Raw genomic sequence first — 42,243 nt, forward strand, 5'->3', positions numbered from 1 at the left:
CTTCTCGCTTCACCTTCTCCCCCGCCTCCTCCGCCTCCCCCGCAGAACTCCGCGCGGGGGGGCCGCCCCCCCCCCCCGGGGGCCGCGCCCCCCGCGGCTCTGTCGCGTCACGGAACACGGACGACCGCGCGCCGGGCGAACGGCTGGGCGTCCGCCCGGCGGTCGGTCCCGATCGCTCGCGGTCGGGCCCGACCGCGGCGGATCACGGGGTCAGCGGCGGCCGAGGGCCGTCACCGGGACGGGAGTCCTGCTGTACGCCTTCCTCGCGGACGACCTCACCCTGCACGATCTTTCCGTCCGGACGGTGAATGCGGGCCTGCTGGAAGGCGTCCGAGAAGCTGCCGGGAGGCGCGGCACGCATCTGGCGGTCCAGCGTCCTCTCGGCGTACCGGCCGAGCGCCGAACGGACCCACGGCATCAGCAGCAGAAGTCCCGCCACGTCCGAGACCGGCCCCGGGATCATCAGCAGCAGTCCGCCGAGCATCAGGAAGCCGTTGCCCCCGCCGGACGAGGCGGCGGCCGGCTCCGCGGCGGCCCCGGGCTGCCCCGGCATCCGCTGGAGCGTCTCGGTGAGGTTGCGGAAGGCCCGGCGTCCGGCCCGCTTCACCACCGCCGCCCCGAGGACGATTCCCGCCACCAGGAGCAGCAGCACGGTGAATCCGCCCGCCGCGTCGGCGATGACGGTGAGCAGCCAGATCTCCAGCACCGCCCAGGCGGCGACGGCGAGCGGGACGAAGGTACGGGCGCGGGAGCGCCTGCGGGCGGTCGGGGGCGGTGTGCCGGTCGTCATGGTCCCCAGTGTGCCCGTACGCCCGCCCGAATGGCGTACGGGGGTGATCATGGGCGGCGCCGCGATGCGGCGGCCGCCCGCGCGGATCAGGTGTCCCTGCGGCCCAGGACGCGGTTCGTGCGGGTGGCGACCCCCCAGGAGGTGACCCGCCAGAGCGCCTCGACCAGGATGTCCCGGCTCATCTTCGAGTCGCCGATCTCGCGGTCCACGAAGGTGATCGGGACCTCGACGACGTGGTACCCGGCCTCGACCGCGCGGCGCGCCAGGTCGACCTGGAAGCAGTACCCCTGGGAGGCGACCTTGTCGAGGCCGATGCCCTGCAGGGTCTCGGTGCGGAAGGCCCGGTAGCCGCCCGTGACGTCCCTGGTCCGCAGCCCGAGAAGGAGCCGGGAGTAGGTGCTGCCGCCGCGCGAGATCATCTCGCGGGACTTCGGCCAGTTGACCACCCGGCCGCCCGGCACCCAGCGGGAGCCGAGCACCAGGTCGGCGCTCTTGAGCGCGGTGAGCAGCCGGGGCAGCTCCTCGGGCTGGTGGGAGCCGTCGGCGTCCATCTCCACGAGCACGCCGTAGTCACGCTCGATGCCCCAGTCGAAGCCCGCGAGGTAGGCCGCGCCCAGCCCCTCCTTGCCCTTGCGGTGCAGCACCCGGACCTGCTCGTCCCCGGCCGCGATCTCGTCGGCGACCTTGCCGGTGCCGTCGGGGCTGTTGTCGTCGGCGATCAGGATGTCGGCCTCCGGCACCGCGGCGCGCACCCGGCTGACGATCGGCGTGATGTTCTCGGCCTCGTTGTAGGTCGGAATGATCACCAAGGTCCTGCCGAGCGGGCCGTATCGCCGCTGACCTCCGTCGTTCACTTACTGCCCCTTCAGTTCCGTACGCAGGTGCACACCATATCGAGCGCGCGGGGGCCGCATGCCGACACGGTCGGGCAGGTGTGGGCACCGCCACGGACAGAAGGAGGGAAGTGCGGACAGAATCGCAGGACGGAACACTACGGATGGGGGCCCGGCGCCCTTCGGGCCGGCCCGGGACCCGCTGGCTGCGGGTCGACCTGGGGCCGTTGTCTACTGAACGTCCGGGCCCCACCCGGGTCACACCCCCGTCCGGCTGAAACCTTCCCTCGCCCCCGAGGCGCGGGCGCTGAACCTGGCTGTCAGTGGTGGGGCGCCGTTGCGCGCCCCACCCCGTGACCCAGCGGCGTTCGACGACTGCGTGGAGGTTCGACCGGTCGGGCGTCCTGTGGTGGACCCGGCCGAACCTACCGGCCGGTGGGCGCGTCCTGTCAATCCCCTGCCGACCTGCGGCCGACCAGCGGCGTTCGGAGAACACTCCTGGTCAGTGCTGAAGATCCGCAGGTGACGACGGAACGGAAACACTCTCGATCGATGGTGCGAAATGTCCGCATGTCACTCGTTCGGCCGTACGTAGACAGTTTGTCCGAACACCACGGTCCGCAGGCAGACCGGGAGGTCGGCACCGGGGGTGAGATCGGGCAGTCCGGGGGTGCCCGACCGCGGGTCGGTCGACCAGCGGGCGACGCGGTCGTCCGGGGCCTGGATCACCAGGTCGTCGGTGCGCCAGACCGCGTAGTCGGCCGGTGCGCCGGGCACCAGCGTCCCCGCGTCGTCGCGGCCGACGGCCCGCCAACCGCCCCTGGTGTGGGCGGTGAAGCCCGCCCGTACGGAGATCCGGTGCTCGGGCGTGCGGTGGAAGGCGGCGGCCCGTACGGTGCCCCAGGGATCCAGCGGGGTCACCGGGCTGTCGGAGCCGAACGCCAGGGGCACACCGGCGCGCAGGAGCGCCGCGTACGGGTTGAGGGTCCTGGCCCGCTCGGCGCCGAGCCGTTCGGCGTACATGCCGTCCTCACCGCCCCAGGCCGCGTCGAAGGCCGGCTGCACGGAGGCGGTCAGGCCCAGCTCCGCGAAGGCGGCGACGGTCTCGGGGGTGAGCATCTCGGCATGCTCCACGCGATGCCGGGCGGCCCGGACCCTGGCCGCCCCGACGCGCTCGGCGGCGGCCCGGACCCCCTCCACCACGGCGGAGACCGCCGCGTCGCCGATGGCGTGGAAACCTGCCTGCAGTCCGGCCTCGGTGCAGGCCGCGACATGGGCGGCGATGCGCGCCGCATCGAGGTGGGCGGCGCCGGTGCGCCCGGCCGGCCCGTCGGCGTACGGCTCGTGCAGGCAGGCCGTGTGCGAGCCGAGCGAGCCGTCGACGAAGAGGTCCCCGGCGGCGCCGATCGCACCGAGCTCCCGGATGCGGCGGGCGTCCTTCTCGTCGGCGACCTGCTCCGCCCAGTAGCCGAAGACCCGCGGTCCGCTCTCCTCGGCGGCGAGCTTCAGCAGGCCCGCGAAGTCCTCCTCGTCGGAGATGTCCGGACCGCCGCACTCGTGGACTGTGCCGATGCCGAGCGAGGCGGCGTGGCGCAGCGCGGCACGCTGGGCGTCGGCGCGCTGGCGCGGGGAGACGGCGCCGTGGGCCGCGGAGCGCACCGCGTGGTGGGCGGCGCCGGTCAGCGGCGCGTCGGGGTGGTATCCGGTCAGTGCGGTGACGCCGGGGACCAGGTCGAGCAGGGCGGTGGTGACGACCGCGGAGTGCACGTCGACGCGGGGCAGGTAGACGGGCCGCCCACCGGCCGCCGCATCGAGTTCGCCCCGTGACGGGTGGCGCCGCTCCGGCCAGCGCGTGGCGTCCCAGCCGTGGCCCAGGACGACCCGGTCGGCGGGGTGCTCCGCCACGTACGCGCGCAGCAGGCCGAGTGCCTCGTCCAGGGACCGGGCCACGGAGAGGTCGAGACCGGTGAGCGCGAGGCCGGTGGACGTGGTGTGGACGTGGGCGTCGGTGAACGCCGGGGTGACCAGCGCCCCGTCGAGGTCGATCACCTCGTCGACGCCGCTCGCGAAGGCGTCGGCCGCCCCTTCCGAGCCCACCCAGGCGACATGGCCGTGTTCGACCACCATGGCGGTGGCGAAGGGGTCGGCGGGGCTGTGGACGTCTCCACCGCGCAGCAGCACGGTGCGGTGTTCGCTCTGGGGGGCGGTGCTCCGGTTCATGGGACCAGTCTCGCGCCTGCCCCGGTCCGCGCGGCCCGCACCCCCTCGCGAGCCGCGCACGGACCCGCCGCTCAGATCTTCGGGGGCCGGGCCTCGTACGGGGTGGACAGGACGACCGTGGTGCGGGTGGAGACGCCCGCCAGCGAACGGATCCGGGTGAGCAGGTGCTCCAGTTCCAGCGGGGTCGCGACCCGCGCCTTGAGGATGTAGTTCTCCTCACCCGCGACGCTGTGGCATGCCTCCAGCTCGGGGACGTCCGCGAGCCGCTCCGCGATGTCGTCCGGCGCGCTGGGGTCGAAGGGCTTCACCGAGATGAAGGCCATGAGCGGCAGCCCGACGGCCTCCGGGTCGACGACCGCGGCATAACCCCGGATCACCCCGCGCTGCTCCAGCCTGCGCACGCGCTGATGAACGGCCGAGGTGGACAGGCCCGTGGCCTTGCCCAGGTCGGTGTAGCTCATCCGCCCGTCCTTGACGAGCAACTCCACGATCTGTCGGTCCAACTCCTCCATACGGATCAACCTATTGCCCCCGAGCCCTTCGGGCACAGTGGCGGGGGCTCCCGAATGGCACCTGCGGCGGGCATGTGACGAATGCCACATGTTTACGGACCGGTAGTCGCCCACCCCGCGGTTACGGCCGATGCGCGACGGGAAGTGCTTGCTGTGGTCGAGGCCGTGGCGCCTTGTCGGCCCACCCGAGGGGGGAATTTCCCATGCAGAGCCTGAAGCTCACCGAACGTTCCGAACCGGAGCCGATCGATCCGGCCGAGGACGCCGTTCCCGACATGTACGACACGTTCGAGATGTACCGGGTGATCTGCCCGGACTGCACCCGGCCGATCGCGCTGCTGGCGGACGAGGACGTACTCCCCGAGCACGCGTTGTGCCCGACTCCGTGGAATCCGTTCGTTCTGCAGGTCTGCGCCGGCACGGGCCGTGCGGTGTCCCGGACGCAGCCGGCCGACGAGTCGCTCGACCTCCAGGAGCAGGACACCGGCCTGTTGCTGACGCTCCCCCAGGGACTGGACTGGCGGATGCAGCCCTTCTCGCATGCGGGGGGACCCGGCTCGCGTCCGCTGCGGCGCGCCGCGGCCTGAGGGCACTCCCGCCCCCTGGGACGGCACGGCCCGGACACCGTCCGGGCCCACCCTGTCGAATCTGCACCGCACCGCGCCGACGGGCCGGTGCCCGCCGCGGGAATCATCGCACCACGGGAACCGGCGAACGGCCTCTCGAATCGGCCCGGCAGTGACCCGGGCCCGCCCCGCACCGTTGGCCGGGTATGACCCCACCGCCCCCGACGGCCGGTCCCGGCCGCCGTCGCCCCTCCGCCCCAACCGCCGAAGAATCGGTTCCGCGGTCCGGGCCGCGATCGACGCCGCGCGCCACGTCACCGCGGTCGAAACCCCGCACACCCCCGCACCCCGCGGATCCGCCCATCCACGGGGCGCTGCTGCGTCATTGGGAGAGCGCCGGACGCACGCTGCCCGGCCGCCACGACCAGCAGTGGCACCGGCTCGTGGCGACGCCGGTGTGGTCGGAGCGGCCGTCGCGGGTCAGCGCGTCTCGGGTCCCGCGAGATGGCGGGCGATGACCATCCGCTGAATCTGATTGGTGCCCTCGACGATCTGCAGCACCTTGGCCTCGCGCATCAGCCGTTCCACCGGGAAGTCCGCGGTGTAGCCGTATCCGCCGAGGACCTGGACGGCGTCGACGGTGACCTGCATGGCCGTGTCCGTGCAGAACAGTTTGGCCATCGCCGCCTGGCGCGAGAACGGCTTGCCCTCGTCACGCAGCCGGGCCGCCTCCAGGTAGAGGGCCCGGCCCGCCTCGATCCGGGTGGCCATGTCGGCGAGCATGAACCGCAGACCCTGGAAGTCCGCGATGGGGCGACCGAACTGCTGCCGTCCGGCGGCGTAGCCGACGGCCTCGGTGAGGGCGGCCTGGGCGACCCCGATCGCGCAGGCGGCGATGCCCAGACGGCCGGAGTCCAGTGCGGACAGCGCGATCGCGAAGCCCTGCCCCTCGTCGCCGATGCGGCGGGCGTCGGAGACCCGCACGCCGTCGAAGTTCAGCTGCGCGGTGGGCGAGCCCTTCATGCCCATCTTCTTCTCGGGCGCGGCCGCGTTCAGCCCCTCGGCGTCGCCGGGGACGAGGAAGGCGGTGATACCGCGCGCGCCTTCGCCCCCGGTGCGCGCCAGGACCGTGTAGAAGTCGGCGATGCCGCCGTGGGTGATCCATGCCTTGGTGCCGGTGACGACCCAGTCGTCGCCGTCCCGCACGGCCTTCGTACGGAGCGAGGCGGCGTCGGAGCCGGAAGCGGGCTCGGAGAGGCAGTACGCGCCGAGCAGGCCGCCCGAGAGCATCGCCGAGAGGTGCTCGGCCCGCTGCTCGTCGGTGCCGTATCCGGCGAGCGCGTGGCAGGCCAGGGAGTGGACGCTGACGCCGAGACCGACGGTGAGGCGGGCGGCCGCGAGCTCCTCCAGGACCTGGAGGTAGACCTCGTACGGCTGGTCGCCGCCGCCGTGGGCGGAGTCATAGGGCAGACCGAGCAGACCGGACTCGGAGAGCAGCGTGAAGACCTCGCGCGGGAACTTGCCCGCCGCCTCCTCCTCGGCCGCCCTCGGCGCGATCTCCCGCTCGGCGATCTCGCGGACGAGCACGAGCAGTTGTCGGGACTCCTCGGTGGGCAACCGGCGTTCCACCGGTTGCGGGGCACGGTCGGACATGATGGCGCTCTCCTCCCTGTCGGGCGTTGCGACGGTCGCGCGCGCGGGGTGTGGGCGGCGCCGCCGAGTTCTTCCGGCACCTGGCACGGAAGAGCACTGCTGCCCAACCAACACCGGCCCCCGGATTACGAGAGCTGCTGGCCAGCGGCTGTGGCGGCTTGAGTATGCCCGATCGGACGATATCCGTCACGGGGTGACCGGGCGACCCCGAACCGGGTATGAGGATCAGCGGAATTGGTCCGAACCATTGACCCAACTGGTCTAGTCCATCTACGGTTCCACCCGAACCGGCCTTTCCGCGTTCATGCCAAATCCGTGGAACGGCCGGCGGCATTCCCCCACTCGCCAGTGTCGTGACCGGCAGGGCCTGCCCCGTGGCGGTACCTGCCGGGAGGGGGCACTGGGTTCCCTCCCCCACGAGGAGACAAGATGTCTGGACAGCACGGCACCCGCACCCGCATCAGGGCGTTCGCCGCGACGGCCTGTGCGGCCGCCCTCGGCGCCGCCCTGCTCGGCGTGGCCGGCACCGCCCCGGCCGGTGCGGCCCCCACCCCCGCACCGGCCGCCTCCCCCACGGCGGCCGGCGACAAGGTGGTCGGGTATTTCACCAACTGGGGTGTCTACCAGCGCAATTACCACGTCAAGAACATCGAGACCTCCGGCTCGGCGGACAAGCTCACGCACATCAACTACGCCTTCGGCAACGTCCAGGGCGGCAAGTGCGGGATCGGCGACTCCTACGCCGACTACGAGAAGGCGTACACGGCGGATCAGTCCGTCGACGGGGTGGCCGACACCTGGGACCAGGACCTGCGGGGCAACTTCAACCAGTTGCGGAAGCTGAAGAAGTTGCACCCGGAGCTCAAGGTGATCTGGTCGTTCGGCGGCTGGACCTGGTCCGGCGGCTTCGGTGAGGCCGCGAAGAACCCGGCCGCGTTCGCCGATTCCTGCTACAACCTGGTGAAGGACCCCCGCTGGGCCGATGTCTTCGACGGCATCGACGTCGACTGGGAGTACCCCAACGCCTGCGGCCTGACCTGCGACACCAGCGGCCCGGACGCGCTGAAGGCCATCACCACGGCCCTCCGCGCCAAGTTCGGCAGCAACAACCTGGTGACCGCCGCCATCACCGCCGACGCCTCCGACGGCGGCAAGATCGATCTCGCCGACTACGCCGGTGCCGCCCAGTCCCTGGACTGGTACAACGTGATGACGTACGACTTCTTCGGCGCCTGGGACGCGAAGGGCCCGACCGCCCCGCACTCCCCGCTGACCTCCTACGAGGGCATCCCGAAGGAGGGCTTCGACAGTGAGGCCGCGATCGACAAGCTGAAGGCCCAGGGCGTCCCCGCCTCGAAGCTGCTGCTCGGCATCGGCTTCTACGGCCGCGGCTGGACCGGCGTCACCCAGGACGCCCCCGGCGGCACCGCCACCGGCGCCGCCCCCGGCACCTACGAGGCCGGCATCGAGGACTACAAGATCCTCAAGACCAGCTGCCCCACCACCGGAACCGTCGCGGGCACCGCGTACGCGCACTGCGGCACCAACTGGTGGAGCTACGACACCCCGGCCACCATCGCCACCAAGATGAACTACAAGAACCAGCAGGGCCTGGGCGGGACCTTCTTCTGGGAGCTCAGCGGCGACACCACCGACGGGGAGCTGATCAAGGCGATCAACTGATCCTTCCGCTTCCCCACGGGATCCGACGCGATCCGGCACGGGCCGCGCGGCCGGGTGCCCCCACCCGGCCGCGCGATCCACGTACCCACCGGCTTCGGCGGGCGGACCACCGCGGCGGTCCGCCCACGGCAACGGTCATGACGGGGACATCGGTTCCACACACCCCGCCGCCGCCCGCACACGGACACCGCCCGGACGACGGGGCGCCCCTCCGCCCCGGGAATGCTTCCCGTTCCCGGGGAACCGGCACGCGGTGTGGAGGAACGTCTCACCCACCACGCCGCGTTCGTCACCGTGCAGACCCCGGCGATCGAAACACTCACCACGAGCATGCGGGCCCTGATGCTCCTTCGACGGCATCAACAGGCCACCGCCCGCCCCGATCCGCAGATCTCACACACCGTGGAACACAGCCGGCGCTCCGGACCCATCAGGGCCTTCGCGAAGGTTCACCCTGACGAGCCGACTCAGTAACGCCCTCTCAGGCGGTCGGGCTGAGGGAGACCTGCCACAGCCGGTCGGAGTTGGCGAAGTACTGCTTCACCACGCTGTGATTGTGCAGCTCGAGGACGGCCTCGTCGTTGCGGCGCAGGCTGGTGAAGTTGTAGTTGTGGCTACCGGTGAAGACGAATGAAGCATCCCCGCGATTGCCCTTCGGGGAGGCGGAGTCGCGGGCGCCGGAGACCACCAGGTACTTGGAGTGCAGGCGGCCGGTTGCCTTCTCGTCCTCGAGGTTCCGGTGTGGGACGCCGGCGTTGTCCAGGGTCGAGGAGACCTGCTCGCCCAGCGGCCCGGCCACGACCGACACGCGGCAGCCCTGGCGTTTCAGGCGGGCGAGCTCCTGCACGATGCCCACGCGGGTGTCGTCCCACTCGCTCATGCCCACGGCGATCCGGGTGTGCCCGGGGACGCAGCGCAGGGTGGAGAGTCGCTCCTCGACCGGATCTGCCGTCGCGACGGGGAAGAAACGGGCCACCGAGACGCCGGACGGGCCGCGTGAGGTGACGGTGCGATGGTAGTCGGGGTCCTGCTTCATCGCGGCCAGGTCTGCGTGGTACGAGCGGTAGGCCCGGTAGAGGCCGCGGTCGCCCGTCACCGTGAGGGCGTTGTTCCAGTAGCTGACGTGGTTCACGTCGGTGACGTTCGCGGAGGACTGCACCACCACGTCCTTCTGGCCGGAGAGCGAGGAGAACAGGGCGAACTTGTTGTGCATGCCCTTGGTGCCCTGGCAGGAGCTCGTGTCGCCCTCGGGAGAGGTGTGCGAGCAGACGGCCACCCAGGATCCGGAGCCGGTGTCCGTGCCGAGCTGATCGATCAGCCGGGCGGCCGGGGCCTTGGAGATCTGCCAACCGTCCATCACCACCTGCACGTTGACCCCGCGGCGGTACGCGGCCACCAGCTGGTCCACGTAGTCCTCGCCCGCCTTGCCGGAGATCACGAAAGCACCCAGGGAGATGGTGGAACCGCGGTCGGCCTGCTTGAAGTATGAGCACAGGCGCTCGGCAACGGCGCCGGCCCGGTTGCGCAGCGGGTCGGAGAAGACCGCACCGGTGCTCACCTTGACTCGCGGAGCGGTGACGCAGGGGGTCTCCGGGATCTTGCCGGGATCGATGGTGGCGACCGACGCCGCGGCGTCGGTCGGTGCGCCGGCGGCGGGTGAAGCGGTGGCCGGGGCGGCGACGGCGAGTGCGCCACCGAGCATCAACGGCACGGCCAGCACGGCGCCGAGGGTCCGGGGGAGGAGATTTCTCATGTGCGTTCCTCGTTGTATGACTTGGGGGCTCACGCTTGGGGAAGTGGAACCGCGGCCGCGTGCACGAGTGGGGCGGTGGCCGGGTAGAGCTCGCGAAAGAGGTGGTAGCCCCGCTGGTAGACGGGCTCCACGGACGGCTCGATGATGTCCACCGAGGGGTTCCACAGGTTGATGGCGGGGGGGCTCTCGAGTGACGCGGCGATGAAGGCCATGCCCAGGCTGGCCCCCACCGTGTGCCGGGGGATCCGCTGCGGAAGCCGGCAGATGGCGCTGACGATGCGCGGCCACAACGCGCTGGAGGCCCCGCCACCCACCGCGAAGACACGATCGATCCGGCCGCCTGCCTCGCGGAACGTCTCGACGTTGTGACGCACGGCGTATCCGACGCCCTCCAACACGCTTCGATAGAGGTCGCCGCGGGAGTGGCCCAGGTGCAGACCGCTGATGACTCCGCGGGCGTCGGGGTCCAGCAGTGGCGTCCGCTCTCCGCTGAAGTACGGCAGGGTGAGCAAACCGCCGGCCCCGGCGGGTGCTTGGGATGCTTCCTCCACCAAGGTGGGGATGTCGGCACCCGTGAGTCGGGAGAGCCAGGTGGTGATCGCCCCCGACGTCGAGAGCCCACCCGCCAAGCAGCGACTTCCCGGGCGAAGCCCTGCGGTCCCCCACAAGGCCGGGTGGCGTAGGGCGGAGTCGTTGGTGTTCACCATGAAGAGGGTGGTTCCGTACATCAGCATCAGGTCACCGGGTTCGGTGGCGCCCACCGACGCGGCCTCGGCCCAGGCATCGATGGTTCCGGCCACCACGGGGGTGCCGGGTTCGAGTCCGGTGAGTTCCGCGGCCTCGGCCGTCACCGAACCTGCGCGTTCGCCCGCCCAGAGCAGGGCCGGCATCTCCAGCCCGGGGCACAACGCGTCCACCCATGGCTCGTACCATCGCTCCTGATCCAGTGCGTACAGCGGGGTCGCCTGGCTGGCCGAGTGATGATCCAGGACGTAATTGCCGGTCAGTCGTCTCACGATCCAGCTGGAAGGCATGTAGAGATGCCGGGCCCGGGCCGCGGCCTCCGGTTCGTGCTGCTGGATCCACGCGATCTTCGGCCCCACGGCCTGGGTGGTGAGCGCCGAGCCGCAACGTGCCAGGATCTCCTGGGCCCCGAGGCGTTCCTCCAGCTCGATGATCTGGTCCTGTGCCCGCGTGTCGACGCCGTACAGGATCGCCGGGCGTACGGGGACGTCGGCCTCGTCGGTGAGTCCGACGCACGGTCCCATGCCACTGGCCCCCACGGCACTCACTCGGTAGTTCCCGAGCGAGAGGAGTTCTCGACAGATGCTCGTGAATTCGTCCCACCAGGCCCGAGGGTCCATTTCGAACCAGCCCGGGCGAGGCTGGTCGACCGTGTGCGTGCGCTCGGCACGGGCCCTGATGTTCCCTTCGGTGTCCACGAGGACGCCCTTGGAACTCGAAGTGCCGATGTCCACCCCGAGGGTGACCTGGATGCGGTCTGTGCCGGTGCGGCATTGCATGACCTTGCTCCTTCCGACGGTTGGGCCAGGTCAGGCCTGCTGCGGGTAGATGATGGCCTTGACGGAGTGCGGATCGTCGCGGCCCGCCAGGAGGGCTTCGGCAGTCTCGGCGAGCCCGAAGCTTCCGGTGTGGAGTCCGGACAGGTCGACCCGTCCCGAGGACACGAGGGACATCGCCAGCGGCCAGGTGTCCTTGTAGCGGTTCACCGTGGAGAGGGTGATCTCGTTCCAGTTGAGTGTGTGGAGCGGCAGTTCGACGTCCTTCTTGCCGATGCCAATGGCCGCGGCACGTCCCCCCTGGCGCAGCCGCTCGAGACCTTGACGCAACACCCCGGGCGCACCACTGCACTCGAGCAGGACATCGAAGTCCTGGCCGCACGCCGCAAGTTGATCACCGCTCAGGGTGGCAAATCCGTGGGCGGCGGCCAACTCGAGCCGGGTGGCGGAGATGTCGGAGACGGTGACGCCGAGGGCGCCCTCGGCGCGGGCGGCCTCGGCGGTCAGGAGTCCGACCGGGCCGGCACCGGTGACGAGAACCTTGTCCCCCGGTGTCAGGCCGGCCCGGTGGCAACCCCAGAGGCCGACGGACAACGGTTCGAGGAGGGCGCCCTCCTCGTAGCTCATCGAATCCGGCATCACGAACAACGTGCGCGCATCGATCGCCAGCCTCTGCACCAGTGCCCCGTGGTAGGGCGGCGTCGCCAGGAACTCGAGATCCGGGCAGAGGTGGTAGCGACCGGCACGACACTGGCTGCAGTCGCGACACGGCACACCCGGTTCCACCGCTACCCGATCGCCGACCTTCACGTGCGTCACGTCCGGGGCGACCGCGACCACATCGGCGGAGAGTTCATGCCCCAGGATGAAGTCGCCCTCCACGACGAAGGGCCCGACCTGTCCGTTCAGGAAGTACGAAACATCCGACCCGCAGACGCCCACCGCCCGTGGTGCGATGACAGCTTGGCCGGGAGCAGGTCGGGGTTCGGGACGTTCCTGGATCTCGATGGTGCCGAGAGCGGTCATGACAGCTGCGAGGTTGCTCATGGGGTTCCTTTCGGTCGGGAGGGTGGATCAGGCGGGCTGGCCGACAGGTGATGCCTCTGGGGCCGTGTCCTGGTGACGGGTGGAGGGGAGGAAGAACGTGGCCACGGCGCAGACGATGCACAGGACGGAGCAGTAGGCGGCGACGAGCCACGGCCGTCCGTCGAAGACACCGGTGAGCGCGGCGGCCACGAAGGGGATGGTGCCGCCGACAAGTGCGCCCGTGATCTCCCGGCTGAAGGTCACGGAGGTGTACCGCACGTGGACGTCGAACAGGCCGGCGAGCATGGTCGCTTGGGAAGCCAGGGTCAGGTCGCAGCAGAGGGTGAAGATCATGACCAGAGCGGCCCAGGTCCAGATCGGGGTGCCTGTGTCCAGCATCCAGAAGAACGGGTAGAACAGGGCGGCGCCGGAGAGACAACCGATGATCATCAAGGTCTTGCCGCCGAAACGGTCGCACAGCCAGCCGGCGGTGGGGATCGTGACCAGCTTGAGCAGGTTGGCGATGATGATGCCGAAGAGGCCGATCCATTCGGGTGCGCCGACCTGGGTGCTGAGGTAGGTCAACGCGTACACGGACGGCAGGTACGAGAGCACGTTGGGGGCGATGCTCATGGCCATGGCCAGCGGGATGCGGCGGCCGCCGAGACGGAAGACCTCCCGGAAGCGCGTGCTCGCGACGGTGGGTGCGTGTTCGGCCCGCGCGAACTCGGGGCTCTCGCTCACTCGCAGCCGAATGAGGAATGCCGCCAGTGCGAGGACGATGCTCAGCAGGAACGGGACACGCCAGCCCCAGGACATGAAGGCCTCGTGCGGGAGGACCGCCTGCATGAAGAAGTAGATGCCTGTGGCCAGGAGGGAGCCAAGGGCATTACCGGCGCTGGGAATGGCGGCGTTGAGCCCTCGCCGTTCCTTGGTGGCGTGCTCGGCCGAGAGCAGCATCGCACCGGCGTACTCGCCGCCGGCACCGAGGCCCTGCAGCACTCGCAGCGTGACGAGGAGGACGGGGGCCCACACACCGATCTGCGCGAAACTCGGCAGGCATCCGATCAGCGTGGAGGACACCGCCATGAGGAGCAAGGTGACGAACAGCATCTGCCTGCGTCCGAAGCGGTCCCCCAGGAGCCCGATGATCACGCCACCGACAGGCCGGGCGAAGAATCCGACGGCGAAGGTCGCAAGAGAGGCCAGGACCGCCACCGCCGGGTTGCCACCCGGGAAGAACACGTGGGAGAGCACCAACGCGGACGCGGTGCCGTAGAGGGAGAAGTCGTACCACTCCAGGGCGGTACCGACTGTGGAAGCGAGGGTCGCTTTCGAGAGCTTGGGGCTGTTCGCCATGGCGTTCCTTCCGGTGGCGTGGATCACACGATCCTAACGAAAACATCCCCGAGTGCAAGGTTCTTGTATTTTTTTCACCATGCTTCTAACGTTAGAAACATGACGAGCTCCAACAACATCCCCGGTCCAGACCTCGAAGCCACGATCCGTCGGGCGGTGCAGGCGGCCGATCCTCAGCTCTCCCGCTTCAACCCGTTGCCGCGCATCCTGGCCCACGACGACTTCAACTCCGGCTTGCACGGCTGGGTGGAACTCGGCGGCAACTACAACGGCAAGGGCGAGTACGAATCGCTCGACCGTCACTTCCGTGACTTCCGTCCGCCGCAGCTCTCCTCCTGCGATTTCTTCGACGTGGGCACCCACGGGGCCATGTCCGGCACCTACGCCCTGAAGCTCGCGTCACGCCCGTACCCGGGCCACACGGCCACTGCGATCCGTCGGCTGACCATGAGCGGGCGGGGACTGCTGCAGATCGAGGCATACCTCGCCTACAAGGCCGAGGCCGTGGTCGACCCCGACGCGGACGAAACGTTCGGTGACATGTCCTGGGACGGCAACAGCCATCCGTCCGAGGCACAGTTCGGGGCCTTCACCGTGGCCACCGACCTGTGCGGGGATGGCGGGGTGCGGTATCACACCGTCGCCCGCTACCAGAACGCGGACGAAGACGGGAACATGCTCCGCCAGTGGAAGTACCCCACCGTTCCCGAGCCGACGCCTCGAGAGCACTTCGAGGGCAAGGTCGACTTCCCCTACGCGGCTGACTTCACGGCACCCGACCCGGAGGACTGGGAGGTCTACGGGGAGCCGCAGGAGTTGTGCATGAACGAGGTTCCGACCAAGGTCAACTGGCACTACCTGCGGTGGGTCATCGACACGGAGGCCCGCAAGAACGTCGAGCTGCAGCTCAACGACCGGATCATGGACTGGTCCGACGTCCCTGTGCCGATCTACGAGGAGCGCTACGGCTCGCTCGAAAACCTCCTCAACTTCTACTTCTCGGTGCGTTCGCTCAGCGGCCAGCGCAACTTCCTGTACCTCGACTCCGTTGTCATCTCGGCAGATTGGTGACTGTCATGCGTGAATCTCAGACCGCCGTTCTCGAACGCGGCAAGGCCCTCGAAGGCGAGTTCGCCACCGAACCCTTCGAGGTCGCCTGGGCGACGGAGGCCCGCTGGTTCGTCCAGTTCCTGGAAGAGGGAACCGGGACGGTCAGCTTCCGCACCCAGATCTCGCCCGACGGCCTGGTGTGGATGGACCATGAGTCGGAGCCCGTCCAGGGCCCTCAGCGGGGGGTCCTCACGTCCGCGGTCACCCAGTTCGGCCACTGGCTGCGCCTGGTGGTCACACCGGAGGGCACCGCGTCGACGCCCTTGACGCGTGTCTGTCTGGCCCTCAAGGAATAATCAGCACGACGGGGTGTGCCACGGGGGCGCGCGGGAGGAGTGGATATGGCAACGACTCGCCACACGTTGGACGATCTGGCTGCGGCACTGGGGCTGTCTCCCAACACCGTCTCGCGCGCCCTGCGGGGCAAGGACGGCGTCAGTGAACGCACCAGGAACCTCGTGTTCAACGAAGCGGTGAAAGTCGGCTACATCCTGCCCTCCCAGTCCCCGGGTGGCACCGCGGTGGAGACCCTGGCGGTGACCATCCCGTCCGCGACTCACGCCTTCGCTTCTCAGCTGTTGGCCGCGATCGAGTCCGGCGTGAGGGCGGCGGGCTACTCGTTGGACCTCTACGTGACCGACGAACTCCCGGAACAGGAAGCGCAGATCACTCAACAGATCATTCGGTCCAGACCGGCGGGAGTCATCGCCATCCCGGTCCAGGGTGCGGGCCGTAGTTGGGAGCAGGTGCATGCCGCCGGAATCCCTGTCGTGGCAGCCTCTCGTGAGATCGCCGATGCTCCGACCGACTTTGTGGGGGTCGACAGCGAGGCGGGCAGTTATGCGGTGGCCAGGCACCTGATCGGTACCGGTGCCTGCCGCATCCTGTGCCTGGACGAGGACCTGGCGATCAGCACCATCGAGTCCCGCAAGCACGGGATCCAGCGGGCCTCGGCGGGTTCACCGGCGGTCGGGACCGAATTCGTGGACGTCCCGACACGCCGCTTCGAGAACACCGGCCCGGAGTGGCGAGCGCAGGAAGGGCACCGCGTGGTGCTGGAACGTCTGGCGGATCCGAAGGCCTTCGACACCGTCCTGACCGGCGATGATTTCTTCGCGTTGGGGGCTCTGAAGGCGCTGCACGAGATGGGGAGGGACGTGCCCGGGGAGGTGAAGGTCGCGGGCTACGGGGATCTCCCGTTCGCGGCCTGGAGCACCCCGTCCCTGACATCGATCAGGCTTCCGGCCGTCCTGGTCGGCGAACTCGCCGTCGCCACGTTGCTCCAGCGTGTGGCGGGCAGTACCAGTCCCGCGGCACGGCGTCTGATCCGTCCCGAGCTCATCGTCCGGGACAGCAGTGCCACCGTGGCGGACTCCTCCGACTGACACCGGCGTCCTGAGCCCGACACCATCCAGGGCACACAGTGGAGAGCGACCGACACCGATCTGAAGGTCCCGGGTGTCGTTCCGGCTTGCGAACCGGGAGGCAGGTGATTCGCTACAAGGGCACCTCCGGAAAGTACACACCATTCTCGATGCGTCCCGCGGTGCCGGTGTACTGCCGCTGCACGCCCGCCGAGACCCAGCCCTTCTTCAGGAAGTCGGTCTCGTCGGCCACGAGAACGGCGCCGCCGGTGCCGAGGTGCTCGGCGGCGTAGGCAGGTACGTCGTCGCGGACCGCGTCGGCGTCCCGGCAGGCATGGCGCAGCAGGCGCTGCATCGATCCGGGCCGGGCATGGCCGGCCTGTTCGGCCAGCTGCCAGCAGTTCTTCCGTTCGACCTTCGGCAGCAGCCCGAGCAGGTGGGAGCGGGCCGCCGCTCGGGGTTCAACCCGCCCGAACCGGCCCGCGATCCGGGCCATGACCTGATCGAACGTCGCCCGCCAGCGGGCAGGGCATACGCTATGGCCTGCGGCCACCGCACGATCTTCAGGAGTCCACACAACCCCCGATGATCACGCGGTGGCCGTGCCCGTTCTCCGCCGGGTCCGCGGCAAGATCGCGGAACCAGACTGGAGTATTAGTTGCACGATGAAAGCCTTACGGGCATGAAGATCCTTGTTATCGGTGGAACCGTCTTCCTGGGCCGGGCGCTCGTCGGCGTCGTGCCGTTGTTCCGACGCTGCCACCGCTTGAGGCGACGGCCACGGAAGGGCACCCGGATGGAGCTGCCGGCGCCCCGATACGCCTTGCGTCCGGCGGTGAGCCGCTGTCCGCATCTCGGGGGAACCTCACTCGGGCAGCGATCATCTTCGTGGGCCCACCGGCGGTTCGCACATGGAGCCTGCCCGGGTACGGGCCAGGCCCACCGTCTGCCGGCGCCGCGTGCCGCAGTCGTCCGGCACCGTTCCGGCCGGTCAGCGCTCCAGGCCGTAGATGCGTCGGGCCGTGGTGGCGAAGACGGAGGAGCGTTCCTCGTCGGTAAGGTCTTCCGTCAACTGCTGTGCGGTGCCGACCACCTGCTGGTACGAAGCGGCCACCGTGCACACCGGCCAGTCCGAGCCGAACATGACGCGGCCGGGGCCGAACGCGTCCAGAACCACCCGCGTGTAGGGACGCAGGTCGTCGATGCTCCAGGCATGCCAGTCGGCCTCCGTCACCAGGCCGGAGAGCTTGCAGACCGTGTTCGGCAGGGCCGCGAGCGCCCTCAGCTCCGCCTCCCAGGGTTCCCGCTCTCCCGCCGCGATCGCCGGCTTGCCCGCATGGTCGAGAACGAACGTCAGCTGCGGCAGCAGACCGGCGGCCCTCAGCGCCGCGGGGAGCTGGCGTGGGACGATCACCAGGTCGTACGCAAGTCCTTCGGCGGCCACGGCGGCCAGACCGCGCAGGACTTCGGGGCGCAGCAGCCAGTCGGGGTCGGGCTCGCTCTGCACCTGGTGCCGGATGCCCACGAGGTGCCGGCCGCCGGGCAGGCTCCGGAGGCGGTCCAGTTCCTCCGCGACGTCCGGCGCGGTCAGATCCGTCCAGCCGACCACCCCGGCCACGAGGTCGCTGTCCTCGGCGAGGCGCAGCAGTTCGGGTGTCTCGTCGGCGACGACGACGGTCTGGACCAGAACGGTGGCTCCCACTCCCGCGGCGCGCGCCTCGGGTGCGAGGTCGTTGAGGGAGAAGGTGCGCCGCAGGGGGCCGAGCGCCTCGCCCCGGATCCAGTCCTGGTCACGTACGCCGAGGTCCCACACATGGTGGTGGGCATCGACGAGGTTCGTGGCCTTCACAGGGACCAGACCGTGGGCAGGCCGGCTGTGGCGCCTTCACCGCCGTAGTCGTGGGTGACGTCCAAGAGTTCGCCCATCCGTTCCTGCCAGGCGACGTTGACGGGGTGGTGCCTCAGGCGGTTGAGCAGGCCGGCGTAGTCGTCGCACTCGATGAGGTGGAACAGGTCCGTGCCGCTGCGCCAGATGGTCCAGGCGGTTGCACCCGCTGCCCGGATCGCGTCGGTCAGTTCCGCCGGTACGGCTCGGTGGGCGGCCTCGTAATCCGCGATGCGATCGGCACGCACTTTGGTGTGCAAAGCGACTCTCATGGCTTTCCTTTGCGTGTGTGGAGTTGACGATGCCGTCGAGGGTGCGCGGGTCGAGGAACCCCTCGGCCCTGGCGAGTTCGATGTCGCTGGTGGCGGACGGTCCGGGGGCCATGGTCAGTGGGACGGTCGTGCCCGGCCGGGAGAGTGCTGTGCGCATGGCGCGTCCGTTTGCGGGAGCGAGACGCTTCCCGGCACCGGGACGCTCTCCGGCAGCAGGCCCTCCGCCCGCAGGTCGGTCCACACGTCCTCGGGCACGGGGTGGGCGAGCATCGCCGTCGCGTCGTTCACTTCGTGGGCGGACCGGGCCCCGATGAGTACGCTGGCGACCGCCGGGTGTCCCAGGGGGAAACGGAGGGCCAGGGCCCTCAGCGGTACGGCATGGCGATCCGCCACCGCCTTCAGACGCAGGGCGCGGTCGAGGATCTCCGGGGGCGCGGCGGCGTAGTCGTAGGTGGCACCGGGGCGCGGGTCGGCGAGCAGGCCGGAGTTGAAGACGCCTCCGACGACGACGCTCCTGCCCCGGGCGTGTGCCTCGGGCAGCAGTGTGTCGAGGGCCTCCTGGTCCAGCAGGGTGTACCGCCCCGCGCACAGCACCACGTCCACGTCGGTGTCGCGGATGAAGCGGCTGAGCATCCGGCTCTGGTTCATCCCCACGCCGATGGCGGAGACGACTCCCTCCGAACGCAGCCGCTCCAGCTCCGGGTACGCCTCGCCGAACGCTTTCTCGGCGTGGTCGTCCGGGTCGTGGAGATAGACGATGTCGATCCGGTCGTGCTCCAGGCGCCGCAGGCTTTCATGGATGCTGCGGCGGACGCCCTGGGCGCTGAAGTCCCACACTCTCCGGTGGTCGGCGGGTACGGCGAAGCCGTTGTCCCGGTCGTCACCGCGGGTCACGGTCGGTTCGAGGATCCGTCCGACCTTGGTGGAGAGCACGTACTCGTGCCGGGGGCGTGTCCGCAGCGCCGCTCCGAGCCGCCGTTCGGAGAGTCCGAGCCCGTAGTGCGGTGCGGTGTCGAAGTAGCGGATGCCGGCGTCCCAGGCCGCGTCGACGGTGCGGGCGGCGTGCGCGGGGTCGACCTCGGTGTACAGGTTGCCGATGGCGGCGCCGCCGAAGGAGAGTCGGCTGACAAAAACTCCGCTCCGGCCGAGCATCGGGCACCCGGTGTGGTCTTGGGCGTGCAAGGTGGTGCCTTTCAGTGTGCTGTCGGGCGCAGGCGCAGTCCCGCCATGCCGCCGTCCACGGGCAGCGCGGTTCCGGTGACGGATCCGGCCGCGGGGCCTGCGAGGTAGGCGATGGCTTCGGCCACCTCGTGGGCGGTGACGAGGCGCCCCGAGGGCTGTCGCGCCTCCAGCGCGGCTCGCTCGGCCCGCGGGTCGGGAGCGGCGTCGAGGAGGCGGGCGATCCAGGGGGTGTCGACGGTGCCCGGGTTGACGCAGTTGACACGGACGCCGTCACGGATGTGGTCTGCCGCCATGGCCATGGTGAGGGAGAGCACGGCGCCCTTGCTGGCGCTGTAGAGGGCGCGTTGGGGCAGTCCCGCAGTGGCCGCGATGGAGCAGGTGTTGACGACGGACGCGTTGCCGGATTTCCGCAGATGCGGGAGTGCGGCGCGGGTGACCCGGACGACGCCGAGGACGTTGACGTCCAGCACCTTGTGCCACTGGTCGTCCTCGTTGTCCTCCACGGTGCCGATGGCGCCGATGCCGGCGTTGTTGACGAGGATGTCGATGCCGCCGAGGTCGGCGGCCGCGGTGTCGACGGCCCGCCGTACGGAGGAGTCGTCGCGGACGTCGGTGCGGTATCCCCGCAGGTGGACGGGGACGTCGTCGGGCGCGAGGTCCAGGACGGCCACGTGGGCGCCTCGGGCCGAGAGCAGTTCGGCGGTGGCCAGTCCGATGCCCGAGGCGCCGCCGGTCACAACGGCCTTCAGGCCGGTCAGGGTGGTCGGGGCGGTCAGGGCGCGAGAGGCGGTCATGCGGGGGTCTCCTGTACGGGGGCTCGGTCGGCGGTCCAGAAGCTGCCGTCCGGGTGGGCGAAGGTGGTGAGGGAGGCGACGTCCATCTCGGCGGAGAAACCGGGGGCCGAGGGAGCCCGGTAGTGCCCGTCGCGCATGACCACGGGTGCGAGGAAGTGCTCGTGCAGGTGGTCGACGAACTCGATGACCCGGTTCTCGGTCGTGCCGGAGAGGGCGACGTAGTCGAACATGGACAGGTGCTGGACCAGTTCGCAGAGGCCGACGCCGCCGGCGTGCGGACAGACGGGCACCGCGAATCTGGCCGCGAGCAGGAGGATCGCCAGGTTCTCGTTGACCCCGCCGACCCGGGCCGCGTCGATCTGGAGGATGTCGATGGCACCGGCCTGCAGGAGTTGCTTGAAGACGATGCGGTTCTGGACGTGCTCGCCGGTGGCCACCTTGACCGGGGCCACGCTCCTGCGGATGGTCGCGTGGCCGAGGATGTCGTCGGGGCTGGTCGGCTCCTCGATCCAGTACGGGTCGAACTCGGAGAGCGCCTCGCACCACTCGATGGCCTCGGGGACGTTCCAGCGCTGATTGGCGTCGATGGCGATGCGGATGTCCGGGCCGACGGCGGCCCGGGCCGCGCGCATCCGCCGGATGTCGTCCTCGCGGTCGGCTCCGACCTTGAGCTTGATCTGGGTGAAGCCGTCCGCCACGGCCTGGCGGGCGAGACGGGTGAGTTTCTCGTCGGAGTAGCCGAGCCAGCCGGGGGAGGTCGTGTAGGCGGGATAGCCCCGCTGCACCAGGCGCCGCTCCCGTTCGGGGGCGCCTTCCTTTCCGGCGGCCAGGATCTGGAGCGCGTCCGCGGGCGTGAGCGCGTCGGCGATGTAGCGGAAGTCCACCTGGGAGACCAGCCACTCGGGGGTGGCATCGGCGAGGAACTTCCAGAGGGGCTTGCGCGCTCGCTTGGCGGCCAGGTCCCACACCGCGTTGACCACCGCACCGATGGCCATGTGCACGACGCCCTTCTCCGGTCCCAGCCATCGCAACTGGCTGTCGCCGGTCAGGTCCCGGGCCAGCGAGCCGGGGTCGTCGCACAGTTCGGTGACGTCGCGTCCGACGACGTAGGGCGCCAGGGATTCGATGGCCGCGACCTGGACGTCGTTCCCTCGGCCGATGGTGAAGGCGAAGCCGTGCCCTTCGAGACCGTCCTCCGCGTTCGTCCGCAGGACCACGTAGGCGGCCGAGTAGTCCGGGTCGGGGTTCATGGCGTCGGACCCGTCCAGCTCCCGGGAGGTGGGGAAGCGGATGTCGTAGGTCTCGACCGCGGTGATTCGCGGGTGGGCCGATGTCATGTGCGGCCTCTCAGGCTCGGGTGAACGTCTGGCGCTGGGTGCCGAGGCCGTCGATGGACGCCTCGACGGTGTCGCCCGGGCGGAGGTAGGGCGTGCCCGGCAGTCCCAGTGCCACGCCGGCGGGGGTGCCCGTGTTGATGACGTCACCCGGCCGCAGCACCATGTAGTTGCTCAGGTACGCGACCAGATGGCCGACATCGAAGATCATGTGACGGGTGTTCCCGTGCTGTCGCGTCTCGCCGTTGACGGTGAGACGCAGCGTCAGGTCCTGCGGGTCCCCGACCTCGTCCGGCGTGACGAGCCACGGACCGAGGGGGTTGAACGTCTCGCACGACTTCCCGAGATCCCACTGGGGCGAGTACTCGAGCTGGAACTCGCGCTCGGACACGTCGTTGCTGATCGCGAAGCCCGCGATGTGGGCAAGGCCCTCCTCGGGGCCCTCCAGGTAGCGGGCGGTCCGGCCGATCACGACGGCGAGTTCGACCTCCCAGTCGGTCTTGGCCGAGACGCGCGGGATGAGCACGCCGTCGTAGGGTCCGACAACAGTGTCGGGGTCCTTCATGAAGACGACGGGACGGGTGGGGATCGACGCGCCGGTCTCCTCGGCGTGGTCCTGGTAGTTGAGGCCCACGCAGACGACCTTCCCGGGCCGGGCGACCGGTGCTCCCACCCTGACACCTGTCATGTCGATCCGCGGCAGGCCGGAGCCTCCCGCCTCAAGAGCGGCTCTCACTCGTTCGAGTCCGCCCGACTCCAGGAAGGGCCTGTCGATGTCGGCGGCCAGCGGGGAGAGGCCCAGCACAGTTCCGGCGGAAGTCATGACGGCAGGGCGCTCCTTGCCCGGGTCGCCCACACGCAGCAGCTTCACCAGCAATTGCCTTCCAGGAGTTGGTCGGAGGAGTTCGGCGCAGGAGTTCGGCGGGGTGTGGCGCCGGAAGTCGGGCGGCGCCGAGGCCCGGCCGGACGGCCGGGCAGTCACTCGACGTGGGACGGCTCGTCGATGCGGACACCGTCCAGAGCGGCGGCCGGGCCGAAACCTCCGGGCTGTCGATTCCGTCAGAAGTCCCGCCCGCACATATTGATCCGACCTTTCATGGGAGTCAACCCCGAAAGGGAAGCCCGGCCTAACAGATCTTGAGATATTGATCCTACCTATGGGTCGATTACGTTGCCCGCGTCAGAGCATCGGAGTGACACGCCTCGGTGCCGAGCCTGCTGGAGACGTTCGGCATCGCCGTGGACCCGTCCCGCGGCCCGCAGCTCCTGGAGCTGCTGGGGGCTCGACGGGTTCTGGACTCCCACACCACCGCTCTCGCCGCGGCACGGATCGACGAGGAGCAGTTGGCGACCGTGACGGGACCCCTGGAAGCCATGGAGGCCACCGGCCGATGCCGACGAGGCACTGCGGCTCGACCTGAGCTTCCGTCAGGCCATCGTCGCCGCCTCCGGGAACGCGACCATGGCCGCCATGCTCGAAGGGCTGCGGAACCGAGGGTGAAAACGGACCAGAAATGGTGAGCTCCTCCCACGCGACACGGGGTTGTGTCGACCTGCCGCCGGGACATCGGCACGCGACCGACCTCTCCCGACATACGAAGGATCTTTGCCATGACCATGCAACCCTGGTTCCGCGACGCCAAGCCGGGCATCTTCATCCACTACGGGATCTGCACCGTCGACGGCGTCCCGGAGTCCTGGTCCATGTACCAGGGCCAGACGTCCCGCGCGCAGTGCATGAAGCAGTTGGACGGCTTCACCGCCTCGCGGTACTCCCCCGAGGACTGGGCCCGCCCGTTCAAGCGCGCCGGGCCCGGTACACGGCCCTGACCGCACGTCACCACGATGGGGTGGCCCTGTGGGACAGCAAGCACGGCGACCTCGACGTCGTCCGGCGCACACCCGCAGGCCGGGACCTGGTCGCCGGCTACGTGAGCGCGCCGCGCGAGTCGGTGTCGGTACGGGGACTGCGCAACCAGGTGCGCCGGGTTCGGGTCGTGGGCACCGGGGCGGAGCTGTGTCATCGAGTCGCCGGTGGCCTCGGCGACGTCCCGGGCGTGCTGTGGATCGACGCGCCGACGGCCGCCGACGCCGACGAGCAGGCAACGGTGCTCGTCGGCGAGCACGCAGGACGGCCGGGAGCGCTGCCGTCAGATCGTGGAGACCGCCGTGGCGCCGCACATGCTCACAGCAGGCCGAACGACTTCAGAACCCGGCGCTGGCTCGGTGCTGGCTTAGCAGGCCAGTACAGGTAGCACACCCCGCCCGTACCGCTTCTGACCTTGCCGTTCGCGTCGTAGCGCTTGGTGCGCAGCCAGATGTTCTCCCACTCGCGACGCCGGTAGACCCGGCGCACCGCCTCGTTGCTCGGAGAGGCCGGGTCGTTCGCGATCACGTCGCCGTCCGCGGTGAAGCCGATCACCGTCATGAGGTGCCCGGAGGTCCCGTAGCCGGCGCCGGTCAGCTCTTCCTTGAGGAAGGACTGCGAGGTGATCACCGGGATGCCCGCCCGGATCAGGGTCTCCAGGTCCGTGAGCGAACCGAGCCTGGTCACCACGGAACTCATGCCGTCGTAGGTCGCGGCGTAGGCGGCGTTGAACGGCCAGTTGCCGCAGCCCTCGTACTGGTAGTCGTACGTGAACCGGGCCGCGTGGCAGACCTGCGGGTCGGGCAGGCCCGGCTCGACCCAGGCGAGGTCCTCGGCGGTGGGGCGGCGCCCCCAGTACTCGATGATCATCTGCGAGGAGGTCGGGCTGCACCACGCCTCGCCGCCGTTGTCGTACTCCGGGTACTGCCCGGCGTGGATGTTCTGCGAGTAGCGCGGCACCGCCAGTTCGTGGACGAGGCCGGGGGTGCTGGCGGGCACGGTGAAACGGTCCGGGATGTCGGAGGCCATCGCGCCGACCCGCCACACGGTGGGGGTGCGGCGGGTGCCCGGGGTGCGGTGGAGGGTCAGGCGCAGCCGGTGGGCCACCAGCCGCGTTCCGCCCGCCGCGTCGTCCACCGAGAGGGTGTCGGTCCAGACGGAGCTCCTGCCGTCGGTCTGGTCGTCGACGGAGGTCCTCCGGATGTCGCCGTCGCCGGAGGCCCAGCGGCCCATCACGTACCACGGGGTCCAGGTGGCGTCCGCGTAGCGGCCCTGGAGCTCGACCTGGATCCAGGTGCCCTCGGGGGTGTGGGCGTTCCAGGAGGCGATCATCTCGGTCGCCGGGACCGCGGAACGGTGGACCGGCGAGGTCCAGGTCGCGTACTCCCAGGTGGCGGTCCGCCCGGTGTGCGGATCTGTGTAGTCGGTACGCCCCTCGGCCCGGCGGATCGCCAGACCGGGTCTCGGGCCCGCGACCGCGTGCGTTCCGGTGCCGGAGCCGCCGCGCCAGTCGAGGTACGTGTGCCAGGAGTGGTTGTCCACGCGGGAAGCATCCGTCGGATGTGCGGTGGGCGGGGCGGTGGGGCGAGGGGCGGCGTTCGCGGAGGCGGCGGACGACGCCGTGCCGACGGTGGCGGCCGCGGCGAGTGCGGCGGTCAGCACGGTCCTGCGCGAGGTCGGTCGGTTCATGGGCGGGACCCCCGATGATCGGCTGGATGGGGTTGCGGGTGCACGACAGTGCGCCAACTATCGCGGGTCACGGCCGGATTCGGCCAGGGATGCGCATCGCGCCGGGAAACCAATATTGGTCTGGTCCACTGGCGTGACCTGCGACTGCGTCGGACCGGCTGGTCCCCCGGGCTCGTACGCTGGGGCCCATGCACACCCTTTCGCTCCGCCCCGCCCGGCCGCGCACATGAACGACCTCTCGTTCCCCTCCGCGCGGCTGCGCTCCCTCGCACCGTCCTGCGGGCCGGTGCGGCTGATCGCCGTGGACGGCCACGCGGGCTCGGGCAAGAGCACCTTCACCACCCGCCTCTCCGCCGCGCTCGACGACGCCCCCGTGCTGCGTCTCGACGACCTGGCCACCCACGAGTCGTTCTTCACCTGGACCGGCCGGCTCCTGGAGCAGGTGATCGCACCGCTGTCGCGCGGCGAACGCGCCCGCTACGCGCCCTACGACTGGACCGCGCGGCGGTTCGCTGCCCCGCGCACCCTGGAGCCCGCGCCGGTGGTGCTGATCGAGGGGGTCGGCGCGGGCCGCCGGGCACTGCGCCCCCACCTGGCACGGCTGCTGTGGATGGATCTGCCGACCGCCGAGTCCTGGGCCCGGGGCCGTCGCAGGGACGGCCCCTCCCTGTCCTCCTTCTGGGACGACTGGACGGCGGCCGAGACGGAGCACTTCTCGGCCGATCCCTCGCGCCCCCACGCCGACATTCTGATTCGGCAGTTGCCCGCGGGATACGCGTGGCTGGAGAGATCGGATCCGGCAGCGGAATCGCACCACCGGGTCACGGACGGTGAGCGCCCGGCGGCGTCGTATCAAGTCCTGAGAAATCGACCCGGATGACCCCAACTCGGCTTGACCGGAGGGCGGTACAGGTCTTACGTTCTCAATGTGCGGCTTTTCGAAGCCCCCACAGACACGAAGCCCCCGGTTGTTCCCCCGTGATCGGGGGCTTCGTTCTGCCTTCACATGCGCGTTCCTGCGCCGGTCCGACACCTCCCGCTCACCCTGGGTCACGGTCTCCCTTCCGCCTGCGGAGCCCTTAGTCGAGCACTCCCCGCGCAGGTACGATGCCTCTCGGTGCGGTCAATTCCCGTTCGCGGCACAGTGATTCGGCATGCCTCGTCGGGCAGCTGGTGCGGCGGGACATCCTGGGCACGGTTTGTGGGGGACCAGATGGACATCGGCACGCAGGGCGCACAGGCCCCGGCCGACCTCGCCTGGCTGCGCGGCGTGGACGCCTACACCATGGGCGGCTACCCGCAGGCCGAGGAGGAGTTCAGGACCGCGGTACGGCTGGATCCCGGCATGGCGGACGGCTGGCTCGGCCTCCACGCACTGCGGGTGGACACCACGACGGCGCTGCTGCGCATGTACCGCCACCGCGAGCGCTTCGGCGAACAACGCGCACGCCATCGCCGCACCCTCAACTCCTGGTATTGGCTGGGCTGGTGGGTGCAGCCGGTGCTGGAGAGCCCGCACGACCTGCTGCTCGCGCACGCCTCCCACTGGCTGGACGGGCGCCACGTCCCGGAACTGGACCGGGCCCTGGCCGGACTGCCGCCGGTGGACACGGACCCCCAGGTGCGTTTCCTGCACGCCTGCCGCTCCTATCTCGTCAAGGACTGGGAGCAGCTCATGCGCAACACCGAGCAGTTGATCGACGACCCGACGCTCGGCATCGAGGCTGGTCTGTTCGGCGGCATGGCGCGGGTGCGACTGGAGATGTACGGGCAGGCCGAGCCGATGCTCGCCACCGCGCTGATGCGCTGCCGCAGCGAGCAGCCACAGCGCAAGGAGCTGCGCTACTGGCTGGCCCGGGCGCACGAGGGCACCGGGCGCAGCGCGGCGGCCCTGCCGCTGTACCGGGCGGTGCACCGGATCGACCCGGCGTTCATGGACACCTCGGCCCGGCTCGCCGCGATCGCGGACTACGACGGTCTCGACGGCTCGGACGAGGTGGCGGGGGTCACCGCGGTGTCCCTGGCCGGGCCGGTTCCCGACGCCTCGGCGGAACCCCCGGCGGACGGGGACACGTCGCCCGGCGCCGATCCGGCGGACGGCCGGGAGTCGCGTCCGGGCGGCGATGCCCCCGGGCCCGGCGGCATCGGCATGGCCCCGCCGTCCGACGGGGCACGGCGCAGGACCGCGGTGCCCGGCCCGCAGCCGGCGCCCGCCCCGGCCGGTCCCAGTGACCCGGTGCTGCTCGCCGAGGCACTGGCCCAGTTGGAGCGGATGGTCGGCCTGGAGCCGGTCAAATGCCAGGTGAAGGCGCTGTCGGCGCAGCTGAACATGGCCCGGCTGCGGGCGGGGCAGGGGCTGCCGGTCCAGCCCCCGAAGCGGCACTTCGTCTTCTCGGGCCCGTCCGGCACCGGCAAGACCACCGTGGCCCGCATCCTGGGCCGGGTCTTCTACGCACTCGGCCTGCTCGGCGGGGATCATCTCGTCGAGGCCCAACGCGCGGATCTGGTGGGCGAGTTCCTCGGGCAGACCGCGGTCAAGGCCAACGAGCTGATCGACTCGGCGCTCGGCGGGGTGCTCTTCGTCGACGAGGCGTACAGCCTCTCCAACACCGGCTACAGCAAGGGGGACGCCTATGGGGACGAGGCCCTCCAGGTCCTCCTCAAGCGGGCGGAGGACAACCGCGACCATCTCGTCGTCATCCTCGCCGGCTACCCGGAGGGCATGGACCGGCTGCTGGCCACCAATCCGGGGCTCTCGTCGCGCTTCACCACCCGGGTCGACTTCCCCAGCTACCGGCCGTCGGAGCTCACCTCGATCGGCGAGGTGCTGGCCGCGGAGAACGGCGACGTCTGGGACGGGGAGTCCCTGGAGGAGCTGCGGTCGATCAGCGGTCACGTCGTCGACCAGGGCTGGATCGACGAACTGGGCAACGGGCGGTTCCTGCGCACCCTGTACGAGAAGAGCTGCGCCTACCGCGATCTGCGGCTCTCCGGGTATCCGACGGTGCCGGGCCGGGACGACCTGGCCACGCTGCGCCTGCCGGATCTGATGCAGGCATACGGCGAGGTGCTGTCCGGCCGGGGGCCGGTGGACCGGGGGCCGGAGGAGCCGCCGGCACTGTGACGACGCCCGGTGGCGGTGGTGGACGGTGACTCCCGCCGCCGGAGAGGGGACGGAAGTCCCTCCCCCGGCGACGGGCGCGGGGTGGCGCGGTCAGCGGACCGCGGCGGTGAGTTCGCCGTGTCCGGCGGCCGGCTCCGCCGTGCGGCGCGGGACCGCGATCCGGTGGGCCGGGTCGCGCACCTCGCCGACCAGCATCTCCAGCACGTCCTCCATGGCGACCAGGCCGAGTACCCGGCCCTGCGCGTCCGCGACCTGTGCCAGGTGCGTGGCGGCGCGCCGCATCACGGTGAGGGCGTCGTCCAGGGGCAGTTCCGCCCGGACGGTCGCCATCGGGCGCCACACGTGCTGGGGAACGGCCCGGTCTCCGTCCTCCAGGTCCAGGACGTCCTTGACGTGCAGATAGCCCATGAACGGACCGCCGCCCTCCGCGCAGACGGGGAAGCGGGAGTACCCGGTCCGCACGGTGAGCTCCTCGATCCGGCGCGGGGTGACGGAGGGGGCCACCGTGACCAGGGACGCCCGGCGGAGCAGCACGTCGGTGACGGGTCTGCTGCCCAGCTCCAGCGCGTCCTCCAGACGCTCCTGCGCCTCCGGCTCCAGGAGTCCGGCCTGGCCGGAGTCCTCGACGAGGCGGTTGAGCTGCTCGCTGGTGAAGACCGCCTCCACCTCGTCCTTGGGTTCGACGCCGAAGATCCGCAGTACCAGCCGGGCGCAGGCGCCCAGTGCCGAGGTGACCGGACGGCAGAGGCGGGCGAAGCCCACGAGGCCGGGGCTGAACCACAGGGCGGTCTTCTCCGGCGCCGCCATGGCGAGGTTCTTCGGGACCATCTCGCCGATGACGAGGTGGAGGAAGACCACGAGGACGAGCGCCAGGACGTAGCCGAGCGGGTGGATGAGGCCCGCGGGCAGGTGGATCGCCTGGAAGACCGGCTCCAGCAGGTGGGCGACGGTCGGTTCGGCGACGGCGCCGAGGGTCAGTGAGCAGACGGTGATGCCGAACTGGGCGGCGGCCATCATCTGGGGCAGGTTCTCCAGGCCGTACAGCACCTGGCGGGCCCGGCCAGAGCCGGCCGCCGCGTAGGGCTCGATCTGGCTGCGCCGGACGGAGACGAGTGCGAACTCGGCGCCGACGAAGAAGCCGTTCGCCAGCACGAGGAGTCCGGCGAACAGCAATTGCACCAGGCTCATCGCACGGCCTCCAAGACCTGGTGGGGCACCGGGGTCCCGGCGGCGGGGCCGGTCGCGTCCACCGTGCGCACGAAACGGACCTTCTCGGCCCGGTAGTGGCCGACCTGGCGGACGGAGATCCGCCAGCCGGGCAGCTCGGCCCGGTCGCCGGGGGCGGGGATGCGGCCCAGCAGGTCGGCGACGAGTCCGGCGACGGTCTCGTACGGGCCGTCGGGCACGTCGAGCCCTATCCGGCGCAGGGTGAGGACCCGGCAGCTGCCCTCGACATCCCAGGCGGGACGGCCGTCCTCGGGAGCCGCGGGCGCCAGCTCGGGCCGGTCGGCGCCCTCGGCGTCGTGCTCGTCCCGGACTTCGCCGACCAGTTCCTCGATGATGTCCTCAAGCGTGACGACTCCGGCGGTGCCGCCGTACTCGTCGACCACGACGGCGATCGGCTGCTCGTTGCGGAGCCGCTGGAGCAACTGCTCGACGGGCAGGGTCTCGGGCACCAGGAGCGGCGGCACGGCTATCCGGCCGGCCGGGGTGCGCAGGCGTTCCGGAGCGGGTACGGCGAGCGCGTCCTTGAGGTGGATCATGCCGACGACCTCGTCGATGCGTTCCCGGTAGACCGGGAAGCGGGACAGGCCGGTGGCGCGGGTGAGGTTGAGGACGTCCTGGGCCGTCGCCGACGTCTGGAGGGCGCTGACCTTCACCCGCGGGGTCATGACGTGCTGGGCGGTGAGCCCGGCGAGCGACAGGGTCCGCACGAAGAGGTCCGCGGTGTCCTGTTCGAGGGTGCCGGCCTCGGCCGAGTGCCGGGCCAGGGAGACCAGTTCGCCGGGGGTGCGGGCGGAGGCCAGTTCGTCGGTGGGCTCGACGCCCAGCAGCCGCACCAGCCGGTTGGCGACCGTGTTCAGCAGGCTGATCACCGGACGGAGCGCGGCGGAGAAGCGGTACTGGGGGCCGGCGACGAACCGGGCCACCTGGAGCGGCCGGGAGACCGCCCAGTTCTTCGGCACGAGCTCGCCGATCACCATCTGGACGGCGGAGGCCACCAGCATCCCGATCACGACGCCGACGCCGGGCACGGCGCCGCGGGGCAGGCCGGTCGCGGTGAGGGGGCCCTCCAGCACGTGGGCGAGGGCCGGTTCGGCGAGCATGCCGACGACCAGGGAGGTGATGGTGATGCCGAGCTGGGTGCCGGAGAGCTGGAAGGAGAGCTCGCGCAGGGCGTCGACGACGGTGCGGGCCCGCCGGTCGCCCTCGGCGGCGGCACGCTCGGCGTCCGGCCGCTCGACGGTGACGAGCCCGAATTCGGCCGCCACGAAGAATCCGTTGGCGAGGATGAGAAGGAATGCCGCGCTCAGGAGCAGCAGGGGGATGGTCATGCCGCCGCCTCCGGGGAGGGGGCGGCGCAGGTACTACCGGACGATCCGTCCATTGCTGGAAGGAGTCACTCCTTGGGTCGCAGGAAAGCCCCGCCGGTCTCGTGGACCGTTCGTGCGGGGCGGGGCGCACCGGGGCGCCGCCGTTCTCCAGGGTAATCAAGAATGGCTTGTTCCGGGCAGGGGGCTCGGCCTCGTCCCGGCCGGATCACGGAGCGCGGACGCCCGGTCGGGGGGGGCGCCCGCGGCTACCGGACGGGGCCGCTGCCGGTGCCGTGCTGCTCGGCGAGGGCACGCAGCGCGCGGGCGTCGCGGATGGCCTGCTGCTTGCCGATTCCCGGCTGGATGCCGAGCGCGGGCATGCTGGTCCCGTCGCTCAGGTCCAGGAAGACCCAGGGGTCGCCGGCCCGCAGATTGACGCGGAGGATCTCCGGCCAGGACAGGCGGCGCGTTCGGGTGAGATTGACCACCGTCACACCGCCTTCGTGCGCGACGACCTTCGGGCGGCTCAGGAGCGCCAGCACGCCGAAGAACAGCAGCGCGGTGAAGACGAAGCTGGTCCGCTCCCCCGCGCTGAGCTGCTCCAGGGTCAGGGCGATGGCGGTGATGACGACGAACAGCAGCGCGCCGACGGCCAGCAGGACCACCCGGGTGCGGGTGGGCCGGAAGGTGACCGGGAGCGAGGGGAGTTCGGACGCGGGGGCGGACATGGCGTTCAGCTGTCTTCCGGAGGGACTCGGCCGTCAGAGGCGGCAGGCGTGGATGGCGGTGGTGAGGATGGCGCGGGCGCCGAGGGCGTAGAGGTCGTCCATGATCCGCTGGGCCTCGCGGGCGGCGACCATGGAACGGACGGCGACCCAGCCCTCGTGGTGCAGCGGGGAGATGGTCGGCGATTCCAGGCCAGGGGTGAGGGCGACCGCGCGCTCCAGGTGCTCGACGCGGCAGTCGTAGTCCATCATCACGTAGGAGCGCGCGACCAGGACGCCCTGGAGGCGGCGGAGGAACTGCTGGACCTTGGCGTCGTCGGCGGGCGCGCCGGTGCGGCGGATGACGACGGCCTCGGACTTCATGATCGGCTCGCCGAGCACTTCGAGCCCGGCGTTGCGCAGGCTGGTGCCGGTCTCCACGACGTCGGCGATGACCTGGGCGACGCCGAGTTCGATGGCGGTCTCGACCGCGCCGTCGAGGTGGACGACGGAGGCGTTGACGCCGATGTCGGCGAGGTGCTTGGCGACGATGCCCTCGTAGGAGGTGGCGACGGTCTTGCCGTCGAAGTCCTGCGGGCCCTCGGCGGTGCCGGGCTTGGCGGCGTAGCGGAAGGTGGAGCGGGCGAAGCCGAGCTGGAGGATCTCCTCGGCGTCGGCGCCCGAGTCCAGCAGCAGGTCGCGGCCGGTGATGCCGATGTCGAGGCGGCCGGAGCTGACGTAGATCGCGATGTCGCGCGGCCGCAGGTAGAAGAACTCGACCTGGTTCTCGGGGTCGACGAGGACCAGTTCCTTGGACTCCTTGCGCTGCTGGTACCCGGCCTCATGGAGCATCGCCATCGCAGGCCCGGAGAGTGATCCCTTGTTGGGGACGGCGATGCGCAGCATGAGGTCGGGTTCCTTTGCGAGGGAGGAGGAAGGGTTCTTTTCCGTATGTGCGGGTGTGCGTGTCCGGGGCAGGGGTCGGCCCCGGTCGTGCTCAGAGGTGGGCGTAGACGTCGTCGAGGGAGATCCCGCGGGCGACCATCATCACCTGGACGTGGTACAGCAGCTGGGAGATCTCCTCGGCGGCGGCGTCCTTGCTCTCGTGCTCGGCGGCCATCCAGACCTCGGCGGCCTCCTCGACGACCTTCTTGCCGATGGCATGGACGCCCTTGTCCACCAGCTCGGCGGTGCGGGAGGTGGAGGGGTCGCCGTTGGCGGCCTTGAGCTGGAGCTCGGCGAAGAGCTCTTCAAAGGTTTTGTTCGCCATGATGGTGCTTAGCCTACGGGGTCCGACCCCCTCGATCAGCGCCAGGGCTCGCTGACGGTGCGCAGGGTGGTGGCGGTGGCGACGGCCGCGATGACCGCTTCGTGCCCCTTGTCCTCGTTGGACCCGTCCAGACCGGCCCGGTCGAGTGCCTGCTCCTCGGTGTCGCAGGTGAGTACGCCGAATCCGACCGGGACCCCGGTGTCGACGGCGACCTGGGTGAGACCGTGGGTGACGCCCTGGGACACATACTCGAAGTGTGGGGTGCCGCCGCGGATGATCACGCCCAGCGCGACGATCGCGTCGTAGCCGCGGCCGGCGAGGACCTTGGCGACCACCGGGAGTTCGAAGCTGCCGGGCACTCGGAGCAGGGTCGGTTCGTCGATGCCCAGTTCGTGCAGGGCACGCAGGGCGCCGTCGACCAGGCCGGTCATGACCTTGTCGTGCCACTGGGCGGCGACGACCGCCACGCGCAGGTCACCGCAATTGCGTACGGACAGTTCGGGTGCGCCCTTGCCGCTCATTTCTCTCCTGTCGTCGTTCTGTCGGTCGTCACTGGTTTCCGCAGGTCGTCGCCGCGGCGACGTCGAGCCAGGGCAGGTCGTGCCCCATGCGGTCACGCTTGGTGCGCAGGTAGCGCAGGTTGTGCTCACCGGCCTGGACGGGCATCGGCTCGCGGCCGGTGACGGTCAGGCCGTGCCGTCGAACGGCGGCGGTCTTGTCGGGGTTGTTGGTCATCAGCCGCAGGCTGCGGACGCCGAGGTCCTTGAGGATCTGGGCCCCGGCCGCGTAGTCGCGGGCGTCGGCCGGCAGGCCGAGCTCCAGGTTGGCGTCGAGGGTGTCGCTGCCGCGTTCCTGGAGTTCGTAGGCGCGCAGCTTGGACAGCAGACCGATGCCCCGGCCCTCGTGACCGCGCAGGTAGACGACGACGCCGCGGCCCTCCTCGGTGATGCGGCGCATGGCGGCGTGCAGCTGCGGTCCGCAGTCGCAGCGCTGCGACCGGAAGATGTCGCCGGTCAGGCATTCGGAGTGGACCCGGACGAGGACGTCGTCGCCGTCGCCGAGGTCGCCGTGGACGAGGGCGACGTGCTCGACGCCGTCGACGGTGGAGCGGTAGCCGTACGCGGTGAACGTGCCGAAGTCGGTCGGGAGCCGGACCTCGGCCTCGCGCCGGACCGTCGGCTCCGAGGTGCGGCGGTAGGCGATCAGGTCCTCGATGGAGATGATCGTGAGGCCGTGCTTGCGGGCGAAGGGGACCAGCTGCGGCAGGCGCAGCATGGTGCCGTCCTCGGCGGCGATCTCGACGATCGCCCCGGCCGGGCGCAGCCCGGCGAGCCGGGCGAGGTCGACGGCGGCCTCGGTGTGGCCGGGGCGGACCAGCACGCCGCCGGGGCGGGCGCGGAGCGGGAAGATGTGGCCGGGCCGGACGAAGTCGCCGGGTCCCGCCTCGCCGGAGGCGAGCATCCGCAGGGTGGTGGCCCGGTCCGCGGCGGAGATGCCGGTGGTCACGCCGTGCGCGGACGAGGCGTCCACGGAGACGGTGAACGCGGTGCGCATCGACTCGGTGTTGCGTTCGACCATCTGGGGCAGGTCGAGTCGTTCCACCTCGTCGTGCTCCATGGGCGCGCAGATCAGACCGCGGCACTCGCTCATCATGAACGCGACGATCTCGGGGGTGGCCTTCTCGGCAGCGAGGACGAGGTCGCCCTCGTTCTCCCGGTCCTCGTCGTCGACGACGACGACGGGGCGTCCCGCGGCGATGTCGCGGATCGCCTGCTCGACGGGGTCGAGCACGAGGTCCTCGATCACGGGCTCGTGTTCCCGGTGCAACCAGGTGGGCTGGGCAGTCATGCCGTGGCTCCTTCCAGAGCGGGGGTCCGTGAACGCAGCCACCAGTCGCGCATGCCCCACAGGACCAGGGCGCCGTACACGACGTAGATGAGGCCGGAGAAGGCGAGGCCGCTGTGGAAGTTCAGCGGTACGCCGACGAGGTCGACGAGGAGCCAGGCGAACCAGAACTCGACCATGCCCCGGGCCTGGGCCAGCATCGCGACGAGCGTGCCGGTGAAGATGTACGCGTCCGCCCACGGACTCCAGGAGAGCGAGGGGAAGGCGGTGAACAGGCCGCCGACCGCCAGGGTGCCGAACGCGGCACCGCCCAGCAGCAGGCCGCGCTCGCGCCAGGTGGCGAACCGGACGGCGAGGGAGCCGTCCTGGGCCTGCCGTCGGCCCCGGTTCCACTGCTGCCAGCCCCAGACCGCCACGGCGATCACGACGACCTGCTTACCGACGCCGCCGGCCTGGTGCACGAAGGCGTTGGCCGCGACCAGCACGATGCCGGACAGGAGCTGGGCGGGCCAGGTCCAGACGGACCGCAGCCAGCCGAGGGTCAGGGCGATCAGACCGATCGTGTTGCCGATCATGTCGGACCAGATGATGTGCTGCCCGAGGACGGTGAACGCCTCCGAGTTCAGCCAGCTCAGCCCGGTCACCGCACCGGCTCCTCGGGGTCCCGGGCGCCGTTGCCGAGCAGCCGCTCGACGTACTTCGCGATGACGTCCACCTCCAGGTTGACCGGGTCTCCGGGCTCCTTGATGCCGAGGGTGGTCAGTGCCAGGGTGGTGGGGATGAGGCTGATGGTGAAGTAGTCGGGCCCGGCGTCCACGACGGTCAGGCTGACGCCGTCGACGGTGATCGACCCCTTCTCCACCACGTAGCGGGCCAGGTCGTCGGGGAGGGAGACCTTCACGATCTCCCAGTGCTCGGATGCCTTCCGCTCGACGATGCGGCCGGTGCCGTCGACGTGGCCCTGGACGATGTGGCCGCCGAGCCGGCCGCCGACCGCCATGGGGCGTTCCAGGTTGACCCTGGACCCCGTCTCCAGGGCTCCGAGGCTGGACCGGTTCAGGGTCTCGGCCATCACATCGGCGGTGAACTCACCGTCGCCGAGGTCGACGACGGTGAGGCAGACGCCGTTGACGGCGATGGAGTCGCCGTGCTTGGCGCCCTCGGTGACCACGGGGCCGCGCAGGCGGAAGCGGGAGGCGTCGCCGAGCTGCTCGACGGCGGTGACCTCACCCAGTTCTTCGACAATTCCGGTGAACACTCAGATTCCCTTCCGGGTGGGTCCGGGGACGGCCGTTACGCGCAGATCGGGGCCGATGCGGACGGTCTCGGTCACATCGAGGCGCAACGCCTCGGCGATGGTGGTGATTCCGGCGTCGGCGAGGGCCGAGGGGCCGGCGCCGAGGAGCACGGGGGCGAGGTAGCCGACGACCTTGTCGACCACTCCCGCCGCGACGAAGGCCCCGGCCAGGGTCGGGCCGCCTTCGAGGAGGACGGATCGGACGCCGCGCCCGTACAGCGCGGCGAGCAGGGCGGGGACGTCCAGGCCGGGTCCGGCGGCGGCGCGCGGCAGCGGCAGGACGGCCGCCGCGGGGAGGTGGCCGGTGTCGGCGTCCTCGGCGACGGCGATCAGGCTGGGCGCGGTGTCGTCCAGGACCCGGGCGCCGGGGCGCACGGCGGCGGCGTCGGTGTCCACGACCACCCGCAGGGGCTGCACGGCGCCCTCGATGCCCCTGGCGGCCAGCTGGGGATCGTCGGTCCGGGCGGTGCCGGAGCCGACCACCACGGCGTCGGCCTCGGCGCGCAGCCGGTGGACGTCGGCGCGGGACTCGGGCGAGGTGATCCAGCGGCTGGTGCCGTCGGCGGCGGCCACCCGGCCGTCGAGGGTCGCCGCGTACTTCCACAGGACGTACGGGCGGCCCAGGCGCAGGGACGTCAGCCAGGCCGCGTTGCCCGCTTCGGCCTCCTCGGCGAGGAGCCCTCCGCGGACCTCGATCCCGGCCGCGCGCAGAGTGTTGGCACCGCCGGTGGCCTGCGGGTTCGGGTCGTCGACTGCGTGGACGACCCGGGCGACGCCGGCCTCGATCAGTGCCTGGGCGCAGGGGCCGGTGCGGCCGGTGTGGTTGCAGGGTTCGAGGGTGACGTAGGCGGTGCCGCCGCGGGCCCGCTCGCCCGCCTCGCGCAGGGCGTGGATCTCGGCGTGCGGTCCGCCGGCGCGTCGGTGGTATCCCTCGCCGACCGGGCGCCCGGCGGAGTCGAGGACGACGCAGCCGACGACGGGGTTGGGGCTGGTGGAGCCGAGACCGCGGGCCGCGAGCGCGATCGCGCGGCGCATGGCGGTGATGTCGGCTGCGGTGTCCACCGGGTCCTCCTGCCTCTTCGGGCACGGACTCCGGGGCCTGTCGAAGGACGACAGAAGAAGCGGAACGCAACAGGGGAACGCCGAATGCCGAGAACACGGACGGTCCGGTTGCCCGAAAATCGTCCGCCGACGGCGGCGTACCCGTGAAACGGCCCGCCGCGCACTGCCTCCCATCCGGACTTTAACCGTCGGTCCAGGAATCCCACCTGGTCAACCGGCCGCTGGCTGCGGACGGGTCGCGGACTATAACCGCCGGTTCGGAATTGCACCGACCCCGGAGTGCGCTGCTACTGGTACAGGGTCAGTGTGCCACGCGAGGCCGTGGGCCATGCGGGTGAACGTTGTGGAGTGGCTCACAGGACGCGGCGACGGCGGCGTCGGGCCGATCACCGAAACCCCCAGAGGTCCAGACCTATTGACAGAATGGCCTAGTCCTTTTAATCTCTGCGTCACCTCCGAGGAGCCGTCCCGCGGTGTGCGCACGCCCGGGGCATCAACACACCCCACCCCCTTGCCTGTTGTGTTCCGCCGAACCTCCCCGGGCGGAACGAACGCGTTGCCCCCCCCACCCGCGCGAGAGCCCCGCTCGTGTGCCGGGGCGTGGCCGCCCGGTCGGAGGTCGGCCGACAGCCGCTCAGCCGGCCGGGGCGAACAGGTCGTCCTGGGCCGCCTCCCGGGCGGCGAGCAGCGCGCCGCGCAGCACCGCGGCGCCGCCCAGCCGCCCGGCCCTGACCTCGGTGCGCAGCGGCGACATGGTGGTCAGCCGCTCCTCGACCCGTGCCGCCAGCGCGTCGCCGCCAGCGTGGCCGACCTCCCCGGCGAGCACCACGCACCCCGGGTCGAGCACCGAGGCGACCGAGGCGGCGCCGAGCGCCAGGCGCTCCGCGAGGGTGTCCAGGAACGCCTCGCCGTCCCCCTCCCCCGCCAGGGCCGCCCGGACCGCGAACGCGGCGCCCGGCTCCTTGTCCCCCTCGGCGGTGTCCGGGGGCACCGCGATGCCGTGGGCGGCGGCGAGTTCGCACACCGGGGCGGAGCCCACCAGCGCGTGGAACCCGCCGTCGCAGTTGACCGCCGACGGGGCGGCGGCCGTGCCGGGCACCGGCAGGAAGCCGATCTCGCCCGCACCGCCGGAGGCCCCGCGCCGGAGCCTGCCGTCCAGCATGACGGCGGCCCCGACGCCGTGGCCGAGCCAGAAGAGGACGAAGGTGTCGCGTTCGCGGGCGCCGCCGATGCGGTGTTCGGCGACGGCGGCGAGGTTGGTCTCGTTCTCCACCAGGACGGTGGCGGGCAGCCGCTGCTGGAGCACCCGTACCAGCCGCCGGTGCCAGGCGGGCAGTCCCTTGGTGTCGCGCAGTTCGCCGGTGACCGGATCGATGAGTCCGGGCGCGCCGATGCCGACACTGTGCAGCGGGGCGGCGCCCGCCTCGCGCACGGCGCGTTCCAGCAGTGCGGCCGCCCGCTCGGCCGCGACCTCGGTGCCGGTGTCCCCGGTGATGGGCAAGGTGGCCTCGGCGAGCGTCCTGCCCAGGAGGTCGGCGACGACGACGGCGACGCTGCCGGTGCGCACGTCCAGCGCGGCGAGATGGGCGCGGTCGGCAGCGATCCCGTAGAGCCGGGCGTTGGGGCCGCGGCGCTCGGCGCCCGCCTCGCCCACCACCCGGATCAGCCCGGCGTCCTGGAGCCGTTCGACGAGGTCGGCGACGGTGGGTCGGGAGAGCCCGGTCGACTGCTTCAACTGCGCGGCCGTCAGCGGACCGTCCTGCTGGAGCAGCCGCAGTGCGAGCCGGTCGTTGATGGCCCGGGCGGTGCTCGGTGATGCGGCCATGCCGGGATCCTTCCAGATCGTCATCGCACGGGATCGCGCGGGTGACCTATTTATCAGGCAGGGTTCCTGATAGTTTACCGCTCGCCTTGCGGGGACGTGCGCCGGACCGGCCGGCGACCGCGGATTCCCAAGGACTGCCGAAGGAGGGCACGGCGTATGGCCACGGATTCCACGACGGCGGACTTCACCGGGGAGCAGGTGAGACGGGCCAGGTTCGCCGTCGCCGCGGTCTTCGCCGTGCACGGCTCGGTGACCGGCAGTTTCGCCACCCGGGTCCCCTGGATCCAGGATCATGCCGGGGTGAGCGCCGGGCAGCTCGGCCTCGCCCTCGCCTTCCCGGCGATCGGCGCCTCGCTCGCGATGCCGCTCGCGAGCGCGATCAGTCATCGCTTCGGCGCCCGGACGGCGCTGCGCGGGCTGCTGGCGCTGTGGACGCTGGCCCTGATCCTGCCCTCGCTGGCGCCCGGCCTGGTCACGCTGTGCGCGGCGCTCCTGGTGTACGGGGCGTCGGCCGGCATGTCGGACGTGGCGATGAACGCCCTCGGGGTGGAGGTGGAGAACCGGCTCGGCAGGTCGATCATGTCCGGGCTGCACGGGCTGTGGAGCGTCGGCGCCCTGGTCGGTTCGGCGGCGGGCACCGTGGCCGCGCATCTGGGCACCGACGCCCGGCTGCACCACCTCGCCGCCGCTCTCGTCCTCACCGCGCTCGGCATGCTCGCCTGCCGTGGGGTACTGGATCTGCGCAGCGAACCCGACGAGGAGCCGCCGCCGCGCTTCACGCTGCCGCCGAAGTCCGCGCTGATCATCGGCGCGGTCGGGTTCTGCGCGGTGTTCGCGGAGGGCGCCAGCCTGGACTGGTCGGCGGTGTACCTCCGGGACGTCATGGACACCTCCGCCGGACTCGCCGCCGCGTCCACCACGGCGTTCGCGCTCACCATGGCGGTCGCCCGGATCGCGGGCGACAAGGTCGTCGACCGCTTCGGCGCGGTCCGGACCGTGCGGGTCGGCGGCGCCCTCGCGACGGTCGGCGGGGTGCTCGTGGTCGCGTCGCCGAACGCCGTGGTGGCCCTGTGCGGCTTCGGACTGCTCGGACTCGGCGTCGCGGTGGTCGTCCCGCTGGCCTTCGCGGCGGCCGGGCGCAGCGGCCCGAACCCGAGCCAGGCGATCGCGGGCGTGGCGACCATCACGTACACCTCCGGGCTGATCGCCCCGTCCGCGATCGGCACCCTGGCCGAGGCCACCTCGCTGGTGGTGTCCTTCGGCCTGGTCACGGTGCTGGCGTTCGGTCTGGTGATGGGGGCGGGAGTACTGCGGGCGGGCGACCGCGCGAAGGCCGTGCCGGGTGCGGGGGCCGAGGCCCCGGGCACCGCGGCGGCCGAACCGCGCGGCTGAGCACCTCTCGGCGGCCCCCGCCGCGGGGTCCGGCCCGCGCCGCGGAATCGCGGGCTCCGCGCGGCAGCCGCGTTCCGGTCGGGATCACCGACACGCTCTGCTCCGTCGGCGGCGGGACACGGCGGCCGGGGCGGCCCGGGAGCGGGCCCCGGCGCTCGTCGCGTGCCGCGGCCCCGGTCACCGGCCTCACCCCGCCGCGAACGGGCTCCGGTCCGGCATTACCATGTCGCTGTTTCGATTCTGCGGAATTGCGCCATGCCGGGCGAGGTACTGGGCTCCGCACCTACACACAGGGAGCGACCATGGGCCTCGGCGTGCGCTGGACCTTGCACGGCGACGGGAGGACCCCGGCACCGGGAGCCGTGGTCCGGCCGGACGAACGGCTCTCCTGGCCCCGTACCTTCGGCCTCGGCGCCCAGCACGTGGTGGCCATGTTCGGGGCGTCGTTCGTCGCTCCGGTGCTGATGGGCCTGGACCCGAACCTGGCGATCATGATGTCGGGCGTGGCGACGGCCATCTTCCTCCTGGCCACACGCGGCCAGGTGCCCAGCTACCTCGGCTGCTCGCTCTCCTTCGTCGGGGTCGCGGCGACGATCCGGGCGAGCGGCGGCAACAGCGCCGTGGTCACCGGCGCGGTCTTCGTGGTCGGTGCGGCGCTGTTCCTGGTGGGTCTCGCGGTACAGCGGTTCGGCGCGCGGATCATCCACGCCGCGATGCCGCCGGTGGTCACCGGGGCCGTCGTCATGCTCATCGGCTTCAACCTGGCCCCGGTGACCGCGAAGACGTACTGGCCGCAGGACCAGTGGACGGCGCTGCTGGTGATGCTGTTCACCGGTCTGGCCGTGGTGTGCCTGCGCGGCTTCCTCTCCCGGATCGCGATCTTCCTGGGGCTGGTATTCGGCTACGTGCTGTCCTGGGTCCTCGACCTGGTCTTCGGCAAGATCCACTCCCCGGCGGGCGGCGCCGAGGCCGTCGACCACTGGCGGCTGGACCTGTCGGGGGTCGCCGACGCCGACTGGATCGGGCTCCCGTCCTTCCACGCGCCGAGCTTCGAGTGGTCGGCGATCCTGGTCGCGCTGCCGGTGGTGATCGCACTGGTCGCCGAGAACGCCGGGCATGTGAAGGCGGTCGGCGAGATGACCGGATCCTCGCTGGACGGCAAGCTGGGCACCGCGATCGCCGCGGACGGCGCGGCGTCGATGCTGTCGACCGCGGTGGGCGGACCGCCGAACACGACGTACTCGGAGAACATCGGCGTCATGGCGGCGACCCGGGTCTACTCCACGGCCGCGTACTGGGCGGCCGCCTGCTTCGCGCTCCTCTTCGGCCTCTGCCCCAAGTTCGGCGCGGTCGTCGCCGCCGTCCCGGGCGGGGTGCTCGGCGGGATCACCGTCATCCTGTACGGCATGATCGGGCTCCTCGGCGCCCAGATCTGGCTGCACGCCAAGGTCGACCTGCGCAATCCGCTGAACCTGGTCCCGGCCGCCGCGGGCATCATCATCGGCGTCGGCGGGGTCGGTCTGAAGATCAGCGACAACTTCGAACTGAGCGGGATCGCACTCGGCACCATCGTGGTGATCACCGGCTACCACGTGCTCCGGGCGTTCGCCCCGGCCCATCTCAAGACCCAGGAACCCCTGCTGGACTCGGGGACCTCGGCGTACGACGAGCGGACGGCGTCCGGCGGGACGACGGACGAGAAGTGACGCGGGCGGCGGGCGGGTTCGCGGGGCGCGAGAGACCCACCACCACCCCCGGCGGGTGCGGGGGGGGGGCCC

General features: G+C 71.1%; 37 protein-coding genes, 2 pseudogenes and 1 riboswitch. Of the genes and pseudogenes, 11 read left to right on the forward strand and 28 right to left on the reverse strand.

The annotated features are described in order from the left end of the window. Positions 1-202: 202 nt before the first annotated feature. The 4 genes from fxsA to ACFC79_RS34845 form a co-directional block, all read right to left on the reverse strand. Positions 203-790 carry an FxsA family membrane protein gene (fxsA, locus tag ACFC79_RS34830; protein ID WP_376248833.1) on the reverse strand — a complete coding sequence of 196 codons (588 nt, stop codon included), beginning with the start codon at positions 788-790 and terminating at the stop codon, positions 203-205. Between the two features lie 86 nt (positions 791-876). Then, positions 877-1,644, reverse strand: a complete 768-nt coding sequence (locus ACFC79_RS34835; protein WP_376248835.1) for a polyprenol monophosphomannose synthase — start codon at positions 1,642-1,644, stop codon at positions 877-879. 552 nt (positions 1,645-2,196) lie between these two features. Beyond that, on the reverse strand, positions 2,197-3,843 hold the full coding sequence (locus ACFC79_RS34840) for an amidohydrolase (protein ID WP_376248837.1): 1,647 nt from the start codon (positions 3,841-3,843) through the stop codon (positions 2,197-2,199). A gap of 71 nt (positions 3,844-3,914) precedes the next feature. Continuing rightward, positions 3,915-4,355: an Lrp/AsnC family transcriptional regulator gene (locus ACFC79_RS34845; protein ID WP_376248839.1), complete on the reverse strand. Its 441-nt coding sequence runs from the start codon at positions 4,353-4,355 to the stop codon at positions 3,915-3,917. A gap of 203 nt (positions 4,356-4,558) precedes the next feature. On the opposite strand from ACFC79_RS34845, the gene ACFC79_RS34850 reads away from it, so the two are divergent. Then, on the forward strand, positions 4,559-4,942 hold the full coding sequence (locus tag ACFC79_RS34850) for a hypothetical protein (RefSeq protein ID WP_376248841.1): 384 nt from the start codon (positions 4,559-4,561) through the stop codon (positions 4,940-4,942). A gap of 459 nt (positions 4,943-5,401) precedes the next feature. Here ACFC79_RS34850 and ACFC79_RS34855 read toward each other — a convergent pair whose 3' ends face one another. After that, the gene (locus tag ACFC79_RS34855; RefSeq protein ID WP_376248842.1) at positions 5,402-6,574 is read right to left on the reverse strand and encodes an acyl-CoA dehydrogenase family protein; all 1,173 of its coding nucleotides are present in this window, start codon (positions 6,572-6,574) and stop codon (positions 5,402-5,404) included. 429 nt (positions 6,575-7,003) lie between these two features. Between ACFC79_RS34855 and ACFC79_RS34860 the strand changes: the two genes are divergently transcribed. Beyond that, positions 7,004-8,257: a glycoside hydrolase family 18 protein gene (locus ACFC79_RS34860; RefSeq protein WP_376248844.1), complete on the forward strand. Its 1,254-nt coding sequence runs from the start codon at positions 7,004-7,006 to the stop codon at positions 8,255-8,257. Positions 8,258-8,738: 481 nt separating this feature from the next. Here ACFC79_RS34860 and ACFC79_RS34865 read toward each other — a convergent pair whose 3' ends face one another. From ACFC79_RS34865 to ACFC79_RS34880, 4 genes are read right to left on the reverse strand one after another with little or no spacing between them, the layout of a single operon-like run. Beyond that, positions 8,739-10,010, reverse strand: a complete 1,272-nt coding sequence (locus ACFC79_RS34865; RefSeq protein ID WP_376248846.1) for a phosphatidylserine/phosphatidylglycerophosphate/cardiolipin synthase family protein — start codon at positions 10,008-10,010, stop codon at positions 8,739-8,741. A 29-nt stretch (positions 10,011-10,039) separates the two neighbouring features. Next, the gene (locus ACFC79_RS34870; protein WP_376248847.1) at positions 10,040-11,533 is read right to left on the reverse strand and encodes an FGGY-family carbohydrate kinase; all 1,494 of its coding nucleotides are present in this window, start codon (positions 11,531-11,533) and stop codon (positions 10,040-10,042) included. Between the two features lie 30 nt (positions 11,534-11,563). After that, positions 11,564-12,577 carry an NAD(P)-dependent alcohol dehydrogenase gene (locus tag ACFC79_RS34875; RefSeq protein ID WP_376248849.1) on the reverse strand — a complete coding sequence of 338 codons (1,014 nt, stop codon included), beginning with the start codon at positions 12,575-12,577 and terminating at the stop codon, positions 11,564-11,566. A gap of 27 nt (positions 12,578-12,604) precedes the next feature. Then, a complete protein-coding gene (locus ACFC79_RS34880; RefSeq protein ID WP_376248851.1) occupies positions 12,605-13,915 on the reverse strand; it encodes an MFS transporter in 1,311 nt (436 codons plus the stop codon). A 99-nt stretch (positions 13,916-14,014) separates the two neighbouring features. Here ACFC79_RS34880 and ACFC79_RS34885 point away from each other — a divergent pair, with 99 nt between their 5' ends. The 3 genes from ACFC79_RS34885 to ACFC79_RS34895 are packed head-to-tail and all read left to right on the forward strand — an operon-like array spanning position 14,015 to position 16,410. Continuing rightward, positions 14,015-14,986 carry a DUF6772 family protein gene (locus tag ACFC79_RS34885; RefSeq protein WP_376248853.1) on the forward strand — a complete coding sequence of 324 codons (972 nt, stop codon included), beginning with the start codon at positions 14,015-14,017 and terminating at the stop codon, positions 14,984-14,986. Between the two features lie 5 nt (positions 14,987-14,991). After that, on the forward strand, positions 14,992-15,321 hold the full coding sequence (locus ACFC79_RS34890) for a hypothetical protein (protein WP_376248854.1): 330 nt from the start codon (positions 14,992-14,994) through the stop codon (positions 15,319-15,321). Positions 15,322-15,366: 45 nt separating this feature from the next. Next, a complete protein-coding gene (locus ACFC79_RS34895; protein WP_376248856.1) occupies positions 15,367-16,410 on the forward strand; it encodes a LacI family DNA-binding transcriptional regulator in 1,044 nt (347 codons plus the stop codon). Between the two features lie 142 nt (positions 16,411-16,552). On the opposite strand, the pseudogene ACFC79_RS34900 reads toward ACFC79_RS34895, so the two are convergent. The 7 genes and pseudogenes from ACFC79_RS34900 to ACFC79_RS34930 all read right to left on the reverse strand — a co-directional run. Beyond that, a pseudogene (locus ACFC79_RS34900) lies at positions 16,553-16,885 on the reverse strand (transposase); the annotation flags it as partial. Positions 16,886-17,380: 495 nt separating this feature from the next. Further along, positions 17,381-18,238, reverse strand: a complete 858-nt coding sequence (locus ACFC79_RS34905; protein ID WP_376248858.1) for an amidohydrolase family protein — start codon at positions 18,236-18,238, stop codon at positions 17,381-17,383. Then, positions 18,235-18,546, reverse strand: coding sequence for an L-rhamnose mutarotase (locus ACFC79_RS34910; protein WP_376248859.1), 312 nt, complete (start codon positions 18,544-18,546; stop codon positions 18,235-18,237). Before ACFC79_RS34910 ends, ACFC79_RS34905 begins: the two co-directional genes overlap by 4 nt. A gap of 114 nt (positions 18,547-18,660) precedes the next feature. Beyond that, complete coding sequence (locus tag ACFC79_RS34915) at positions 18,661-19,698, reverse strand: aldo/keto reductase (RefSeq protein WP_376248888.1); 1,038 nt, start codon at positions 19,696-19,698, stop codon at positions 18,661-18,663. A 41-nt stretch (positions 19,699-19,739) separates the two neighbouring features. Next, positions 19,740-20,522, reverse strand: a complete 783-nt coding sequence (locus ACFC79_RS34920) for an SDR family NAD(P)-dependent oxidoreductase (RefSeq protein WP_376248861.1) — start codon at positions 20,520-20,522, stop codon at positions 19,740-19,742. Then, complete coding sequence (locus ACFC79_RS34925) at positions 20,519-21,859, reverse strand: enolase C-terminal domain-like protein (protein WP_376248862.1); 1,341 nt, start codon at positions 21,857-21,859, stop codon at positions 20,519-20,521. Before ACFC79_RS34925 ends, ACFC79_RS34920 begins: the two co-directional genes overlap by 4 nt. Before the next feature lie 10 nt (positions 21,860-21,869). Next, positions 21,870-22,727, reverse strand: coding sequence for a fumarylacetoacetate hydrolase family protein (locus ACFC79_RS34930; protein WP_376248864.1), 858 nt, complete (start codon positions 22,725-22,727; stop codon positions 21,870-21,872). A gap of 564 nt (positions 22,728-23,291) precedes the next feature. Between ACFC79_RS34930 and ACFC79_RS34935 the strand changes: the two genes are divergently transcribed. Beyond that, positions 23,292-23,357, forward strand: a complete 66-nt coding sequence (locus tag ACFC79_RS34935; protein WP_376248890.1) for a hypothetical protein — start codon at positions 23,292-23,294, stop codon at positions 23,355-23,357. A 110-nt stretch (positions 23,358-23,467) separates the two neighbouring features. Then, positions 23,468-23,829, forward strand: a pseudogene (locus tag ACFC79_RS34940) (alpha-L-fucosidase); the annotation flags it as partial. Between the two features lie 212 nt (positions 23,830-24,041). On the opposite strand, the gene ACFC79_RS34945 reads toward ACFC79_RS34940, so the two are convergent. Next, positions 24,042-25,412 (reverse strand): peptidase C39 family protein, encoded by a 1,371-nt coding sequence (locus ACFC79_RS34945; protein WP_376248865.1) that lies wholly within the window; start codon positions 25,410-25,412, stop codon positions 24,042-24,044. Positions 25,413-25,638: 226 nt separating this feature from the next. Here ACFC79_RS34945 and ACFC79_RS34950 point away from each other — a divergent pair, with 226 nt between their 5' ends. Further along, complete coding sequence (locus ACFC79_RS34950; protein WP_376248867.1) at positions 25,639-26,292, forward strand: uridine kinase; 654 nt, start codon at positions 25,639-25,641, stop codon at positions 26,290-26,292. Positions 26,293-26,625: 333 nt separating this feature from the next. Next, positions 26,626-28,536 (forward strand): AAA family ATPase, encoded by a 1,911-nt coding sequence (locus ACFC79_RS34955; RefSeq protein WP_376248868.1) that lies wholly within the window; start codon positions 26,626-26,628, stop codon positions 28,534-28,536. 90 nt (positions 28,537-28,626) lie between these two features. Here ACFC79_RS34955 and ACFC79_RS34960 read toward each other — a convergent pair whose 3' ends face one another. The 11 genes from ACFC79_RS34960 to ACFC79_RS35010 form a co-directional block, all read right to left on the reverse strand. Then, positions 28,627-29,724 (reverse strand): hemolysin family protein, encoded by a 1,098-nt coding sequence (locus ACFC79_RS34960; protein WP_376248870.1) that lies wholly within the window; start codon positions 29,722-29,724, stop codon positions 28,627-28,629. Further along, positions 29,721-31,091, reverse strand: coding sequence for a hemolysin family protein (locus ACFC79_RS34965; RefSeq protein WP_376248871.1), 1,371 nt, complete (start codon positions 31,089-31,091; stop codon positions 29,721-29,723). The genes ACFC79_RS34960 and ACFC79_RS34965 overlap by 4 nt, the downstream gene beginning before the upstream one ends. 245 nt (positions 31,092-31,336) lie before the next feature. After that, positions 31,337-31,798 (reverse strand): PH domain-containing protein, encoded by a 462-nt coding sequence (locus ACFC79_RS34970; protein ID WP_376248873.1) that lies wholly within the window; start codon positions 31,796-31,798, stop codon positions 31,337-31,339. Positions 31,799-31,831: 33 nt separating this feature from the next. After that, on the reverse strand, positions 31,832-32,680 hold the full coding sequence (hisG, locus tag ACFC79_RS34975) for an ATP phosphoribosyltransferase (RefSeq protein WP_376248874.1): 849 nt from the start codon (positions 32,678-32,680) through the stop codon (positions 31,832-31,834). A 91-nt stretch (positions 32,681-32,771) separates the two neighbouring features. After that, the gene (locus ACFC79_RS34980; RefSeq protein ID WP_018524273.1) at positions 32,772-33,044 is read right to left on the reverse strand and encodes a phosphoribosyl-ATP diphosphatase; all 273 of its coding nucleotides are present in this window, start codon (positions 33,042-33,044) and stop codon (positions 32,772-32,774) included. 35 nt (positions 33,045-33,079) lie between these two features. After that, complete coding sequence (gene ribH, locus ACFC79_RS34985) at positions 33,080-33,565, reverse strand: 6,7-dimethyl-8-ribityllumazine synthase (protein ID WP_376248876.1); 486 nt, start codon at positions 33,563-33,565, stop codon at positions 33,080-33,082. A 28-nt stretch (positions 33,566-33,593) separates the two neighbouring features. Continuing rightward, positions 33,594-34,892, reverse strand: a complete 1,299-nt coding sequence (locus ACFC79_RS34990) for a bifunctional 3,4-dihydroxy-2-butanone-4-phosphate synthase/GTP cyclohydrolase II (RefSeq protein ID WP_376248878.1) — start codon at positions 34,890-34,892, stop codon at positions 33,594-33,596. Then, on the reverse strand, positions 34,889-35,533 hold the full coding sequence (locus ACFC79_RS34995) for a nicotinamide riboside transporter PnuC (protein WP_376248879.1): 645 nt from the start codon (positions 35,531-35,533) through the stop codon (positions 34,889-34,891). Before ACFC79_RS34995 ends, ACFC79_RS34990 begins: the two co-directional genes overlap by 4 nt. Further along, positions 35,530-36,147, reverse strand: a complete 618-nt coding sequence (locus ACFC79_RS35000) for a riboflavin synthase (protein ID WP_376248880.1) — start codon at positions 36,145-36,147, stop codon at positions 35,530-35,532. Before ACFC79_RS35000 ends, ACFC79_RS34995 begins: the two co-directional genes overlap by 4 nt. Continuing rightward, entirely contained in the window at positions 36,148-37,248 is a 1,101-nt protein-coding gene (ribD, locus tag ACFC79_RS35005) for a bifunctional diaminohydroxyphosphoribosylaminopyrimidine deaminase/5-amino-6-(5-phosphoribosylamino)uracil reductase RibD (RefSeq protein ID WP_376248882.1), read from the reverse strand. It abuts the gene before it with no gap. 156 nt (positions 37,249-37,404) lie between these two features. After that, a riboswitch (FMN riboswitch) is annotated at positions 37,405-37,535 on the reverse strand. A 347-nt stretch (positions 37,536-37,882) separates the two neighbouring features. Continuing rightward, entirely contained in the window at positions 37,883-39,073 is a 1,191-nt protein-coding gene (locus ACFC79_RS35010) for an ROK family transcriptional regulator (RefSeq protein WP_376248884.1), read from the reverse strand. A 156-nt stretch (positions 39,074-39,229) separates the two neighbouring features. Here ACFC79_RS35010 and ACFC79_RS35015 point away from each other — a divergent pair, with 156 nt between their 5' ends. Both ACFC79_RS35015 and ACFC79_RS35020 read left to right on the forward strand, forming a co-directional pair. Next, positions 39,230-40,465, forward strand: coding sequence for an MFS transporter (locus ACFC79_RS35015; protein ID WP_376248885.1), 1,236 nt, complete (start codon positions 39,230-39,232; stop codon positions 40,463-40,465). 302 nt (positions 40,466-40,767) lie between these two features. Further along, on the forward strand, positions 40,768-42,171 hold the full coding sequence (locus ACFC79_RS35020) for a uracil-xanthine permease family protein (RefSeq protein WP_376248887.1): 1,404 nt from the start codon (positions 40,768-40,770) through the stop codon (positions 42,169-42,171). The last annotated feature ends 72 nt before the right edge of the window (positions 42,172-42,243 follow it).

Origin of the sequence: Streptomyces sp. NPDC056061, from assembly GCF_042266885.1 — a bacterium.
GTDB lineage: Bacteria > Actinomycetota > Actinomycetes > Streptomycetales > Streptomycetaceae > Streptomyces.

Coding starts and splice junctions, on each gene's coding strand:
- ACFC79_RS34885 (WP_376248853.1), top strand. CDS start 14,015: ATGACGAGCTCCAACAACATCCCCGGTCCAGACCTCGAAGCCACGATC.
- ACFC79_RS34875 (WP_376248849.1), bottom strand. CDS start 12,577: ATGAGCAACCTCGCAGCTGTCATGACCGCTCTCGGCACCATCGAGATC.
- ACFC79_RS34845 (WP_376248839.1), bottom strand. CDS start 4,355: ATGGAGGAGTTGGACCGACAGATCGTGGAGTTGCTCGTCAAGGACGGG.
- ACFC79_RS34880 (WP_376248851.1), bottom strand. CDS start 13,915: ATGGCGAACAGCCCCAAGCTCTCGAAAGCGACCCTCGCTTCCACAGTC.
- ACFC79_RS34970 (WP_376248873.1), bottom strand. CDS start 31,798: ATGTCCGCCCCCGCGTCCGAACTCCCCTCGCTCCCGGTCACCTTCCGG.
- hisG (WP_376248874.1), bottom strand. CDS start 32,680: ATGCTGCGCATCGCCGTCCCCAACAAGGGATCACTCTCCGGGCCTGCG.
- ACFC79_RS34915 (WP_376248888.1), bottom strand. CDS start 19,698: ATGCTCGGCCGGAGCGGAGTTTTTGTCAGCCGACTCTCCTTCGGCGGC.
- ACFC79_RS34945 (WP_376248865.1), bottom strand. CDS start 25,412: ATGAACCGACCGACCTCGCGCAGGACCGTGCTGACCGCCGCACTCGCC.
- ACFC79_RS34955 (WP_376248868.1), top strand. CDS start 26,626: ATGGACATCGGCACGCAGGGCGCACAGGCCCCGGCCGACCTCGCCTGG.
- ACFC79_RS34990 (WP_376248878.1), bottom strand. CDS start 34,892: ATGACTGCCCAGCCCACCTGGTTGCACCGGGAACACGAGCCCGTGATC.
- ACFC79_RS34950 (WP_376248867.1), top strand. CDS start 25,639: ATGAACGACCTCTCGTTCCCCTCCGCGCGGCTGCGCTCCCTCGCACCG.
- ACFC79_RS35015 (WP_376248885.1), top strand. CDS start 39,230: ATGGCCACGGATTCCACGACGGCGGACTTCACCGGGGAGCAGGTGAGA.
- ACFC79_RS34850 (WP_376248841.1), top strand. CDS start 4,559: ATGCAGAGCCTGAAGCTCACCGAACGTTCCGAACCGGAGCCGATCGAT.
- ACFC79_RS34965 (WP_376248871.1), bottom strand. CDS start 31,091: ATGACCATCCCCCTGCTGCTCCTGAGCGCGGCATTCCTTCTCATCCTC.
- ACFC79_RS34980 (WP_018524273.1), bottom strand. CDS start 33,044: ATGGCGAACAAAACCTTTGAAGAGCTCTTCGCCGAGCTCCAGCTCAAG.
- ACFC79_RS34910 (WP_376248859.1), bottom strand. CDS start 18,546: ATGAGAGTCGCTTTGCACACCAAAGTGCGTGCCGATCGCATCGCGGAT.
- ACFC79_RS34860 (WP_376248844.1), top strand. CDS start 7,004: ATGTCTGGACAGCACGGCACCCGCACCCGCATCAGGGCGTTCGCCGCG.
- fxsA (WP_376248833.1), bottom strand. CDS start 790: ATGACGACCGGCACACCGCCCCCGACCGCCCGCAGGCGCTCCCGCGCC.
- ACFC79_RS34925 (WP_376248862.1), bottom strand. CDS start 21,859: ATGACATCGGCCCACCCGCGAATCACCGCGGTCGAGACCTACGACATC.
- ACFC79_RS35010 (WP_376248884.1), bottom strand. CDS start 39,073: ATGGCCGCATCACCGAGCACCGCCCGGGCCATCAACGACCGGCTCGCA.
- ACFC79_RS34895 (WP_376248856.1), top strand. CDS start 15,367: ATGGCAACGACTCGCCACACGTTGGACGATCTGGCTGCGGCACTGGGG.
- ACFC79_RS34865 (WP_376248846.1), bottom strand. CDS start 10,010: ATGAGAAATCTCCTCCCCCGGACCCTCGGCGCCGTGCTGGCCGTGCCG.
- ribH (WP_376248876.1), bottom strand. CDS start 33,565: ATGAGCGGCAAGGGCGCACCCGAACTGTCCGTACGCAATTGCGGTGAC.
- ACFC79_RS34870 (WP_376248847.1), bottom strand. CDS start 11,533: ATGCAATGCCGCACCGGCACAGACCGCATCCAGGTCACCCTCGGGGTG.
- ACFC79_RS34840 (WP_376248837.1), bottom strand. CDS start 3,843: ATGAACCGGAGCACCGCCCCCCAGAGCGAACACCGCACCGTGCTGCTG.
- ACFC79_RS34960 (WP_376248870.1), bottom strand. CDS start 29,724: ATGAGCCTGGTGCAATTGCTGTTCGCCGGACTCCTCGTGCTGGCGAAC.
- ACFC79_RS35020 (WP_376248887.1), top strand. CDS start 40,768: ATGGGCCTCGGCGTGCGCTGGACCTTGCACGGCGACGGGAGGACCCCG.
- ACFC79_RS34920 (WP_376248861.1), bottom strand. CDS start 20,522: ATGACCGCCTCTCGCGCCCTGACCGCCCCGACCACCCTGACCGGCCTG.
- ACFC79_RS34855 (WP_376248842.1), bottom strand. CDS start 6,574: ATGTCCGACCGTGCCCCGCAACCGGTGGAACGCCGGTTGCCCACCGAG.
- ACFC79_RS34890 (WP_376248854.1), top strand. CDS start 14,992: ATGCGTGAATCTCAGACCGCCGTTCTCGAACGCGGCAAGGCCCTCGAA.